The organism is Neorhizobium sp. LjRoot104, from assembly GCF_964253725.1.
In the GTDB taxonomy this organism is placed as follows: Bacteria; Pseudomonadota; Alphaproteobacteria; order Rhizobiales; family Rhizobiaceae; genus Neorhizobium.
This window is the reverse complement of sequence record NZ_CAXURS020000001.1, coordinates 511,069-564,703: the sequence shown is the minus strand read 5'-3', so window position 1 is coordinate 564,703 and position 53,635 is coordinate 511,069. Positions and strand designations below refer to the sequence as shown.

The window sequence follows — 53,635 nt, the reverse complement described above, 5'->3', positions numbered from 1 at the left end:
TGACCAGGAACTCGCCGTAAAGCGCCTTTTCGCCGGTCGATGGATTGCGGGTGAAGGCGACACCGGTCGCAGATGACGAACCGAGGTTGCCGAACACCATGGTCTGGACGTTGACGGCCGTGCCCCATTCCTCCGGAATGCGGTGGAGCAAACGATAGGTCATGGCGCGCGGGTTCATCCAGCTCGAAAAGACGGCGCGGACGGCGCCCCAAAGCTGCACATGCGGATCCTGCGGAAAGCTGGTGCCGAGCTCCTCCTCGATCATCCTCTTGTAGAGACCGACGACATGCTGCCATTCGACGGCGGAGAGGTCGGTATCGTAGTCATGGCCGAGCCTCGCCTTCTCGTCCTCCAGGATTTCCTCGAAGACCTCGTGGTCGAGGCCCATGACCACATCGGCATACATCTGGATAAAGCGGCGATAGCTGTCCCAGGCAAAACGCGCGTCGCCGGCGTCGTGGCCAAGCGCCTGCACGGTCTCGTCGTTGAGGCCGAGGTTCAGCACGGTGTCCATCATGCCCGGCATCGAGGCGCGGGCGCCGGAACGTACGGACAGCAGCAGCGGCTTCGTCTTGCCGCCGAATACGCGGCCGGTCTGCTCTTCGATCGCGGTTATGCCTTCGAGGACCTGTGCCTTCAGGTCATCCGGAAGCGTCCTGCCATTCTCGAAATAGAAAACACAGGCATCGGCGACGATGGTCAGTCCCGGAGGAACAGGCAGGCCGAGGCTTGCCATCTCCGCGAGATTGGCACCCTTGCCACCCAGCCGCTCGACATCCGTGGCGCGGCCCTCCGCCTCGCCACCGCCGAAGCGATAGACCCATTTCGACATTGCTGCTCTCCACCCGTCGCAGTCTTTTGCGCAATAACTACAAGTTTTATGACGGTTTGGAAACGGATCTCGGCAGGATTATGTTGCGTCGCAACAAAAGCGACTCCAGGCGGTTAAGAAACAGTCGTCGGAGCGCTTAAAAACAAAGCTTTGCGGGGCCGGATCACAGGCGGCCCCGCAAAGCTTTCCGCCCGGGACAGGAAACCCGGGCGGGGGGTGGGGAACTTCAAGTCGGACTGCGAAGCGTATGGACGCTCACGCGCGTTCCAATTCCACGGTCCACAGAATAACAATAGTCAGAAAATTACATCCCCCATATGGGTGATTCTACGTAGAATGCAGGCACTTTACCTCAGGATGAAGCGCTAAAAATTGATGCTGGTCAATGAATTGACGTAAATCACGTCGCCAGAGAATGCAACTCGCCACAACTGCATCCGTTCAGCTCGCCTCCCGCAGAAGTTCCGCCGTCTGAAGATCGACGGAAACGAGCTGGGATACGCCCTGCTCGGCCATCGTCACCCCGAAAAGGCGGTTCATGCGGGCCATGGTGATGGGGTTGTGAGTGATGATGATGAAGCGGGTTTCGGTCGATGCCGCCATCTCGTCCATCAGATTGCAATAGCGTTCCACATTGTGATCGTCGAGCGGTGCATCGACCTCGTCCAGCACGCAGATCGGCGCCGGATTGGTGAGGAAGACGGCGAAGATCAGCGCCATAGCCGTCAGCGCCTGCTCGCCGCCGGAGAGCAGCGTCATCGTCTGCGGCTTCTTTCCCGGTGGGCGGGCGAGGATTTCGAGACCGGCTTCGAGCGGATCGTCCGATTCGATCAGCTGCAGTTCCGCCGTGCCGCCGCCGAAAAGGTGGGTGAAGAGCCGCTGGAACTGAACGTTGACCACGTCGAAGGCGGCCAGCAGCCGTTCGCGGCCTTCGCGGTTGAGGCTCTGGATGGCGCCGCGCAGCTTGCGGATCGCGTCGATCACGTCGGCGCGCTCGCGCATCAGGTTGTCGAGCTTGTCGGAAAGTTCCTTCTGTTCCTCGTCGGCCCGCAGGTTGACGGCGCCGAGCCTTTCCCGCTCCATGCGCAGGCGGTCTACCTCGCGCTCGATCTCGCGGACATCCGGCAGGGCCGAGCCGGGCTTCAGGCCCGCCAGCCGCAGGACCTCATGCGGCGCGACATTGAGCGCCTCGCGGATGCGGTTCTCGCTCTCGTGGCGTTTCTCGGCTGCGGAAACCAGACGCTCCTCGGCACGGCCGCGCTTTTCGCGCACCTCGGCGAGTTCGGACAGCGCGACGGCGGCAATCCGGTCAGCCTCGCGCTGATGGGTTTCCGCTTCGGCCAGCCGGTCGGCGGCGGCGCGGCGAGCCTCCTCGGCCTTCTGCAGTTCGGAAAGCAGCGCGCGGCGTTTGTCGTCGAATTCCTCGGGCGCGGCTTCGAGATCGGCGATCTCCTCGCGGGCCTCTTCCTCGCGCTCGCGCAGGCTCTCGATCTGATGGGCGGCACTGGCGGCGCGGGCGGTCCAGGAAGCACGCTCCTGGGCGATCGCCGCAAGGCGCCGCTTGCGGGCCTCTGTCTCGCGGCTCAGCCCCTCGTAACGGGCACGCGCCTCGGCCAGCAGGCCGCGATCGGTCGCGACGACCGCCTGCTGGTCGCGCAGCCGGTTGTCGAGGTGGGAAATGTCCGGCGCGTCCTCGAGTTCGATGCGGGCATTCTCTTCTTGGACGCCGAGATCCTCGATCTGGGCGGTCACCTGGTTCACAGCTTCGCCGGCGACGTCCCGGCGGCGCATCAGGTCGCCGGCGGCGCGTTCGGCGGCGGCCAGCGCATCGCGGGCTTCGGAAAGCTGGCGGGCGGCAATGCGGGCGCGGTCGCGGGCATCGGTCAGCCGCCGTTCCGCCATGGTGATTTCGGACGCGGCGGCGGCCAGCGCCACTTCGGTTTCCGACAGCACGATGCGGGCTTCGTCGATCTCGGCTTCCAGTTCGGAAAGACGGTTCTTCTGGGAGAGCCTGAGCGCTGCGGCACCCGGCGCCTCGGAGCCGGTGACATGCCCGTCCCAGCGATAGACGGCACCTTCCCTGGTCACCAGCCGCTGGCCGGGCCGCAGCAGGCGCATCAGGCGATGCGCATCGCCGGACGCGATCACGCCGATCTGGGCAAGGCTGCGGGACAGTTCCGGCGGCGCGGTGACATGGGCGATCAGCGGCTGGGCACCCTGCGGCAGGCCGGGGTCGCCGGAACCGTCGCCGTTCACCGACCAGTAGGTCGGGGCCGACGCATCGACCGGGCTTTCGAGATCCTCGCCGAGGGCGGCACCGAGGGCAGCCTCGAACCCGCGATCGACGCGGATCATGTCGGCAACCGCGACGAAATCTCCCGACGTGGCGCCGGCGGCCAGCATTTTCGAAATGGTGCGGGCTTCGGTCTCCAGCGCGTTGAGCGCGGAACGGGCGGCCTCCACGGGGCCGCGGGCCATCAGTTCGGCGGAACGCGCGGCGGAAAGCGCCACTTCCACATCCTCGGCGGCGATCGTCGCATCCTCGACGGCGATTTCTGCCGCCTCGACCGCCTCGCGCTTTTCGGCCGGATCGTCGAGGCCGGACAGCCGCTCGTTGATCGCGTCAAGCTCGCCCGTGGCATCGCCGAGCTGCCGGTCGAGGCGCTGGCGGCGCTCGGCGAGATCGCGGATCAGCCGTTCGAGCTGGTTGCGGCCGGCGGCGGCCTCGGCGCGCTCGGCGGTGATCGCCGAAAACAGCGCTTCGCTGCTGACAAGCGATGCGGCCGCGGCCTCGAAAGTCTCGCGCATCTCCTCGGCTTCGGCGCCGGAATCGGCGAGCATGTCGTTGAGTTCGGCCTCTTCCTGGCCAAGCCTTTCGAGGAAGGCGGTGTTGTCGGCGGCGAGCCGTTGCTCGCGGGCGATATCCTCGCCGAGCTGGACGAGCCGGCGGGTCAGTTCGTCGCGGCGTTTCAGGAGGCGGTTCGCCTCTTCTTCCAGCTGGCCACGGGCGATCTGCAGGCGCTGGAGAGCAGCGCCGGCCTTCGCCTCCTCCTCGCGCAGTTCCGGCAGCCTGAGGCTGGCGATCGCCTGTTGCTTGGCGGCCTCCATCTGCGCTTGCGCCTTTTCGGCGACGACGCTGGTGATCTGGTTCAGCGCGCTTTCCGCCTCGCCCTCCGCCTCCCTGGCCTGCACCCAGCGGATATGCAGCAGCATCGCCTCGCGGGCGCGGATATCGGCCGACAGGGTCTTGAAGCGGCTCGCCTGGCGGGCCTGGCGCTTGAGGCTCTCGATCTGGCTTTCGAGCTGCGAGAGCACGTCGTCCAGACGTTCGAGATTACCCTCGGCGGCGCGCAGCCGCAGTTCCGCTTCGTGGCGGCGGGAATGCAGGCCGGAAATGCCGGCCGCCTCTTCGAGAAGCTGGCGGCGGGCCTGGGGTTTTGCCTGGATCAGCTCGCCGATGCGGCCCTGGCCGACCATGGAGGGCGAGCGGGCGCCGGTCGAGGCATCGGCGAACAGCAGCTGCACATCCTTGGCGCGGGCTTCCTTGCCGTTGATGCGATAGACGGAGCCGGACTCGCGCTCGATGCGGCGCGTCACCTGGATCTCGTCGGCATCGTTGAAGGCGGCGGGCGCCGTGCGGTCGGCATTGTCGAGATAGAGGCCGACTTCGGCGGTGTTGCGGGCCGGACGGTTGCCGGACCCCGAGAAGATCACGTCGTCCATGCCGGACGCGCGCATGTTCTTGTAGGAGTTTTCCCCCATCACCCAGCGCAGCGCTTCGACAAGATTGGACTTGCCGCATCCGTTCGGGCCGACCACGCCGGTCAGCCCGCGCTCGATGACGAATTCCGTCGGTTCGACGAAAGACTTGAATCCGAGGACGCGCAGCTTGTTGAACTTCATGCCGCGCCCCTCACCTTCCCGTCAGGGAAGGCGTACTCACGACAGGCTGTCGATGAGCTTCGACATGGATTCAACCGACATATCTCCCGAATATTTCTTGCCGTTGATCAGGAAGGTCGGCGTGGAGTTGACGCCAAATTCATCCGCTCCCCGCTTAACGACAGCATTCACTTGATCCAGAAGCTTCTGGTTCGTCAAGCAGGCCTCGAAAGTCTGCTGTGAGTAACCCGCGACTTTGACCGTCTGGAGCAGCGCATTGCGCACGTTTCCGTCAGCAGGCGACGCCCAGCCGCGCTGCTGCTTGAAGAGCATCGAGACCATCGGGAAATACTGGGCTGGCGTTGCAAGCTCGGCGGCGTTCTGCGGGCTGCAGCGGGCAAGCATGAAAGCGGCGGTCGCGACCGGATCGAACGGGAATTCGCGGATGATGAAGCGCGCCTTGCCTGTGTCGATATAGTTGGTCTTGATCGTGTCGAACGTCTTGTTGTGGAAATTGGCGCAATGCGGGCAGGTCATCGACATGTATTCGATGATCGTGACCTTGGCCTTTTCGTCACCCAGCGCCATTTCCGGCAGCGGGCCGGGCTTTACCGCAGCGGCCATGTCCACGTCGCCCTGGGACTCCGGCATTTCCTGCGCGAAGGCTTCGGAAGCCCCCAGCGGCAGCGCCAGGCAAAGGGCGGTGACGGCCACTCCGCCGAGAAGAGCGCGCCTGGTCATGGTCATTTCGTTCATCTGCATGGAACACCCGTTTGCGAGAGATCTTCAATAAAGGTGACATTCCGTATCGCGGCGCCCCAACGCGAACAAGCTGTCGATAGGCAAATCTCTTCAAAGAATTGTGACAAATCGGAGGTCTATCAAGAGGATCGGCGGGTTTATCTCTCAGACCTTGCGTTTCTGCTGCAGGACGGCGGTGCCGAGCCTTGCCACGGCTTTCTTCAGCGCCTCGCTCTCGATGCCTTCCATCATGGCCTCCAACCGCTTGGCGGCCTCACCCTTCAAGGGCGGCGGCTTGCGCGGATGTTTGAAGGTCTGGGACACCGGTTTCTGGACGATGCGGATCTGGCGCACGGCCGGAAAACCGAAAAAGCCGTTGATGCGGGCGATCAGTTCGCCCTGGGCATGGGTGAGGAAAAGCGCGCGCGCACCTTCGCAGGCGATCGTCAGCACGCCGGCCTGGTGGCCGCCGCCCGAACCGGTGCCCTCGTCGCGGCGCGGCCAGGCGATCTTTTCCGGCCGCGTGCAATCGGCGAAATCCTCGCCGGCGATCTCGTCCCAGGAACCGAGCAGCGCCGTCGATATGCCGGCGCGGCGAGCGAGCACCGGATCGATGATGCCGTTCGCCACTTCCGAGATCTGCCGCTCGCGTTTCTTGGGATAACTCATGACGCCTGCCATTGTGGCGCCGGCAGGCCTTGATGCCGGCGCACTCTTCCCACAACTATACGCCATCTCTTCCCATAACGGCAAACAATGCTCCAGACGATCCACATTACCCATGCCCAGAAGCTGCTGACCTGGTACGACCGGCACCATCGCGAGCTTCCGTGGCGGGTGAGCCCGGCCGCGGCAAAGGCCGGGAAACGGGCCGATCCCTACCATGTCTGGCTTTCGGAAGTGATGCTGCAGCAGACCACCGTGCAGGCAGTGAAACCGTATTTCGCCAAATTCCTGGCGCTCTGGCCCAGGGTGACCGACCTTGCAGCCGCGCCGGTCGAGGACGTGATGGCCGCCTGGGCGGGCCTTGGCTACTACGCCCGTGCCCGCAACCTGAAGAAATGCGCCGAAGCGGTTGCCGCCGAGCACGACGGGGTGTTTCCCGATACGGAGGAAGGCCTTCGAGCGCTTCCCGGCATCGGTGACTATACATCCGCCGCCGTCTCGGCCATCGCCTTCAACCGTCAGTCGGCCGTCATGGACGGCAATGTCGAGCGGGTGATTTCGCGGCTCTACGCCATCGACGCGCCGCTGCCGGGATCGAAACCCGTCATGAAGGCAAAGGTGGCGGACCTGACGCCGACCGACCGGCCGGGCGATTTCGCGCAAGCCATGATGGATCTCGGCGCAACGATCTGCACCCCGAAACGGCCGACCTGCGCACTCTGTCCCTTCCGCGACGACTGCCTGGCCTTCGCAGAGCACGATCCGGAGCGGTTTCCGGTCAAGGCGGCGAAGAAGGAAAAGCCGGTACGGCTCGGCGCCGTCTTCGTTGCCGTGACGCCCGAGGGCGAGGTGCTCCTGAGGCGGCGGATCGACAGCGGGTTGCTCGGCGGGATGACCGAAGTGCCGACCACGGCCTGGACATCGCGCATCGACGGCGGGACGACGACGGAGCATGCCCCCTTCCCCGCGGACTGGGAGGCATCCGGTACCGTCACCCATGTCTTCACCCATTTCGAACTGAGGCTCTCCGTCTTCCGGGCGAAGACCGCACGGGTCGCCACTATTGACGGATGGTGGGAGCCGGTCACAAATCTTGAAGCCCAGGCGCTGCCGACGGTGATGAAAAAAGCCATCTCTCAGGCTATTCCTCTGGCCTTCGAAAAGTCCCCGAACTGAATTTCCAGGAAACATCCATGGCAGCCAAGATCGACCACATCGTCTTCGACATCGGCAAGGTGCTGATCCACTACGATCCGAACCTTCCCTTTGCCCGCGTCATTCCCGACGAAGAGGAGCGCAAATGGTTCTTCGAGAACGTCTGCACCCACGAATGGAACCTGGAACAGGATCGCGGCCGCAAGTGGGAAGACGCCGAGGCGCTGTTGATCGCGCAATATCCGCAGCGCGAGGAGCAGATCCGCGCCTTCCGCAAATACTGGCACGAAATGGTCCCGCATGCCTATGATGGCTCGGTCGCGATCATGGAAGGCCTGATCGACAAGGGCCGCGACGTGACGATGCTGACCAATTTCGCCGCCGACACGTTCGTCGAGGCCAGAAAGATCTTCCCGTTTCTCAACAGGCCGCGCGGCGTCACCGTGTCGGGCGAGATCGGCCTGATCAAGCCCGACGTGGCGATCTACGACAAGCACGCCCGCGACTTCGGGCTTACGCCGGAGGCCTCGATCTTCATCGACGACAGCTACCCGAATGTCGAAGGTGCCCGCGCCGCCGGCTGGCAGGCGGTGCATTTCAAGGACCCGGAAACGCTGCGGAAGGATCTCGCCGCTCACGGAGTCGAGCTGTAATCTCAGGGATCAGCGGGCCGGCCCTACAGGATCCGGCTCGCGGCGCAGACGCGTCCCACAACTTTCAGGTCCGGCAGGCGCTCCTTCGGGACATGCTGCGGGCGGTATCGTTCCGGATTGTCCGGCAGGAGTTCGAGGCTGCCATCGGCAAGCCTCTGCACCCGCCGAGCGATCAGTTCTTCGCCGATATCGAACAGGTAGACGCGCCCATCCTCCAGCTTGCCGTCGCTGATATCGACGAACATCGGGGCTCCGTCGACGATCGTCGGCGACATGCTGTCGCCCCTTGCGGAGACGATCCGCAGGTTTTCCGGATCGACGGAAAGCTTCGCCCAGAAGCTTTGGGGCATGGCCGCCCATGTCGTGTCGCGCCGTTCGAGCGGAGGCAGCCCGGCCGCCTCGTCCTCATAAGCCGGGATAAGGATGCGATCGGCGGCATTCCAGACCGGGTACGGTTCGGAAAATCCGGCCGGCGGGATTTCCAGGGGCGCAAAATGGATAACCCCTTCCTCCACCGACCAGTCGTTGCCGAGATATTCGATCGGCACTTCGGCGAGCTCCGCCATCATGTTGAGCGTGCTGTGGCGCGGTTCGGTCTTGCCATGACGGTAGTTGTCGAGCGTGTTGTCGTTGAGGCCGAGCGCATCCACCACGCGCAGACGGCCGCCGGCCAGTTCGCAGAGGATCAGCATCTTCAGTGCCACGGCCCGGCGCGCGGCATCCCTGCCCTCCCAGCTTGGAGAGAACCGCGCCAGCGCACGCTCGATCCGGTGGCGCAACTCGCCATTGACAGGCAGGGACATTGTTCAGAAACGCAAAATTGGAAACTCACTCAACCCTATACAACCTACGATAACAAGCGCAGGTGACGGCGGGAATACCCAAAATTTCGCAGGGCTGCCGGATTCGGCCCCACCGGCAAAATGAAGCGCAAAAAGAAATGGCGCCCGGGATCAGCCTTCCCGGGCGCCAATTATCCTCGTCCGGGACTAGAGGTACGAAACCGGACGAGGCATTCAAGTCGATGTGGCGGGGACCGGTGGATCAGTCCAGTTTCGCCATACCGTTTCGGATCACGGAGCGCAGTTCGTCGATGGGCTTGAGAGACTGCCCGTCGTCGAAATGCCAGAAAGTCCATCCGTTGCATGCATCAAGGCCCTGTACTTTCGCGCCAAGGCGATGAATGGAACCGGCGTCGCCATTTGCCGAGAGCGTGCCGTCGGCGCGGATGATCGCGCTGTGGCGGCGCTTCGCGTCGGTCAGGACCTGGCCGGGCTTGACGAGACCGCTTTCGACCAGCGTGTTGAAGGCGACACGGGGTTCGGCCTTCTTGCCGGTCATGACCGTCAGTTCCGCCTTGCCGAGCGGCTCGACGGAGGCGATGCGGGCGGAAGCCGCATCGATATAATCCTGCTCGCGCTCGATGCCGACGAAATTACGTCCGAGGCGCTTTGCAACGGCGCCGGTCGTGCCCGACCCGAAAAAGGGATCGAGGATGACATCGCCCGGCTTGGTCGAGGCCATGATCACACGGGCGAGCAGCGCTTCCGGCTTCTGGGTCGGATGAACCTTCTTGCCGTCTTCGCCCTTCAGGCGTTCGCCGCCGGAGCAGATCGGGAACAGCCAGTCGGAGCGCATCTGCACGTCGTCGTTGGAGGCCTTCAGCGCATCGTAGTTGAACGTATAGCTCTTGGCCTTGGCGTCGCGGCTCGCCCAGATCATCGTCTCGTGGGCGTTCTGGAACCGGCGGCCCTTGAAGTTCGGCATCGGGTTGACCTTGCGCCAGACGATGTCGTTCAGCAGCCAGAAATTCAGGTCCTGCATGATCGCGCCGACGCGGAAGATGTTGTGATAGGAGCCGATCACCCAGATCGTGCCATGCGGCTTCAGCACGCGGCGGCAGGCGAGCAGCCAGGCGCGGGTAAACACATCATACATTTCGAAGGAGGCGAACTGGTCCCATTCGTCATCGACGGCATCGACCAGCGACTGGTCGGGACGGTGCAGAGTGCCGCCGAGCTGGAGATTGTACGGCGGATCTGCGAAGATCGCATCGACGGAATGATCCGGAAGGGCTTCCAGGGCAGCGACGCAATCGCCCTTGATGATGGAGTTTAGCCAAGTGTCCGGACGGACCTGACGCTTCAGGTCGGCCAGCGGAAGAACTGCTGCCATGTGCTACTCGCTACGCTCTACTCGATACCAATTTACTGCCTGTTATGGTTACCTATTTTGGTTACCAAAGCCTGAACCGGTGGAAGAATTCGGGAAAAATTTCGAAACGTGGAAAGAGACTGCGGGTTGCGCTACAATCAACTCATGAAAAGAAGCGAAGCGATCGAAAAGCTGAAGCAGCAGGCCGACGCCATCCGGGCGCTCGGCGCGACGTCGCTTTATCTTTTTGGCTCTGTCGCCCGCGACGAGGCGGGGCCGGCTAGCGATCTCGACCTGTTTATCGATTATGATCCACAGAGCCGTTTCAACGCGCTCGACCTCGTGGGTATCAAACTATTTCTCGAGGATGAGCTTGCCACGGAGGTCGATATAACGACGCGCGACAGCCTTCACCCGATTCTGAAGGACAGAATCGAAAGCTCCGCGTTGCAGGTCTTTTGATGCCCCGCGAGGTTCGGCATTTTCTCTACGATATTCGCCAAACGATCTCCATCATCGAAGATGCGACCGCTGGCAAATCGTTCGCCGACTATAGCGGCGATCCGATTCTCAAACTTGGTCTGGAGCGCGCTGTCGAAATCATCTCGGAGGCAAGTCGTGGGATTCCGGATGACCTCAAAACATCACGCCCAGAAATCCCGTGGCCGAAAATTAGAGGTATCGGCAACGTCTTGCGCCACGAATATCATGGCCTATCAGACAAAATCATCTGGGGCGTGATCGTGGACGAAATCCCGAAGCTTAGGCTTGCCATAGAAGCGATACTGCGAATGGTCGAGGCGCCGTAATCAAGCCGCATGCACCTCGCGGCTGTCCTTCGGGGCCTCCTCCCGCTCGAACATGCCGTAATCCCTGACGACGTGGCCGATGCGCAGGCGGTAGTCGGCAAAAACCCCGCCGCGGCCGGCTTTCTGGGCGGCGCGGTGGCTTTCGAGATTGCGCCAGGCCTTGACGGCCTCCTCGTCCCGCCAGAACGACAGGGAGAGGATCTTTCCGCGCAATGTCAGGCTTTCGAAACGCTCGATCGAGATGAAGCCGTCGATGGTTTCCAGTTCCGATCGCAGCTCGCCGGCGAGGTCGAGATATTTGTGGCGTTCGCCCATATAGGGAATGACTTCGAAAATGACGGCGATCATGGCTTTACCAAAGCTCCGTGCGGCATGGATACGTTCTTGAGGAAGATCCGGTCCTCCTTGAGGATGAAACGCTCGCGCTTCGAAAACGCGTAATTCTCCCGGCCGAGCGGGTCGGCCGTCAGCCGGGCACGATAGGCCTCGTAGGCGGCGAGGCTTTCGATGTTGTAGACCCCGTAGGCGGTCGTCGCCGAGCCTTCGTGCGGACCGAAATAACCGATCAGGTCGGCGCCGCAACGCGGGATCGCCTGGCCCCAGTTGCGGGCATATTCAGCAAACTCGTCCTTCTTGAGCGGGTCGATCTCGTAGCGGATGAAGCAGGTGATCATGGCTTTCACTCCTTTGGTTGCGAAGCTGTTTTTGCCATGTTGCCAGACGGGGATGCTTCGGTTACGGTCGAAGTATGAAAGAAGGTCCAGACATTGCCCGCATCGGGATGCTGTTCGGCGATCCCGCCCGTGCCAACATGCTGACCGCGCTTATGGGCGGCCAGGCGCTGACGGCGACCGAGCTTGCGCAGGCGGCCGGCGTAACGCTGCAGACGGCGAGTTCGCATCTCTCCAAGCTCGAGGAAGGCGGCATTCTCGCCCAGCGCAAGCAGGGCCGGCATCGCTATTTCACGCTGGCCGACGCGGCGGCGGGCACGCTGCTCGAAAACATCATGGGGTTTGCGGCAAGCCGGGGCCATCTGCGCCACCGGCCGGGACCGAAGGATCCGGCGCTGCGCAAGGCGCGCGTCTGCTACGACCATCTCGCCGGCGACTACGGTGTGCGAATGCTCGACAGTTTTGTCGCCCGCGGCGCAATCGAAAGCGATGGCGAGAACCTCACGGTGACCCAAGATGGGCGCGAGGAGCTCGGAACGCTCGGCATCGACGTGGCATCGCTCACATCCAGTCGCCGGCCGCTCTGCAAATCCTGCCTCGACTGGAGCGAGCGGCGTTCGCATCTGGCCGGCACGCTCGGCAAGGCGCTGCTTGCGCATTTCCTCGAAAAGGGCTGGGCACGGCGCAGCGGGGAAAGCCGCGCGGTGCTGTTCACTCCGGAGGGCGAGCGGAAATTTCTTTCGCTGTTTCCGGCGGGCTGACCTCCATGACCAGCACGCCTGGCATGACCAGTACGCCTGGATAATCTTCTCCCGCGATCCGATCGCAGAGGCCGCTCCATTCGCAACCCGTGCAGGCGCGGCGCGTCACGCCGGCAGAGAAGGCATCCCGCAGTTTTTCAAACAAGCCAGCATCAGGGGCGATCACGGCGCCCGCCTCAAGCTCTCGCCCAAGCAGGCGGGCAATATCCGCCAGCGCCGCCGCATCGCGGCCGGCAACCGAGGCACCGAAACAATGCGCATCTTCATCCGACAGAAGCGGGGCGCAGATATCGTCGGGGCCGGAGACGATCTCGATCGTCTCGCCGGCGGACAGCCGGCCGGCGAGACGGCGATAGTTGGCGACGAAGGCCGGGCTGTAGCCCTCGCCGACAAAGGTCAGCATGCAGAGAAGATGATGCGGCCGCAGCCTCACCGTCACTCTGCCGCGGCGCGGTTGCGGGAGGCGACCGCGGCAAGGACAGCCGCCGCCAGGCCCGATTTCAGCGCAGCACCGAGGATGAACGGGGCAACACCGGCCCAGAACGCCTTTTCAGCGCCGATCAGTGCCGCAAGCCAGGCCCAGCCGAGCGCAAGGCATAGAAGGTTTGCGATCAGGTGCGCCGAGAAGCTGGCGGCGATGCGCCGCCCGGTCCAGCCGCGCTCGGCGAGCCAGCCGACCAGGGCTGCAATCACCGGGAAGGAAAAGAGATAACCGGCAGTCGGCCCGGCGAAAGCGGCAAGGCTGCCTGCCCCGCCCGCCAGCACGGGCGCTCCAAGTGCCGCCTCTCCAAGCCAGGCCAGCACCGTCAAGGCGCCGAGACGCCAGCCGTAGAGCGCGCCGATCATGGTCACGGCGAAGGTCTGCATGGTGATCGGCACCGGAACCATCGGCACGGAGATCCGCGACGCGATCGCCAGAACCAGCGTGCCTCCAAGCACGAACAGGACCTTGGCGAGAACGGACCGGTCGGCAAGCCGAAGGGGATCGAAAACAAACGTCTGGTGGGAACTAATCAGGGACATCGAGCTCTCCTTTTCAAATTATAGATAATTTTGACTCCCATCTATTTTATGAGGCGCATTTTCATCGAAAGCAAGAGGCTCGGCGCCAGGCCTCTAATGAATGAAGAGCACGCCACGCGTATATTTGGCTAAAATAAGCCAAATCTTGCGGTTTCCCGGAAAGAGAAATTATCTATAATTTTGAGAACGATCAGCCGACGATCGCGAAAACTTCGCGCGGCGCACCGTTTTTGGCCGGTTGCGGGCCGCGGCCGATCCATTGCACGTGCTTCTGCAGGGTGGCGGCCGCCTCATCCGTCTTGCCCTGCCGGAGCGCGGCCAGGATGGCGCGGTGGTCATGGTCGGTGCGCTTTTCCCAGCCGGACTGCCAGGCCGAAAACAGGAAGCGGGCGCTTGCGGCATGCAGGTCGTCGATCGAGGCAAGCAGGCGCTTCATGCCGCAGGGTGTGAGGATCAGCCGGTGGAAACGGCGGTTCGCGTCTTCCCAGGCATGCACGTCGGCGGCGGCATCGCCCTCGCGGGTCGCCTCCTCCGCCGCGTCGAGGATGGCGGGCGTCAGGTGCCGGGCGGCGTGGCGCAGCGCCAGCACCTCCAGCACGGCGCGCATTTCCGCCACTTCGCGGACTTCGGCGAGATCGAAGGAAGCGACACGCACGCCGCGGCGCGGCTCGCTGATCGCGAGACCCTGCGCTTCCAGCCGACGGAAAGCCTCGCGCACGGGCACGTGGCTGGTCTGAAACTCCTCGGCGATGTGATCCTGGCGAAGACGGGCACCGGGGGCGATCTCGCCGCGCACGATGCGATCGGCAAGCACCCGGCTGATTCGGCTGGCGATTGTGTCTTCCGGCTCCTTGCTCATCAGCGTTCCTTAGAACGCCACCCCCGGCTTGTCGAGAGCCGCCCGCTACGCTTGTTCCAGCCATGCATGGCGGTTGGTTGAGGTTTGCATTACCATCGTATAAAAGGCCGCCGCACCCTATATCAGGCCGATGGAAGGCATTTCCTCATGAGCAGCTTCGACCTCATCATTTTCGATTGCGACGGCGTTCTCGTCGATTCCGAAATCATCGCGGCGCAGGTGGAGTCCCGTCTGCTGACCGAAGCGGGCTATCCGATCAGCGTCGAGGAAATGGGCGAGCGCTTCGCCGGCATGACCTGGAAGAACATCCTTCTGGCCGTGGAGAAGGAATCCGATATCCCGCTCTCCGCCTCGCTGATCGACAAATCCGAGACCCTGCTCGACGCCCGCCTCGCCCGCGACGTGAAGATCATCGACGGGGTGAAATTCGCACTCGCAAGGCTGACGACGCAGCGCTGCATCTGCTCCAATTCAAGCAGCCACCGGCTCGACATGATGCTCGAAAAGGTCGGCCTGAAGCCCTATTTCGCGCCGCATATCTATTCCGCCAAGGACCTCGGTCCGGATCGGGTGAAGCCGAAGCCGGACATTTTCCTGCATGCCGCCGAGCAGTTCAAGGTCGCGCCGGAAAAGTGCCTGGTGATCGAGGATTCCACCCATGGCGTCCACGGCGCCAGGGCGGCCGGCATGCGCGTTGTCGGCTTTACCGGCGCGTCGCACACCTATCCGAGCCATGCCGACCGGCTGACGGACGCCGGCGCCGAAACGGTGATCTCGCGGATGATGGACCTGCCGGCCGTCATCGCCGCCCTCGGGGAATGGGCCGGGGCGCTCTGATTCCCTCTATCAGCCGCGGCGGGCCGGCTTCTTTGCGGGCCCGTTGTCGTAGCCCAGGCGAACGCGCGTAAAGCGCGAGGCGCCGCCTTGCGCGTTCGGGATCTGCACATCCGCCTTGCTGAAGATGAACTGGGTGCCGCCGGCCGGCATCTCGACCGGGAACGCCACCTTCTGCGAGTAGATGACGCTGTCGCCATCGACCACTTCCACGAGGATCGGCAAGGTGACCTTGCCGGGAACCCCGACCGGGCCCTGAACGACACGGCCCTGCGCGACGACATTGATGGTCAGCGTCGTTTCATTGGCGGTGCACTGGCGCGTCGCGTCGGCGAGCGAGGCCTGATAGAGCAGTTTTTCCGGCTGGTTCTCCCCGCCGCGCGCATAGGCGCGGTGAACGGCGGTCTGTTCCAGCATGACGATCGGCGGGCAGAATGCCTGCACCACGGGGGTCGATGCCTCGGCGGCAGGGGCGGCGGTTGCGGTCGGGGTCAACCCTTCGGTCGGCGCCGAGGAATTGCAGCTTGCGAGAACCGCCGCGAGCGATACCGCCAGAAAACCACGCGAAATCTTTGCAAACACCGTACTCAACCCTCTTCCATCCCAATTTCTGGGCTATTCACCTGGCGAACCGGAGACGTCACTTTCCGGTCTTTCACCGCCCATTTTCCTGGTCTATATCAGCGGCGCGAATAAAAATCGATTGGGGATTGAAGGTCGTGGACTACATTTCTACCCGGGGCGAAGCCGCTCCTCTCGGATTCCGGGATGCGCTGATGGCGGGCCTTGCCCGCGACGGCGGCCTCTACGTGCCACGCCAATGGCCCTCGCTCTCCAAAAAGGAAATCCGCGCGCTGCGCGGCAAGTCCTATCAGGAGGTCGCCTTCGAAATCCTCAGGCACTTCGTCGGCGATGAAATTCCGGCCGACAAGCTGAAGGGCATGATCACGGAAGCCTATGCGACGTTCCGGCATCCGGCCGTCGTGCCGCTGGTGCAGACCGGACCCAATGACTTTGTGCTCGAACTCTTCCACGGCACGACGCTCGCCTTCAAGGACGTGGCGATGCAGCTGCTCGCCCGGCTGATGGACTATGTGCTGGCCGAGCGCGGCGAGCGCGCCACGATCGTCGGCGCGACGTCGGGCGATACCGGCGGAGCGGCGATCGATGCCTTTGCCGGACGCGAGCGCACCGACATCTTCATCCTCTTCCCGCATGGCAAGGTTTCGCCCGTGCAGCAGCGGCAGATGACCACTTCGAGCGCCGCCAACGTGCATGCGCTGGCGCTGAAGGGCAATTTCGACGACTGCCAGAACATCGTCAAGGAGATGTTCAACGACGTCGCCTTCCGCGACCGGGTTCGGCTCTCGGGCGTCAACTCGATCAACTGGGCGCGCATCATGGCGCAGGTGGTCTATTATTTCACCGCCGCCGTTTCGCTCGGCGGACCGGACCGGAAAATCTCCTTCACCGTTCCGACCGGCAATTTCGGCGATATCTTCGCGGGCTACGTGGCCAAGAAGATGGGCCTGCCGATCGACCGGCTGGTGATCGCCACCAACGACAACGACATTCTCGCCCGGACGCTGAAGACCGGGCGCTACGAGATGCGCGACGTCAAGGCGACCACCTCGCCGTCGATGGACATCCAGATCTCGTCCAATTTCGAACGGCTGCTGTTCGAGGCCTATGGCCGCGACGCCGTCTCGGTGCGCGCCGCGATGGCCGGGCTGAAGCAGTCCGGCAGTTTCGAGATCAAGCCGGAGGCGCTGAAGGCGATCCGCCGCGAATTCCGGGCGGGCCGGGCGACGGAGCGGCAGGTTGCCGCGACGATCCGCGAGACGCTTGCCGAGACCGGCTACCTGCTCGACCCGCATACGGCGACCGGCGTTTTCGTCGCGAAAAAGAACGCAAAACCGACAAGCCCGATGGTCACTCTCGCCACCGCGCATCCGGCCAAATTTCCGGCCTCGGTAAAATCCGCTTGCGGAATTGATCCGGCGCTTCCATCATGGCTTGCTGATCTTATGCAAAGGGAGGAGCGCTTCGATATCTTGGAGCCTGAGCTTAAGGCCGTCGAAACTTTCATCGGCGAGCATGCCCGCGCTAAGTAAGTAAGGTATCGGCGGCGCCGGAAAGACGTAAACATGAATGTAGAAATCACCCGGCTCGCCTCCGGGTTGACGGTCGTCACCGAAACCATGCCGCATCTGGAGAGCGTCGCGCTGGGTGTCTGGATCAAGTCCGGATCGCGTAACGAGACCGAGGACGAACATGGGATCGCCCACCTCCTCGAGCACATGGCCTTCAAGGGCACCGCCCGCCGAAGCGCCCGCGACATCGCCGAGGAGATCGAGAATGTCGGCGGCGAACTCAACGCCGCGACATCCACCGAAACCACTTCCTATTACGCCCGGGTGCTCAGGGACAACGTACCGCTCGCGGTCGATATCCTCGCCGATATCCTGACGGAATCGGAATTCGACGAGGAGGAACTTCGTCGCGAAAAGCACGTCATCCTCCAGGAGATCGGGGCTGCCAACGACACGCCCGACGACGTCGTGTTCGACAAGTTCTCCGAGGTTGCCTACCGGGGCCAGACGCTCGGCCGGCCGATCCTCGGCACGCCGGACACGGTCAAGGGGTTCACGCCGGGGCAGATCCGCAACTACCTTTCGCGCAACTACACGACCGACCGGATGTTCGTGGTCGCGGCCGGCGCAGTCGATCACACCACCTTCGTCAAGCAGGTGGAAGAGCGCTTTGCCCGCCTTCCCATGACCCCGAGCGCCCCGCCCGTGCTGGAAGTCGCCCGTTACATCGGCGGCGACGTGCGTGAAACCCGCGACCTCATGGACGCGCAGGTCCTGCTCGGTTTCGAGGGCAAGGCCTACCATATGCGGGATTTCTACTGCTCGCAGATTCTCGCCAACATCCTCGGCGGCGGCATGTCCTCGCGCCTGTTCCAGGAAGTGCGCGAACGTCGCGGCCTGTGTTATTCGGTCTATGCCTTTCACTGGGGTTTTTCCGATACCGGCATCTTCGGCATCCATGCGGCAACCGGCGGCAACGAGCTGCCGACGCTGGTGCCCGTCATCATCGACGAGCTGCGCAAGTCCTCGGAGACGATCCACCAACAGGAAATCGACCGTGCCCGGGCGCAGATCCGCGCCCAGCTTCTGATGGGCCAGGAGAGCCCGGCCGCCCGCGCCGGCCAGATCGCCCGCCAGATGATGCTCTATGGGCGCCCGATCCCGAACCCGGAAATGATGGAACGGCTGGAGGGCATCACCACCGAGCGGCTCACCGACCTTGCCGGACGGCTGTTTTTCGATACAGTTCCGACATTGTCGGCGGTCGGCCCGATCGAACAGCTCGCACCGTTGAGCGACATCACCACGGCGCTTGCCACGCCGGGGATCCAGACGAAGAAGGCTGCCGGTTAAACCGGCCGCCCTGCCCGGAGCAGCGCCAGTATGAACAAGTCGGTGTTTCGGTTCCTGTCGCGACAGCCGGACACACCAGAGCTTTATGGCGAAAACCACCTGCTCCGGCTTCCCCGTTATTCCGACTACAAGCAATGGCAGCGGCTGCGCTCGGAAAGCCGCCCTTTCCTGCAGCCCTGGGAGCCGATCTGGCGGCCGGACGAGCTGACCGAAGGGGCGTTCCGCCTGCGCGTCGTCAGAAGCGGCCAGGAATATGCCTCCGGGCTTGCCGTGCCGCTGCTCCTCTTCCGCCGCGAAGACCAGGTTCTGCTCGGGGGCCTGACCATCGGCTACATCCGGCGGGGTGCGGCGCAGAGCTGCATGGTCGGCTACTGGATGGGCGAGAAACATTCCGGTCAGGGCCATATGTTGGCCGCATTGAAGGTGGCTATCCCATACATCTACGGCGGACTTCAGTTGCACCGGATCGAGGCAGCCTGTATTCCGGAGAACTGGAAAAGTGTGCGGCTTCTGGAAAAAGCCGGCTTCGAGCAGGAAGGTCTTTTGCGCAAATATCTCAAAATCAATGGCGAATGGCGCGACCACCTGATGTTTTCCCGGTTGCCGGAAGACGGCGAGTTCGGGAAGATGCTGAAACCATGAGAACTCCTGCCCTGCGTCTTGCGTCGCTGATCCGCTTTTTCCCGGCGATCATCGCCCTCCTTGCTGCCGCCATGTTCCTGACGGCGGCGCCGGGTGCGCGCGCCGCGGAACCGGTCAAGATCTCGCGAGACGACACGGCGCTCGACCTCACCAGAACCACCGATATCTACGCCAACCAGGGCGAGGCTTTCCAGGTCTCGACCGCTGCCGGCGCGGACGGTATCCGCCGCCGCATCGAGGTGCGCGCAAGCTCTCCCGGCCACCAGGGCGACTGGGCGGTCTTCGCACTCTCCAACGTCTCCGAAGAACAGCTCGAACGGGTGATCGTCGCCCCGCATTTCCGGCTCGCCAATTCGAAAATGTTCTGGCCGGACCTCGGCTCGCAGCGCATCATCTCGATCACGCCCTCGGAAGGTTTTGCGCTCGACCGTATCCCGAGCCCGGATGCCGACGTGTTTCGGATCACGCTTAACCCCGGTTCGACCATCACCTTCGTCGCGGAACTCGCGACCCCGTCGCTGCCGCAGATCTATCTCTGGCAGCCGGATGCCTACAAGGACACGGTCAATTCGTTCACGCTCTATCGCGGCATCGTGCTCGGCATTGCCGGCCTTCTGGCGGTGTTCCTGACCATTCTCTTCGTCGTCAAGGGCACGTCGATGCTGCCGGCGGCGGCAGCACTCGCCTGGGCGGTGCTCGCCTATATCTGCGTCGACTTCGGGTTCCTCGACAAGCTGATCACCGTCACGTCCGGCGACCAGCGCATCTGGCGCGCGGCGGCGGAGGTGGCGCTCGCTTCGTCGCTGGTGATCTTCCTGTTCACCTATCTCAACCTCAACCGCTGGCACGTGCATCTCGGCTACGCGACGCTGGCCTGGGTGGTCGGCCTGGTGCTGCTCGGGGGCGTGGCGATCTACGATCCGTCGGTCGCCTCGGGCATCGCCCGCCTTTCGTTCGCGCTGACCGGCACAGTCGGCATTCTTTTGATCATCTATCTCGGCTTCAACCGCTACGATCGCGCGATCCTGCTGGTCCCGACCTGGGCGCTGATCCTCGTCTGGCTGTTCGCGGGCTGGCTGACGGTGACCGGCAAGCTGGACAACGACATCATCCAGCCGGCGCTGGGCGGCGGCCTGGTGCTGATCGTTCTCCTGATCGGCTTCACGGTGATGCAGCACGCCTTTGCCGGCGGCGCCTACCAGCAGGGGCTGTTCTCCGACCTCGAGCGGCAATCGCTGGCGCTGACCGGCAGCGGCGACACCGTCTGGGACTGGGACGTGGCGCGCGACCGCGTCGTCACCACGCCCGACATCTCGACCCGCCTCGGGCTTGATCCCGGTGCCATGCACGGACCGGTGCGCAACTGGGTGCCGCGGCTGCACCCCGACGACCGCGACCGGTTTCGCGCGACGCTGGACGTGCTGCTCGAACACCGCCGCGGCCGCCTGAACCACGAATTCCGCATCCGCGCCGAGGACGGGCATTTCCACTGGCTGCAGATCCGCGCCCGGCCGGTGCTCGGCTCGAACGGCGAAATTATCCGCTGCGTCGGCACGATCATCGACGTGACCGAGCAGAAGAATTCCGTCGAACGCCTGCTGCAGGACGCGCTGCACGATAACCTGACCGGCCTGCCGAACCGCCAGGTCTTCCTCGACCGGCTGCAATCGGTGCTGACGCTGGCGCCGGGCGGCGACACCGTGCGGCCGACCGTGATGGCGATCGACATCGACCGCTACAAGCAGGTCAACGACTCACTCGGCATCGCGGCTGGCGACAATATCCTGATCGCGCTGACCCGCCGCCTGCGCCGGCTCCTGAAGCCGCAGGACACGCTGGCGCGGCTGGCCGGCGACCAGTTCGGACTGATCCTCGTCTCGGAGCGCGATCCGGCCAAGGTGGCGGATTTTGCCGATGCGGTCTCGAAGGCGATCATGGTGCCGATCAATTTCGCCAACCGCGAAATCATCCTGACCGCCTCGATCGGGCTTTCCTCCTGGGTCGACCAGCAGGAAAGTGCCTCCGGCATGCTCGCCGACGCCGAACTTGCCATGTACCGGGCGAAACGCTCCGGCGGCAACCGCGTCGAACCCTTCCGCCCCGCCTTCCGGGCCGCCGGCGCCGACAAGTTGCAGATCGAGACCGACCTTCGCCGCGCGATCGAGCGCAAGGAACTGTTTCTCGCCTACCAGCCGATCATCAGCCTCAAGGATGGCGAGATTGCCGGCTTCGAGGCGCTGATGCGCTGGGATCATCCCAAGCGCGGCAGCATCCCCCCCTCGGAATTCATCCCGATCGCCGAGATGTCGGACCTGATCGGCCCGCTCGGCCTGTTCGCCATCGACCGTGCCGCCTCCGACCTGATGGTCTGGCAGCAACAAACCGGCGACCTGCCGGTGTTCGTGTCGGTCAACCTGTCGAGCGCGCAGCTTCTGAACGCTGATCTCTACAACGACGTGCGCGCGCTGCTGCAGAAGACCCAGGTCAATCCGGGCCAGCTGAAGCTCGAACTCACCGAATCCCTGATGATGGAGAACCCGGAACAGGCGCGGCTGGTGCTCGGCAAGCTCAGGGAGACGGGCCTCGGCCTGGCGCTCGACGATTTCGGCACCGGTTATTCGTCGCTCGCCTACCTCACGCAGTTCCCGTTCGACACGATCAAGCTCGACAAGGCGCTGGTCCGCAACGCGACGGAAAAGCGGGCCGTGCTGCTGCGTTCGGTGATCGCCATGGCCCGCGCGCTGGAGATGACGGTGGTCGCGGAAGGCGTCGAGACCGACGAGGACGCGGCGGAACTCGCCAAGATGGGCTGCCATTTCGGCCAGAGCTATCTGTTCGGCCCACCAGCCCCGGCGGACGCGGTGCTGCGGCTCCTGAAAGAACGGTTTCCGCTGACCAAGCGGGCGTAGGATTTTCAGCCGATCATGTGAAGCGAAACGGGTGCGCCTTGCCGATCTCCCCCCTTGAGGGGGAGATGCCCGGCAGGGCAGAGTGGGGTGCCACGGCATATTCCGCCACCACTGCATTTGCCGCACCGTCGCTACCCCCATCTGTCACTTTCGTGACATCTCCCCCTCAAGGGGGGATCGTTGGGAGGCTGTCGCACTTTTCGCAATCTACCGGTCGAAAAGGGAGGCAAGATTACGCCGCCTTCCCCGTTTTCGGGCGTTCCCGTGCAAACGGGCTCAACCCCAGCCATTGCTGCATGGCGCCTGCCATTTCGGTATCGCCGTCGAGTGCGAGGCGGCCCGCCGCCATTTCGGCCCTGACCGTCGCGATACCCATCCAGATCGCCGTCATCGTTCGCAGCGGACAGGTCACGTAGAGATCGATCTCGAAACCGGGGTCGGTCGAGCAGACATCGACCTCACGACCATCGACGACCAGCCAGTAACGTTGCTGCGCCGGCGGCCGGTCGGGATATAAGAACAGGACCGTGCAGCGCCGCGGAGGCATCGGGGTCGGATCGAGATGGCGGCGCATGTCCCACATCAGAAGCGACGGATCGAGTTTCTGAAGCGAATGCTGGGTCTCGACCCAATGCTGCCCCCAGAAGCCGAGGGTCATCACCACATCGCGCAGATCCTCACCGGCCGGCGTCAGGTGATATTCCACTACCCCATCGGCCGCCTTGCGGTTTTCGACGATGCCGGCCTGCACCAATTCCTTCAACCGTTTCGAAAGCAGGGTCGGCGACATGCGCGGTACGCCGCGCCGGAGGTCGTTGAAACGGCAGCTGCCACACAGAAGCTCGCGCAGGACGAGCGGTGTCCAACGGGTGCAGAATATCTCCGCCGCCATCGCGACCGGGCAGAACTGGCCGTAGCTCGCGGTCACTTCCAACATCGCCAATCTCCTCGGCATGCCCCAAGGCAGATTAATCCCGTTCCGGAAACCGACCAAGTCCACTTTATGGACTACTGATCCGACATCGGAGCGGCTCCGGATATGAAGGACCTCATCCAGCCCGGCGCCGCACGATCGACCGCGACGCATAGCCATCGGGGCATAACAAATCCAACACGAGCCTTCCAAGCCAAGGGATACGGCCCTTTTGTGTGATTTCTACTTGACATATTCATAGCTTTCCAGCTATACGACAATCCATAGCCAACGAGGTATGAATTCCAAGTGACGAACGCTCACGACGTGCTCTTCAGAACGCTCGCCGACCCGACGCGCCGAGCCATCTTCGAGCGGCTGTGCCGCGAAGGCGAGAAGACGGTCGGGGCTTTGACGGCGCAAGCCGGGGTTTCGCAGCCGGTCGTCTCGAAACATCTCGGCGTGCTGAAACAGGCCGGGCTGGTGCGTGACCGCCACCAAGGCCGCCAGACGCATTACAGCGCCCAGCTCGGCGCGCTCGCCCCCCTGGTCGACTGGACGAGCCAGATGGCCGGTTTCTGGCAAAACCGCTTCGACCGTCTCGAAGACCTGCTTAAGAGGATGGACCAATGAACGAGACCTCGACCGAAACACGCACCGTCGTCGTCGAACGCGAGATCCCCCACCCGGCGGAAAAGGTCTGGCGCGCGCTCACGCAACAGCACCTGATCGAGGAATGGCTGATGAAGAACGATTTCCAGCCGGTCGTGGGCCACCGTTTCAATCTTCGCGGCGAGTGGGGCGGCGTCCTGGACTGCGAAGTGCTGGCCGTGGAGCTCTACAGAAAGCTCTCCTACACCTGGGACCACGCGCATGACGATGCGGCCTACAATCTGAAAAGCGTGGTGACCCTGACCCTCACCCCGACCAGCACAGGAACCATTCTGCGCATGGAGCAGTCGGGCTTCCGCCCGGAGCAGAAGCTTGCCTACAACGGCGCCCGCCACGGGTGGCAGGGGTTTTTCGGAGCGCTGGAGACGGTTTTGGCGGGCCTAGACTGAGGCCTTGCGAGAGGCCTGACTTTTTAGAGAACGGTTGCGCCGTTCGTTTTCAGGGGAGGTATTATCGTTGAACTGGAACACGTTGACGCGGCAGGTCCACCGCTGGCTGTCGATTGTCTTTACGGTGACCGTCATCGCGAACTTCGTCGCCATGGGCCTCGGGGATCCGCCCATGTGGGTCGTCTACTCTCCCCTGTTCCCGCTGTTCCTGTTATTGTCGAGCGGTCTTTATCTGTTCGCGCTGCCATACGCCCGCCGCAGCGGGCAACGTACCGGCAGATAGGAGTGAACCCGGTGGTTGGAAAGACATCGGCAAAATCCGGGAAGGCCGCCAAGCCGGTATCCGCCGGGCACATCGCTGCGGAGCCCGCTCTCCTTTCGGGCGGCAACCCGCAGATCGCCAAGGGCTACGGCGACGCGCCCGTACAAGCCTATATCGCGGCCATGCCGGGCTGGAAAAGCGATGTCGGGCGCCGCCTCGACGCACTCGTCACCAGCACAGTCCCCAACGTCTACAAGGCGGTCAAATGGAATTCGCCGCTCTACGGCATCGAGGGTGACGGCTGGTTCCTCAGCGTCCATTGCTTCACGAACTATATCAAGCTGGCCTTCTTCCGCGGCACCTCGCTCAATCCAGTTCCTCCCGGGACGTCCAAAACCCCGCAGGCGCGCTACTTCCATATCCACGAGGGCGACGAGCTTGACGAAAGACAGCTCGCCGACTGGGTGAAGCAGGCCAGCCAATTGCCCGGCGAACGGATGTAGCGACGGGCGAACGGCGACAGCATGAAGAAAGCGACAACAACCATGGAAAGCATTTCGACGAACAAGGAACCCTCTCCGGCGCAGCTGATCGATGCGAGGATCCGCGAACTCGGCGACTGGCGGGGCGAGACGCTCGCGCGTGTCCGGTTGCTGATCAAGCAGGCCGAGCCTGACGTGATCGAGGAATGGAAATGGCGAGGGGTTCCGGTCTGGGAGCACTCGGGGATCATCTGCACCGGCGAGACCTATAAGGCCGCCGTGAAGCTCACCTTTGCCAAAGGGGCCTCGCTGGACGACCCTTCCGGCCTCTTCAACTCCAGCCTCGACGGAAATACCAGGCGTGCCATCGATTTTCACGAGGGCGACAGAATCGACGAAGAGGCCCTGAAGGCACTCATTCGTGCCGCCGTGGCGCTGAATGCCGCCCGCCCCCGAAAGAAGCCGAAAACTGCTTGAAAAGCATCGCGAAACAGCGGGGATCGATCCGCTTTCCGACGTCGCGATCAAGCGGCTCGAGTTGTCGGGCTTGCCCCGACCATCCGCGACGCCGGGGCCGCGGCGGTCGATATCCGGCAGGGGCTAGTCCATTTCCTGTACTTGCGGCTGCACGCCCGAGCGGCCAACACTCCGCCCATTCTCGACAAATGGGAGGAGAAAGACATGACAGCCGCAAGCAAATTCAAACCCACCCACTCGGTCCATTCGAATGCGATCGGCATTGCCAGATCGCTCGGGCCGGTCTTTGCCGCACGCGCCGCGAAGGCCGACGACGGCGATGCCTTTGTCGCCGAGAACTATCGTGACCTGCGCCACTCCGGCCTGATCGAGGCCGGCGTTCCAGCCGATCTCGGCGGCGGCGGCGCTGAGGTTCGCGAACTCTGCGACATGATCCGGGAGCTCGCGCATCATTGCGGCTCGACGGCGCTCGCCTTTTCGATGCACACGCATCAGGTGGCGATCCCGGCCTGGCGCTGGACCCATCAGAAGGCGGCGCCGGTGATGCCGCTTCTCAAACGCGTGGCGGCAGAACGGGTCGTCCTGCTGTCGAGCGGCGGCTCGGACTGGATCGAAGGGTCAGGCAAGGCCGAAAAGGTCGATGGCGGCTACCGGATCACCGCACGCAAGATCTTTACCTCCGGCTCGCCGGTCGGCGACATCCTGATGACCGGCGCGGTGTTCGACGAACCGGACGGGCCGAAGGTCCTGCATTTCGGCCTGCCGATGAACTCCCCGAAAGTCAAGGTTCTCGACACCTGGAAGGTGATGGGGATGCGCGGCACGGGTTCGAACGACGTGATGGTCGAGGGCCATGTGGTGCCGGAAGAAGCGGTGGCGCTGAAGCGCAACCAGGGTGAATGGCACATGCTTTTCCACATCATCTCGATGATCGCCTTCCCGCTGATCTACTCGGCCTATCTCGGCGTCGCCGAAAGCGCTCGCGACATCGCGGTCGAGATTGCGAAACGGAAGGCGCCGGATGCGCATGTGATCGAGCTTGCCGGGCGGATGGAGACCGAACTCAGGGCGGCGCAATACGCCCATGCCGGCATGATCGCGGCGGCCGAGCGCGGCGAACCTTCGCCGGCCACGACCAACGAGATCATGATCGGCCGCTCCCTGGTCGCCCGCCACGCGATCGCCGCGACGGAACTCGCCATGGAAACCGCGGGCGGCGCAGCCTTCTATCGGGACAAGGGCCTGGAACGCCGGTTCCGCGACATTCAGGGCGCCCGCTACCATCCCATGAGAACCGGAGCGCAGCAGGAATTTTCCGGCCGCATGGCCCTGGATCTCGACACGCTCAGGACCTTTTGAGACACAAAAAACTTGAGGTGGAGATGCACGGAACCCGCATAGGCTGTATTTTGCCCGAGAAATGAAGCAAGGGGAGCGATTTCAGCGCCAAGTTGCAACTTTTAAAATATGAAAATGCATATTTTGAGTTGACGAAATCGTGATCTTACCCCCTAATTCCCAGGGGTCTCTGAATGCGCCCCATAAACTACTTCCCGCCTTTCGATCCACCGAAAGGCGGGTTTTCTTTTTGGGGCCGAGCTTATCCCCTCTGGGCCTCAATCAGCCGGTGAATATATTCCAGCTTGACCATGACGGCCTGCGAAAGGACGAAGGGATAGAGATCCGGCTGGCCCATCGAGCGGTGGATGCTGTTGAGCGCCATGCTGAACGGCACCCAGGCGGAAACGAGCTGTTCGGCATCACGCGCCGCATAAGGGTTGAAAGCCACCTCCGCCGCCATTTCGGCATGGCCGCGCGGTTCGATCACCATGCCATAGGCGCGGGCGGTCTCCAACGTGTCGACGATATGCAGGTAGTGGGCGAAGCATTCGGCGAAATCTTCCCACGGATGGGTGCTGGCATAGGTGCTGATGTAGAAATCCTGCCAGCCCGGCGGCGGGCCCTGCTCGTAATTTCTCTGTAGTGCCGCGCCGTAATCGATCGTCTCGTCACCGAAGATGGCTCGGAATTCCTCGAGCCTGCCGCCGTCCCGCACCAGCTTGTCCCAGATGTAGTGACCTGTTTCATGGCGAAAATGTCCGAGCATGGTGCGATAAGGCTCGTTCATCGAGACCCGCACCTGCTCGCGGGTCGCATCGTCGGCCTCGGCGGCGCGGATCGCGATCAGGCCGTCCTCGTGGCCGGTCATGGCCGGCACGATGGTGCCGTCCGGCTGCACTTCGTCGATCAGGAAATCGAAAACGAGGCCGCCCTGCGGATCCTCCTCACGATTGGTGTGCGGCAGGTTCCAGCGCATCAGCGAGTAAAAGAGATGCCGCTGCGCCTGGCTGATGCGCCGCCATTGGCTGAGGCCGACCTCGGTCGAGGCGTCCGGAACCAGGCGGTTATGCCGGCAGGCAGGGCAGAACGGATGAGGATCGTCGGCGCTGACCGTCCAGTTGCAGATGTCCATCGCGGCATTGGCGCAGTGACGCACCTTGTAGTCGGGCCGGGCGACGAGATGCCATGTTCCCTCCCCTTCATCCTGCGCAAGCGCATGCATGGCCATATGCTCCGGGACGAAAGCCAGCCGGTGGCCGCAGTTCACGCAGGAGCGATTGTCGAAATGGATGGTCTGGCCGCAATGATCGCAGTCGTAGAGGCGCATGGAAGTTCCGTGAGTTTCAAAAGGGCGGATACAGAAAACCTGCTCCGGCCGGAGCCGGAACAGGTTCGCATTCTTAGCTGGTAAAGCAACCGTTACATGCGGTCGACAACACCCTTCGCCGCATCCTTGACCTTGCCCTTGGCCTGTTGCGCATGGCCCTTGGCTTCCTGGCCCGCGCCCTTTGCCTTGAGCTTCGGATTGTCGGTCATATCGCCGGCGGCCTGCTTGACCTTGCCGGCCATTTCGTTTGCCTTGCCGGCCATCTTGTCACTGGTGCTGCCCATCATGCTTCTCCTCGGTAAGGACGACCATCGTCCTTCTGGGAAAAGAACTCCCGGCCCGAGGCTTCGTTCCGGAAATCTTCTAAAATTGAACGATCAGGCGTGACCGGCTTCGCTGGAGAGCATTTCCGGGCTGACGCCGAGGAGGGCCAGGGCGCGTTCGTATTTGCCTTCCAGCGTCCTGTCGAAGATCAGCGCGTCGCTGGCAGGGCAATTCAGCCAGCCGTTGTTGGCGATCTCGAGTTCCAGCTGGCCGGCGCCCCACCCCGCGTAACCGAGCAGCATCGTGGCACGCGCCGGTCCCCGCCCGTCGCAGATGGCACGAATGATATCGAGCGTGGCGGTGAGAGAGATGTCGTCACTCACAGGGATGGAGGATTCGCTGACGAAATCGTCCGAATGCAGCACGAAACCGCGGCCAGTCTCCACCGGACCACCGGAAAGGATCGGCAGATCGCGGGTCTGCACCGGCAGCATGATCGCATCGGCCTGATCCATGATCTTCAGGTGGAGGAGAACGTCGGTGAACGAAATCTGCTGCGCGCGGTTGATGATGAAACCCATCGCGCCAGCCGACGAATGGGCGCAGATATAAACGACGGCACGGGTGAAATTGCTGTCCTGCATGCCCGGCATGGCAATCAGGAACTGTCCGTCCAGGAAGCCCCGTTCGCTCTTGTCCCCGAGGGTCGAGAAAGACATGATGCCTCCAGCCTGCCTTCCGGCCCGGCCAACGGGCTGGAGAGCGTCAATTGCAATTCCATCAAGATGGGGCAGTCGGCCGGATCAATCAACCGAAAATGATCGGTTCGCGCGGGCTCGTGACTGGTTCGGGCAAGACCAATCGGTTAAATGCTTGGTCGATGAAGAGAATTTCGCTGAACAGCATTCCGTCCCGCGCGCCTGCGGTGCTCGCCGCCTGCATCACTGCGGGCGCAGTCCTGGGTATTGCCTCGATGAGCTGCGCCGAGACCACGCCCTGGGCGACGAACGAGGGCGGCCGGATGCGGGTGGTGGCGATGCCGCCCGAGCCCGACGGCACGGTGCGGGGCGCGCTGCAGATCGAACCGAAGGCCGGCTGGATCACCTATTGGAAGGAACCGGGGGATGCCGGCATTCCGCCGCAGATGGTGTTTTCCAAGGCAAGCGGCGTGACGCTGAACAGCATGAGTTATCCCGTGCCGAAACGGATCGACAACGGCAAGCTGCGCGACATCGGCTACGACCATGCGGTCACCCTGCCCTTCGAGCTCAAGATGGAGGATCCCGGCAGGCCACTGAACCTCGGCGCCTCCGCCTTCGTCGGCCTTTGCCGCAATATCTGCATTCCGTTCCAGGCGGAATTCTCGCTGCAACTCGGAGCCACCAAGGGCACGCCCGTCGAAGAGGCGATGATCCTCAACGCGGCGGCCTCGAAACTTCCGGAACCGCCCTCGGACGATTTCGCCGTCACCTACTACGGGATGACGCACGGGCGCGACAAGCTGGCCCTGAAGCTGAAACTGCCGGCAGAGGCCTCGGAACCGCCGCAGGTGATCGTCACCGGACCGCAGGGCCACGTGCTCTTCGACGGCGTCAACGGCCGGCGCGACGGGGACGCTTACGCGCTCGACATGCCCGTCGGCAAATTGCCGAAGAACTACGACATCAAGGGCAAGCGCTGGGGCATTCTGGTGATCGCCGGCAACCGTGCCATGGAAACCTCGCTCGCCTTCGAGTGACGTCACGCCCTGGTGATCGGACCCGCTCCCGTGGGCCGGTTTCATAGCTGTCTTTCCCTTGTCTTGCGCCAAGTGCGCTCTATAGTGCGCCGCGAATGGCGGGCCGGAACCACGCGCTCGCCCAACCGAGGAGAGCCCCATGACGATTGCCATCGGCGATAAACTTCCCACCGCCAAGTTCAAGGAAAAGACCGCGGACGGTCCGGTGGAGATCACCACCGAACAGCTTTTCGACGGCAAGAAGGTCGTGCTTTTCGCGGTTCCCGGCGCGTTCACACCCACCTGCACGCTGAACCACCTGCCGGGCTATCTGGAAAACCGCGACGCGATCCTCTCCAGGGGAGTGGACGACATCGCCGTCCTCGCCGTCAACGACTGGCACGTGATGGGTGCGTGGGCGACCCAGACCGGCGGCCTCGGCAAGATCCACTTCCTGGCCGACTGGGACGGCGCCTTCACCAAGGCGCTCGGCCTCGACGCCGACCTTTCCGCCGGCGGCCTCGGCGTGCGCTCGAAGCGCTATTCGATGCTGGTCGAAAACGGCGTGGTGAAGTCCCTCAACGTCGAGGAAAGCCCCGGCCAGGCCACCGTCTCGGGCGCGGCCGCGATGCTGGAACAGCTCTGAGGTAAGAGTTGGCATCCCAATTGAGAGGGCGCCGGATGGTGCCCTTTTGTTTTCAGGCTGTTGCCGCGCTCGATACCCACTCGACTATGAGCTGAATGTGTGCGTGTAGTACGCGTGAGGCTGGGGCACATCATGAAATTGAAACTCGCTTTATTGCTGCTTGCGGCAGTCCCGGCAATATTGTCCGGCTGTGTGGCTTCTTCCGGAGAGAGCATTCCTGGACCAAGCGGCAAGGCGATGCGCGAAGCGAAATGTAACGGGTCGCCCCAGGGCTGCCTTAAAACAGCAGCTGATATCTGCAAAGGGCCGTATCAGGTGCTTGACAGCTCAAGCAATGCAGGTGGGCTGATAGCCGATATTTTACCTGGGCCAGTTACATGGTACCGTATGAGTTATGAGTGCGGCCGGTCAGACGGAAGAATGCCTTCTTTCCCTTTCAGAGGTCAAAGTTATAGCGCGCCGCCTATCGTAATGTCGGCTCCCAGGTCACCGACAACCACGAACTGCTACAGGTACGGCAATAGCGTAACCTGTAACAGCTACTGACAATCTCGCGCACACCTCCCAGCTCTTATCAAGCTTCGAGCGAATGGCCTCATTTTGAGGTGAACCGGCATTTAAAAGTCGCTAGTCGCGCCCTCTTTTCGCCATATTTGTTATAACATAACAGTAATGTTATTACATAAATGGCAGCTTCCATGAAACGACTTTCTCTCTCCTCCAGCCTGGTTGGCAGCTCGGCTCTTGGCCGCCTCGCCTACGTCGCGCTGCTCCTTGGCCTTCTCTGGCTGGCGATCGGCTGGGCGGCGATGCTGCCGTGAACGCCCTCCTCACGCTCGATAATCTCACGGTGACCTACGATCGCCATCCCGCCGTCCATCACGTATCGGGTTTCTTCCGGGCCGGCAGCCTGACCGCCATTGCCGGGCCGAACGGTGCCGGCAAATCGACGCTGATGAAGGCGATCATGGGCGAATTGCGGCCGGCGGAAGGTCGGCTGCGGCATCACCTCGCCCGCAGCGATTTCGGCTATCTGCCGCAGGCGGCGGATATCAATCGACGTTTTCCGATCTCGGTCCTCGATACGGTACTGCTCGGCGCGTGGCGGCATACGGGAGCCTTCAGGGCGAACGGACCGAAGGAACGCGCCCACGCGGCCGAGACACTCGCCGCTGTCGGCCTTGGCGGGTTCGAACGGCGGCCGATCAGCTCGCTTTCGGCCGGGCAGTTCCAACGGGTGCTGTTTGCGCGCCTCCTGCTTCAGGATGCGAAGGTCATCCTGCTCGACGAGCCGTTCACCGCGATCGACGCGCGCACCACGCAGGACCTGCTCGACATCGTGGCGCACTGGCATGGCGAGGGCCGCACCGTGATCGCCGTGCTGCACGACCTCGAACAGGTGCGGGCGCATTTTCCCGAGACCCTGCTTCTGGCCCGCGAATGCATCGCCTGGGGGCCGACGGCGGAGGTGATGTCGGCCGGCAACCTGCTCAAGGCGCGGATGATGGCCGAGCGATGGGACGACGGTGCCGGAACCTGCGAGCCGCCGGTCAGCGACGCGTCGAACAGCGGGGTGGTCGCATGAGTACCTACGATCTGCTGATCGCGCCGTTTGCCGACTACGGCTTCATGCGCCGGGCGCTGGTCGCCTGCCTGTGCCTGGCGCTCGGCTCGGGCCCGATCGGCGTCTTCCTGATGCTGCGGCGCATGAGCCTGATGGGCGATGCGATGAGCCATGCGGTGCTGCCGGGAGCGGCGATCGGCTATCTCGTCGCCGGCTCGCTGTCGCTGACCGCGATGGGAATCGGCGGGCTTGTGGCGGGTCTTTCCGTGGCTCTGCTTTCCGGCATCGTCAGCCGCGCCACCGTGCTTCAGGAGGATGCAAGCTTCGCAAGCTTCTACCTGACCTCACTGGCCCTGGGCGTGCTGATCGTCTCGCTGCGCGGTTCCAACATCGATCTGCTGCACGTGCTGTTCGGCACCATTCTTGCCATCGACGGCGCGGCACTCGCACTCATCGGCTCGATCACGTCGGTGACGCTCGTTGCCCTTGCCCTCGTCTACCGGCCGCTGGTGGCGGAATGTTTCGATCCGGGCTTTCTGCGCACCGTCGGCGGCCGCGGGCCGGTTTATCACGCGCTTTTCCTGCTGCTCGTGGTGCTGAACATGGTCGCAAGCTTCCAGGCGCTCGGCACGCTGATGGCGGTCGGGCTGATGATGCTGCCGGCGGCGGTGGCGCAGCTCTGGGGCCGCAGCCTGACCGCGATGATAACTCTTGCCGCCGTCACGGCCGCGATCTCCGGCTATGTCGGGCTGGTCGCCTCCTATCACCTCGAACTCGCCTCCGGCCCGACGATCATCATGACGGCAGCGGCGATCTACGGCTTTTCCATCCTCTTCGCACCGTCCGGCCTTGTCCGGCGGCTCTTCCCCCGCCCGCATCTCGCGGGCTGATTTTCAAGGAGACTTCGATGATATCCCGCCGACTGCTTCTCTCCGCCGCGCTTCCGGCGCTGATCATCCTTTCCGCAGCCCCGGCCTTCGCGGACACGCTCAAGGTCGTCGCCTCCTTCACGGTGCTCGGCGATGTCGTCTCCCAGGTGGGCGGCAAGCATGTGAAGGTGACGAACCTCGTCGGCCCGAACGGCGATCCCCATGAATTCGAGCCGTCGCCCACGGACGCCCGCAACCTCAAGGCGGCGCAGGTGGCCTTCGTCAGCGGCGAGGGCCTGGAAGGCTGGATGGACCGGCTGATCACGGCATCGGGCTACAAGGGCAGGCCGGTCGTGGTCTCGCAAGGCGTCAATACGCGCAGCATGGAGGAAGACGGCAGGATGGTCACCGATCCGCATGTGTGGAACAGCCCCGTCAACGTGAAAGTCTGGGTCGCCAACATCGAGAAGGCGCTGTCGGAGGCAGACCCCGCCGACGCGGGCGCCTTCAAGGCGAATGCCGAGGCCTATCTCCAGAAGCTCGACGCGATGAATGCCTACGCGCATTCCAAGTTCGACGCGGTGCCGGCCGACCGCCGCAAGGTGCTGACCAGCCACGACGCCTTCGGTTATTTCGGCCGCGAATACAATGTCAGCTTTTTGGCGCCGCTCGGCCTCTCGACCGAAACGGAAGCTTCCGCCGCCGACGTCGCCAAGCTGATCGAGCAGATCAAGGCGGAGGGCGTAAAAGCCTATTTCCTCGAAAACTCGAACGATCCGCGGCTGGTGAAGCAGATCGCCAAGGCGACGGCGGCCCAGCCGGGCGGCGAGCTTTATGTCGAATCGCTCTCGGACGCCAAGGGACCGGCGCCGACCTATGAAAAGATGTTCCGCTACAATGTCGAACAGATCGCCGCGGCGATGGCGAAATCGAGCTGACCCCGCAAGAGGAGGCTGCGGGCAGACCCCCGCGGCCTTTCCTCAGACCGCCATATCGAAAACCAGGAGCCCCGACAGACCGCCGTCCGCAGAACCGATGATCCGGTCGCCGACAACAATGTGGTCCGGATGGACGAGATAGGCGTCGCGCGCCTCGGGGTTCTCGAATGTCACGATGAAACCGTCGAGAAAGCCGCCATTCAGCCCTTCAGGCGAAACGTTCTGGCCGAATTTCACGTCGAGGATGCCGGGCGTGACATCCTTCAGCGCGGCAACCGCATCGTAGATCGACTGCTTGTCGGCCTGTTGAATGGCTGCCTTGAAGCGAACGAATACGCAATGCAGGATCATGAGCCGGCCTCCCGAGTTGTTTTGCGGCAGAATAGTGACTGATGCTCGGAGCGCAACCGCGGCTCAGGCGATTTCCAGAAGAAGCGCGCGGTGATCGGAGACTTCCGGCTCGGCGACCACATCAAAACTCTCGACCTTCACCTCCGGCGTCACCAGCAGGTAGTCCGCATAACGGCCTTCCTTCGGGTACCAGGACGTGCGGGTGTCTGTGAAGCTGCGCGAGGTGACGAGGTCGGTGAGGCCGAGGTTTCCGAGAATGGCGAAGGTCTCGCTGCCGGGCAGCAGATTGAGATCGCCGCAGACGACCAGTGGTTCACCCGGCTGCCAGACCTTTTCGATCAGCGCGACGAGAGCATGGGCCTGGGACAGCCGGGCCGGCGTATCGCCCTTGCCGGCGAGATCCCGCAGCCCGTGCATCTGCACGACGGTCACCTCCGAGCCTGTCTCGTAGCGGTGGATGCGGACGGCGTGGGCGTTGCGCGAGCGCGGATGCTCGCCCCAGCCGCCGGCCGAAAACTCTCCATGCACGAAACCGAGCTGCTGGCCGATGATAGGGAAAGAGCCGCGCACGAAAGTGGCGAGGCCGAATTCGGAGCCGACCTCCCGCTCACCCTCGAACAGCGTGCCGCGGGCGACCGGAGCGTACATCGCCTCACGGCCGGGCAGGACCGCCTTAACCTCCTCATAGAGGTTGCCCCGCTGCGGCAGTTCGAAGGCGCCGTCGCGGTAGGCCAGCCAGTCGGCGACCGCATCCGGCGTGCGGGTGACTTCCTGCAGGCAGAGCACATCCGGATCAGCCGCCTTGAGATATTGCATCAGCGGCGCGTGGACGCGGCCGCCCCAGGCGTTGAGGGAGATCAGGCGCAGGGTCATCGCTCAGCGCTCCGCGGAAACCATGAGGATCATCGGACGGTCCATCTCCTCGGCAAGTGCGGAATTGGCGGCAATCTGATCCGGCGAGGGATGCCATTCGATGACACGGCGGATGGCAAAACCGCCATCGATCAGCGTGTTCAGCGTCGTGCCGATGGTGCGGTGATATTTGACGACGCCCTTGGCGAGCCAGTCGGTCGTGCGCCGACCCTCGACCGAATAACCATCCACCGGCCAGAATCTCTGGCCCGCGTCATCCGTCCGCCAGCCGGGATTTTGGGAGGCCATGTAGATCGGGTGTTCGATGGTGAAAACATATTTTCCGCCCGGCACGAGGGCGGAATGAACCTCGGCCACCAGCCGGCCGAAATCCTCCAGGTAATGGAAGGCGAGCGAGCTGTAGGCGAGATCGAAAGCTGCCGCGGGCAGTTCGACCCGCTCCAGATCGGCGATCTCGTAAACGATGGCCGGATGAGCGTTTTCCGCCCGCGCCCTGGCAATCATGTTTTCCGAAAGATCGAGGCCGAGCACGGAGGCAGCGCCCTCCGCCGCCGCAAAACGGGAGAACCAGCCGAAACCGCAGCCGAGATCGAGGATGCGCAAGCCGTTCAGCGCGGGCAGCAATGTGCGGATCATCGGCCATTCGGCGGCGCCGGCAAGACCATGCACCGAGCGGCCGAGCTGGCTGTAGCCCTCGAAGAATTCCGGCGTGTCGTAGACGTTCTGGGCCATCGATTCTCTCCCAGGCTTGGTCGGCTATCTCTTCTTGAACGGCGCCATGCCGAGGCGCGCGAGCTCGTCGGCGCGCTCGTTTTCCGGATGGCCGGCATGGCCTTTCACCCAGTGCAGCGTCACCTTGTGCTTGTTGCGTGCTTCCTCGAGCTGCTGCCAGAGTTCGGCATTCTTCACCGGCTTCTTGTCGGCGGTCTTCCAGCCGTTCTTCTTCCAGCCGAAGATCCACTTGGATATGCCGTCCATCACATATTTGCTGTCGGTGTGAAGGTTGACCTCGCACGGGGTTTTCAGCGCGTTCAGCGCGGTGATCGCCGCCATCAGCTCCATGCGGTTGTTGGTCGTCTCGGCCTCGCCGCCGAACATTTCCTTTTCCGTCTCGCCATAACGCAGGATGGCGCCCCAGCCTCCCGGGCCGGGATTGCCGGAACAGGCGCCGTCGGTGAAAATCTCTACCTGCTTCATGATGCGGACGGTCTTTCCCCGGCCAGCCCGTATTCGGTGGCCGATGTGATCTGGCGGTGGAAGCGCAGCTTGCGCAGGTATTCGAGCGGATCCTTCTTGACGACCAGCGCGCCGGCCGGCGTCGTCAGCCAGTCGTAGAGCCGCGTCAGGAAAAACCGCAATGCCGAACCTCGGGCGAGGATCGGCATTGCCTCGATCTCCTGTACGCTGAGCGGACGGACGCTCTGGTAACCTTCGAGCAGCGCCTGGCCCTTGGTGAGATTGTAGGCGCCGTCCTTTTCGAAACACCAGGCATTCAGGCAGATCGATACGTCATAGGCCAAAAGGTCGTTGCAGGCGAAATAGAAGTCGATCAGGCCGGACAGCTCGTCGCCCAGGAAGAAGACATTGTCCTGGAAGAGATCGGCATGGATGACGCCGGCGGCCAGGTCCTTCGGCCAGTTGCGATCCAGGTGATCGAGTTCCGACGAGATCTCGTCCTGCAGGCCGGTTTCGACCTCGTCGGCGCGGTCGGCGGACTTTTCCCAAAGCGACTTCCAGCCCTCGACGGACAGCGAATTCGGGCGCGTCAGTTCGAAATCCTGGCCGGAAAGATGCATCCGGGCGAGCGCCTTGCCGACCTCGCGGCAGTGTTTCGCCTCCGGTTTCCTCAGCCACATGCCCTCGAGGAAGGAGATGAGCGCGGCCGGGCGACCGGACAGGGTGCCGTAGAGATTTCCGTCGTTACGCGGCAAGGGCAGCGGACAGGACAGGCCGCCGGCGGCCAGATGCTGCATCAGGCCGAGGAAAAACGGCAGGTCACGCTCATCCGTCCGCTTTTCGTAAAGCGTCAGGATCAGCGGATCGCGGGTCGTGTGCAGCAGGAAGTTCGAATTCTCGACGCCTTCGGCAATCCCCTTGTAGGAGGTCAGCTCGCCGACCTCGTATTCCGTCAGGAACCGCTTGAGGTCGTCTTCGGTGATATCGGTATAAACGGCCAAGGTGCTTCCCGCTGTGATTCTGCCGTGCAGAGAGGTGATCTGGCTTTCCTAGCGGCTCGCCCGGCCCTTCGCTAGAGCTCGGGGCGTTCGAAGCTGAAATCGAACCATCGGATCGACTTTTCCGGCTCCGCCGGACCGCTCCCTACCCATTCACCCATGCCATGTCCTCGACGGTCAAAGGCACGCCGCGCAGCTCGCGGTTGACGAGGAAGTTCTCGGTTTCCTCCGCCGTGATCGCCAGCTCGATCTCGGCATCGAAACGGTCCTTGAAGGCGGCGATGATCTCGTCGACGATGACTTCCGGGGCAGAGGCGCCGGCGGAAAGGCCGAGCGTGCCGATGCGGCCGATCTCGTCCCAGTTCAGTTCGGAGGCGCGCTGCACCAGGAGCGAACGCCTGGCCCCTGCCCTCAGTGCAACTTCGACCAGCCGTTTGGAATTCGACGAATTCGGAGCCCCGACGACGATGAAGAGATCGCAGCCGGGAGCCGCCTCCTTGACCGCTTCCTGGCGGTTGGTGGTGGCGTAGCAGATGCTGTCGGCAGCCGGCGCCGTGAGGTTCGGGAAACGCTCCTGCAGCTTGGCTATGACGCCTGCGGTGTCGTCCACCGAGAGCGTCGTCTGGGTGACGTAGCCGAGGTTGTCCGGATCTTCCGGGACATAGGCTTCCGCGTCGGCGATCGTGTCGATGAGCGACACCGTGCCGGGCGGCAGCTGGCCCATCGTGCCGATCACTTCCGGGTGGCCGGCATGGCCGATCAGCACCACATGGCGGCCGAGGCGCTGATGGCGCATGGCCTGCTTGTGGACTTTCGAGACCAGCGGGCAGGTCGCGTCGAGGTAGAAGAGATTGCGGGCCTGCGCATCCTCGGGCACCGATTTCGGCACGCCATGGGCCGAGAAGACGACCGGCTGCTCGCGGTGCTCGGCCGGGATCTCGTCGAGTTCCTCGACGAAGATGGCGCCCTTGGCTTCCAGTCCTTCGACCACATAACGGTTGTGGACGATCTCGTGGCGGACATAGACCGGCGCGCCATAGGCCTTCAGCGCCAGCACGACGATCTGGATCGCCCTGTCGACGCCGGCGCAGAAACCGCGCGGACCGCAGAGACGGATCTTGAGCGGGCTTTTTTCGGGTATGGATGATGCCATCAAATCAGGACGCCAGGACTGTCAGCACGAGAGCGGGAATGGCCGGGCCGCGCTGGATTGAGCAGGATGCGCGGCTTAACGGACCACGCGCCATATATAGCGGCAATGGTGACCCACACAAGAAAGAAGAGCTTCAATTTGGGGCCAAGGAGGGGATCGGGTCGCGCGCCACGTCTTCGAAGCGCGCGGGAAATCACGATCGTCGTCAACGCCTATGGAGCTTCGCCCGTCTTTATGAAATCACGGAAGGGCGTCGTAGCCCGGACCGAAGCCGGTCAGCTCGATCGGGATGCCGACCCGGTCCTGATCGGCGGATTCGCGCAGGGCAAACACGGCAGCCTTGCCGGCGCGCAGGATGCGCATCAGTTCCTCGTCGATCTCAACTTCCACATAACAGCCCTCCGAGAAGCAGCGGGTGAAATAGGCGCGGCCGATATTGTTGTTGTCGACATAGAGCTCCATGCCGTCTTTCAGGAGAACGCCGAGCGGCGCGAGAATGCGCAGAATGCGCGCCTTGCGGTCGGCGGTCTTGAGCACCACCACCGACAGGCCGACTTCCGGCCGGTCCTCGGCGATGACGTTCTGCATCAGCGCACATTGGTCGGCGGAAGCGCCGGCCGGCCGGTCGCAGATGATCGACCAGGCACCGTGATTCTCGCGCACGTTGCCGGGAGGCTGCGCCTGCTGCCCCGGAGCCTGCGGCGCCTGCCCGCCGTTGGCTGCCGGGCGCGGCGGCTGCGGTGCCGGCTTGGCGCCCTGTGTCGGCTGGGGTGCCGCGGGCCGCGGGCCGGGCTGCGGCTGCTGCGCCAACGCGGGAAGCGAAACGGCGGCTGCAAGCATCACGGCTAGACCGGCGCAGATCAGGGAGGGACGACCCATGGAAACCTCTGGAAGACGAATCAGTGCGGCTATTCTTGTCGTCCACCAGACGAAATGAAAAGCCCTGACCTCTTTCCAGTGGAGTACGGCGAAAGTGGGACCCGCCGGGGCGCGTGGCTCAGCCGTCACTTTTATCAAGAAAACGCCGGATTTTGGCCCCCGTGCGGTCTATAATGACGCGGCCAGGGGTGTGGAAGGCCCTTGGAATACGACCTCGGCCCGGCCGGAAAGGCGAGCTGCGCGCCCTGATTATCGGGGGATTCCGGGCTTTTGCGGGAGGCGCAAAATGCCGCACGGGCTTTTCCCGCCAGATATTGCGGCGGCAGGCAAACTGTGATTGAAGCAGACCATATAGCTTGGATTCTGCGTTCGGTTTGATCGAGATCAGACGCATGGGGAGATTTTAGTGATGAACAGGGCTTTTGCAGTGATGACGGCGCTCATCTGTCTGCTCTTTGCTTCCGCGGGTTTTGCGGACCAGCCGCACCCGTGGCAGATTGATTTCCAGGCGGCCGCAACGCCGATCATGCACCAGATCCGCTGGTTCAACCACTATACGCTGTGGTTCATCGTGCCGACCACGCTGCTGGTTCTGGCCCTGCTGGTCGTCGTCGTCGTGAAGTTCCGCGCCAGCGCCAATCCGGTACCGTCGCGCACAAGCCACAACACGGCGATCGAGATCATCTGGACGCTTGGCCCGGTTCTCATCCTCTTCTTCCTCGCCATTCCATCCTTCAACCTCCTGAATGCCCAGCTCGAAATTCCGGACTCGGACATGACGGTCAAGGCCACCGCCACCCAGTGGCAGTGGAACTACGAATATGAAGGCACGCCGGCGCCGGTCGCCTTCGACAGCTTCATGCTGAAGGACCAGGACCGCGCCGCCGCCGGCAAGACCGATGCTGCCGTCTATCCGCGCCTTCTTGCCGTCGACAACGAAATGATCATCCCGGTCAACAAGACCGTGCGTGTTCTGGTGACTGCCGCTCCGTCCGACGTTATCCACGCCTTCGCAATGCCGGCCTTCGGGGTCAAGATCGATGCCGTTCCTGGCCGCCTGAACGAAACCTGGTTCAAGGCCGAGAAGGAAGGTCTTTATTACGGCCAGTGCTCCGAACTGTGCGGCAAGGACCACGCGTACATGCCGATCGCCATCCGCGTCGTCTCGGAAGACAAGTACAAGACCTGGCTCGCAGCTGCTGCGACCGACCTGCCGGGCGCCTACAAGGCTCTCGTGGCTGCGGTCGACAAGCCTGCCGGCAATTTTGCCGTCGCGGCAAACGAATCCAAGTAATTCAGAGGAGTGAGGACAATGGCTGGACATTCCGCTCACGACGATCACGCACATGCTCGCACCTCCCACGACGATGCGCATGCTCACGACGATCATCATGGTCATTCGCACACGCCGACTTTTGCTCAGCGCTGGCTGTTTTCGACCAACCACAAGGACATCGGCACGCTCTACCTGATCTTCGCGATCATGGCGGGTATTCTCGGCGGCCTTCTTTCCGTTGCCATGCGCATGGAACTGCAGGAGCCGGGTATCCAGATCTTCCACGGTCTGGCATCGATGGTCTACGGTTTCGAAGGTGATGCCGCCATCGACGGCGGCAAGCACATGTTCAACGTGTTCACCACCGGCCACGCGCTGATCATGATCTTCTTCATGGTCATGCCGGCGATGATCGGCGGTTTCGCCAACTGGATGGTGCCGATCATGATCGGCGCGCCGGACATGGCCTTCCCGCGCCTGAACAACATTTCCTTCTGGCTGCTCGTGCCGGCCTTCCTGCTCCTGCTGCTTTCGATGTTCGTCGAAGGTCCGGCAGGCGCATACGGCGTCGGCGGCGGCTGGACCATGTATCCGCCGCTTGCGACGATGGGCCATCCGGGTCCGGCGGTCGATCTTGCGATCTTCTCGCTGCACGTCGCCGGCGCGTCCTCGATCCTCGGTGCGATCAACTTCATCACCACGATCCTGAACATGCGCGCTCCGGGCATGACGCTGCACAAGATGCCGCTGTTTGCCTGGGCCGTTCTGGTCACCGCATTCCTGCTGCTGCTGTCGCTGCCGGTTCTGGCGGGCGCCATCACCATGCTTCTGACCGACCGCAACTTCGGCACGACCTTCTTCGCGCCGGAAGGCGGCGGCGACCCGATCCTCTACCAGCACCTGTTCTGGTTCTTCGGTCACCCGGAAGTGTACATCCTGATCCTGCCCGGCTTCGGCATTATCAGCCACATCGTCTCGACCTTCTCCAAGAAGCCGGTCTTCGGTTATCTCGGCATGGCCTATGCCATGGTCGCGATCGGCGCCGTCGGCTTCATCGTCTGGGCCCATCACATGTACACGGTCGGCCTGTCGCTCGACGCGCAGCGCTATTTCGTGTTCGCGACGATGGTCATCGCGGTTCCGACCGGCATCAAGATCTTCTCCTGGATCGCGACGATGTGGGGCGGTTCGCTGACCTTCTCGACACCGATGATCTGGGCGATCGGCTTCATCTTCCTGTTCACCGTCGGCGGCGTCACGGGCGTCCAGCTCGCCAATGCCGGCCTCGACCGTTCGCTGCATGACACCTATTACGTCGTGGCCCACTTCCACTACGTTCTGTCGCTCGGCGCGGTCTTCGCCATCTTCGCGGCCTGGTACTACTGGTTCCCGAAGATGTTCGGCTACATGTATAACGAAAAGATCGGCAAAGCGCATTTCTGGGTCATGTTCATCGGCGTCAACCTGGTGTTCTTCCCGCAGCACTTCCTCGGGCTGGCCGGCATGCCGCGCCGTTACATCGACTATCCGGATGCATTCGCCGGCTGGAACTACATTTCCTCTCTCGGCTCCTACGTCTCCTTCGTCGGTGTGCTGATCTTCCTCTATGGCGTCTGGGAAGCCTTCGCGAAGAAGCGCGTCGCCGGCGACAATCCGTGGGGCGAAGGTGCGACCACGCTGGAATGGCAGCTTTCTTCGCCGCCGCCGTACCACCAGTGGGAACAGCTGCCGCGCATCAAGTAAGCGGGCAATCTTTGAAGAAGGGCATCGCGGCAACCGCGATGCCCTGAAATACCAGACAGGACGGTTTAATGACGGTTATGGACAATCACGACGCTCTTGGCACCGATGGAGGCTCGCGCCTCTCGGAGGCGAGCGCGCGCGATTTCTTCGAACTCCTGAAGCCGCGGGTGATGTCGCTCGTGGTCTTCACCGCATTCGCCGGCCTCATTCTCGCGCCCGGTCAGATCAATCCGGTCCTCGGCGTGATTTCCATTCTCTGCATCGCCGTCGGCGCCGGCGCCTCCGGTGCGCTCAACATGTGGTATGACGCCGATATCGACGCCGTCATGACCCGCACCGCCAAGCGCCCGATCCCGGCCGGTCGCATCCTGCCGCAGGAAGCGCTCGCCTTCGGCCTGACGCTCTCGGTCTTCTCGGTCGTCATCCTCGGCCTTGCGGTCAACTGGTTCTCCGCCGGCCTGCTGGCGTTCACGATCTTCTTCTACGCCGTCGTCTACACGATGTGGCTGAAGCGCTCGACGCCGCAGAATATCGTCATCGGCGGCGCCTCCGGCGCGTTTCCGCCGATGATCGGCTGGGCCTGCGTCACGGGCGGCGTCTCGCTCGACAGCATCCTGCTTTTCCTGATCATCTTCCTGTGGACCCCGGCGCATTTCTGGGCGCTCGCGCTCTTCAAGATGCGCGACTACGGCTCCGTCGGCGTGCCGATGATGCCCAATGTCGCGGGCGAGGCCTCCACCAAGAACCAGATCATCGTCTACGCGGTGCTGACGGCGGTGATCGCGGTTGTACCGACCTTCACCGGCCTTGCCGGCCTCGGTTACGGCATTTTCGCCGCCGTGCTCGGCGCGATCTTCGTCATCTGTTCCATCGCCGTCCGGCGCATGCCCGACGGCGACGAGAAGATGATGCCGGCGAAGAAGATGTTCGCCTATTCGATCTTCTATCTGTTCGCGATCTTCTCGGGCCTGCTGGCCGACCGGCTGCTGGCCGGGTTGCCGCACTTCGTGGGAGGCCTGCTGTGATGGAGACCGTCAAGCTCAGCGAAGCCCAGAGGAAGTCGCGCCGCAACCGCAATATCGCGCTCGGCATCGTCCTTGCCGGGCTCGTGGTCCTCTTCTACATCATGACGCTGGTGAAAATCGGCGGAGTCGGGAACTAGGGTGGAGCGATGACGGACGTGGTTCGGAACGGTCAGGCGCAGAACGGTCAGGTAAAGCGGGTCAGCAACAGCGCGATCTTCGCCGGCTGTGCCGTTTTTGTGGCCGGCATGGTCGGTGCCGCCTATGCTTCCGTGCCGCTCTATCGCCTGTTCTGCCAGGTCACCGGCTATAACGGCACGACCCAGCGCGTCGAGCAGTATTCCGACAAGATCCTGAACAAGCCGATCCAGGTCACGTTCGACGCCAACATCTCGCCGGGCCTGAACTGGGAGTTCAAGCCCGCCAAGACGGTCAACCCGAAGATCGGCGAGACCGTACAGATCGAATATACCGCGACCAACCGCTCGTCGAAGCCGACGACGGGGAGCGCCGTGTTCAACGTGACGCCGATGGAAGCCGGCGCCTATTTCAACAAGGTCGAGTGCTTCTGCTTCACCGAGCAGACGCTGCAGCCCGGCCAGTCGGTTCAGATGCCGGTGGTGTTCTTCGTTGACCCGGAGATCGCCACGGCCCAAGAGACCAAGAACATCAAGACGATCACCCTGTCCTACACCTTCTATCCGAGCGAACCGTCCAAACCGGTTGCCGCTCTGCCGGAAGGCCAGAAGACGGGCACAGGGAAACTTTAAGAGGGTTCGCCGGTTTTCCGGCGAAGCAGGCATTCATCCGGGGATTCTGACATGGCCGACGCGCATCAGAAAAATCACGACTACCACATCATCGATCCGAGCCCGTGGCCGATCCTGGCTTCACTTGGCGCCTTCGTCATGACCTTTGGCGGCGTCGGCTACATGCGCTATCTGCATGGCGGCCAATTCCACATCTTCGGTCTGGATCTTGCCACGCCGTGGCTGTTCTACATCGGCCTTGCCATCATCCTCTACACGATGGTCGGCTGGTGGGCGGACACGATCAAGGAAGGCAATTCCGGCGCGCATACCCGCGTCGTGTCGCTGCACCTGCGCTACGGCATGATCATGTTCATCGCTTCCGAAGTGATGTTCTTCGTCGCCTGGTTCTGGGCTTTCTTCGATGCGAGCCTTTATGCCAACGAGGCGATCCAGGCTACCCGCGTCGAGTTCCTCGGTGGTCAGTGGCCGCCGAAGGGCGTCGAGGTGCTCGATCCGTGGCACCTGCCGATCTACAACACGATCATCCTGCTTCTGTCCGGCACCTGCGTCACCTGGGCTCACCATGCGCTGCTGCACGGCGACCGCAAGGGTCTGATCACCGGCCTCTCGCTCACCGTCGCGCTCGGCATCCTGTTCTCCTGCGTCCAGGCTTACGAATACATCCACGCGCCGTTCGCCTTCTCGAACTCGATCTACGGCGCGACCTTCTTCATGGCGACCGGCTTCCACGGTTTCCACGTTCTGGTCGGCACGATCTTCCTGCTGGTCTGCCTGCTGCGCGCGGTTGCCGGCGGCTTCACGCCCACCCAGCATTTCGGCTTCGAAGCGGCCGCCTGGTACTGGCACTTCGTCGACGTGGTCTGGCTGTTCCTGTTCTTCGCCATCTACATCTGGGGTGGCTGGGGCGCACCGCTCGCCCACTGATCGAGAGGACATGAATTCGGGAAGGGCGGCGATGAGCCGCCCTTCTGCTTTTTGAGGATTGATACGAATGGCGACCAAGGCTCCCTTTCCAACCGCATCGGATAAAACACCCGGCCGTGGCCGGGTGATCGCGACCGCCGTCGCGGTGCTGGCGGCGCTTGCCATCCTGTTGTCGCTGGGCACCTGGCAGGTGGAGCGGCTGCATTGGAAGGAAGCCCTGCTCGCCGATATCGCGGAGCGGCGGGCGGCGGCACCGGTTACGCTTTCCGATATCGAGGCGATCCGGACGTCCGGAGGCGATATCGAATACCGCCGGGTGTCGGTCACCGGGATATTCGATCATGCCAGGGAGCGGCATTTCTTCGCGACCTTCAACGGCCAGACCGGATTCTACATCTATACCCCGATGACGCTCTCCGACGGCCGCATCCTGTTCGTCAACCGAGGTTTCGTGCCCTACGAGATGAAGGACCCGAAGACCCGTACCGCCGGGCAGGCTGTCGGCCAGCAGACCGTCACCGGTTATGCGCGGGTGCGGCTTGGCGAAAAGCCGTCCTCCATCGTGCCGGACAACGATAGGGTGAAGAACATCTTCTACTGGAAGGATCTCGATGCCATGGCCTCCACCACCGGGATCGACCCCGCCGGAGTCGTGCAGTTCTTCGTGGATGCCGACGCGTCGGTCTCCAATACGGGCGGCTGGCCGAAAGGCGGCGTCACCCAGTTCGACCTCCCCAACAGCCACCTGCAATATGCCGTGACCTGGTACGGGCTTGCCGCAGCCCTGGTTGCCGTCGTCATCGGCATGATCTTCCGCCGCAAACGCGCCTGACCCGCAGGATAGGCTTGCTTCGGTCCCTCCCCAGACCTACATCGGTTGGAACAGAGCGCGCGTCTTCCAAAAGGGCAGCGCCGAAGGAGCACCCATGAACACCGACCTTCTCAACCTTTTCGACTGCGACGAGACCAAGCTGCGCTCGATCCTCTCCGAGGCGCTTACCGGCGCCGATGACGGCGAGCTCTTCGTGGAACATGCCCAGGCGGAATCGCTGACCTTCGACAATGGCCGCCTGAAGGGCGGTTCCTTCAATACCGACCAGGGCTTTGGCCTGCGCTCGGTCGCCGGCGAGGCGGTCGGGTATGCGCATGCGGGCGAGCTTTCGGCGGCGGCACTTTCGCGCGCCTCCCATGCGGTTCGCGCCGTCACCGCCGGGTATTCCGGCTCCTATGCCGCAGCCCCGCAGCGCACCAACAAGAAATATTACGGCGACGAGAACCCGATCGGATCCCCGAGCTTCGAGGAGAAGGTCAAGCTGCTGACCGATATCGACGCCTATCTGCGCTCCAAGGACGACAAGGTGCGGCAGGTGACGGCCACCGTTTCCGCAAGCTGGCAGGTGGTCGACATCCTGCGCGCCGACGGCCATCGTGTGCAGGACATCCGCCCGATGACCCGCATCAACATTTCCGTCGTCGTCGGTGACGGCGACCGGCAGGAAAGCGGTTCGTTCGGCACCGGCGGCCGCATTGGCTTTGGCGATTTCGTGACCGAAGGCAACTGGCAGACCGGCGCCGACGAGGCGCTGCGCCAGGCGCTGGTCAACCTCACCGCCATCGACGCGCCGGCCGGCACGATGGACGTCGTGCTCGGCTCCGGCTGGCCGGGCGTGATGCTGCACGAGGCGGTCGGCCACGGGCTCGAAGGCGATTTCAACCGCAAGAAGACCTCGGCCTTTGCCGGGCTTCTGGGCGAGATGGTTGCGGCGCCCGGCGTCACGGTCGTCGATGACGGCACGATCGACAACCGCCGCGGCTCGCTGACGATCGACGACGAAGGCACGCCGTCGGCCTACAACGTGCTGATCGAAAACGGCAAGCTGGTCGGCTACATGCAGGATCGCCAGAACGCCCGGCTGATGGGCGTCAACCCAACCGGCAACGGCCGCCGGCAGGGTTATGCCTATACGCCGATGCCGCGGATGACCAACACCTACATGCTCGGCGGCGACAAGAGCCCGGAAGAAATCATCGCCTCGGTGAAGAAGGGCATCTACGCCGTCTCCTTCGGCGGCGGCCAGGTGGACATCACGTCGGGCAAGTTCGTGTTCGGCTGCACCGAGGCCTACATGATCGAGAACGGCAAGATCGGCCCGGCTATCAAGGGCGCCATGCTGATCGGCAACGGTCCGGATGCGATGCGCCGGGTCTCGATGGTCGGCAACGACATGAAGCTCGACACCGGCATCGGCAATTGCGGCAAGGGCGGCCAATGGGTCCCCGTCGGCGTCGGGCAACCGCATCTGCGGATGGATCAGGTGACGGTGGGTGGGACGAAGGCTTGATGACGCCGTTCACAACTCCAGATCGTGAGCTCTTACCTCATTCTCAATCTTAGAGACTAGGCTATCTAATTCGGTCTCCTCGAAAATCTCAGGGCTATTGGGAGCAGTTTCCAAAATTGCTAGCGCTGTTCGATAAGCTTCGTTCAGAGCCACATTGGATGGCGCCCCAACAATAAAATGAGGTTTAAAACGCTCTGCCTCTCCTCCCGCGACGACAGCGGAGAGATGACCCAGCCATTCTCGAGCTTTACTTTTTATGCCGTCCGCATCAGCAAGATCGAAGGAGAGCGACTCATATACATGCCACTGCCCATTTTTCCAGGCATGCTTAAATATGATATCATCTAGTCCGCCACGAATTGACTTCTCTTGGAGTCGTTGGGCAAGGTTACGCTCTTCTAGCATTTGACGAACTGGACGCCAGACATCATCGTCAGTGCGCCGGTTGCGAGAATGCGTATCATACCTGGATACAAAGCGCTCATAAAGGCGATCGACCGTTTCCTCAGCGTGCGAAGTAAGACCAGAACCAGAAGATGACCATTGGAACGAGCTGTAGTCAGCCGGGACAGCTTTGTTTCCGATAGAGACCGCATCACCTTCAGTTTTTAAAAAGCCCGCATTTGCTTCGCTTTTTGCTATACGTTGAAGAGCGCGCCGAATAGCGTACATGGATGACACAAAGGCGCTACGATCAATATCGGGAAATATTCCTTTTAAACGACCAATCGTAGCCCGAGTTTTGAATTTCACCACACCGGTAGATGGCACAAATAACACTACGCCGACGTTAACGAATTCGCCTGTAAGCACATCGTGTACATACCGCAGCAGGGTATAGCTATAAGCCATTTTGCTTGTCATTTTAGCACCCGCCTCACTTCCTCCAAAACAGCATCGATATTATCCCGTGCTGTTTTAATCAATTGGGCCGCATCGACCGCAGAAGACTTGGCATCACTCCATTCAACCGGGAGCACATTCTCATAATCGCCAATTTTGTTGTCAGTTAGTTTTTCCCAAGCCGAACGGATGGATGTGTAATCAATCGAGCGCCCTCTTAAACCCTCTCTAAATATATGGTTTCCATTCGTTTCAAACGACTTAAGGCCACCAATATGCCAAGGCGGCTTCCAACCGATCACAAGTTTATGAGAAAACGCCAACTCGTGATCAAAAATGCGAAGCTCATCTCCACGAACGAGGCAATTCGGATTCCCTAGCCTTCTGTCTGGATTTTGGATAACACAGTCGAATACAAATATTCCGGCAGCGGTGAGCAGCATACTTTCGGAAATCCGGTTGCCAGCGCCCCAGGCTCCGAACTGACCGATCACTAAGCGTGATCCAAAGGCGATTGGCGAACTGTTTTCAGCTTTTACGCGCCTACCTATATCTGGAATAGTAGCGATCCACTCAGGCGTGGTTTCTACAAGAAACGGCTCCGGAACGGGCAGGCATAGATCACCGGCGAGGCATGCGCTAATGACCTCGCGTGCTAAATTAACATTTCCCTGATCACAACCAGCCGAAAATTTCGCTACCACTTCAACTGTATTACCATCCGGCAGCTCACAGGTAATAGCTGAGGGCTGGGTCCGCCCATTTTTGATCGCCGTATCATATTGGATAGGAGAAACACGTCGCAGCACGCTTAGTTTATTCCATCCAGCGCATCTGATTGCCTTAATTTCTGTATACTCGCTTAGATGGAGAAAGTCATCTACCCAAATTTGCCCCGAACCATACCTGCCTTGACACCCAGACCCAAATCCCGGCAGGTGCGGACCATCAGATCCCATCCGCATCACGGCATTTTCCATGGACTCCGCCAATCCGATTTCCGCCTTGCTGGACGCATGGATTCCGGGCCATGAGCCGGCGCAACTCGTGTTTCTTTTCCTTTCGGCCCTGATTGCCGGGCTGGCGCGCGGGTTTTCCGGGTTCGGCGGAGCGCTGATCTTCGTTCCGCTCGCCGGTGCAGCCGTCGGCCCGAAGATCGCCCCTGCCCTGCTGCTCGTCATCGACGGTGTGACGACGCTCGGCATGGTGCCGGACGGCTGGAAGCGCGCCAACCGCCGCGAGGTGGGTACGATGCTGATCGGTACGCTGATCGGCGTGCCGGCCGGCACGACGCTGCTGGCATTGATCGATCCGACGGCGCTCCGGTGGCTGATCTCGGTCGTCGTGCTCTTTCTGCTGATCTTCCTGATTTCCGGCTGGCGTTATCATGGCAAGCCGAAGACGCCGCTGACGATCGGCGTCGGGGCACTTGCCGGCCTGTTCGGCGGCGCGGCGCAACTCTCCGGGCCGCCGGTCGTCGCCTACTGGCTCGGCGGCGCCATCCCGCCGCTCACCGTGCGCGCCAACCTCATCGTCTATTTCGCGCTTGCGACCGTGATCTCCGCCGCGGCCTATGTCATCGGCGGTCTTTTGACGTTCGACGTTCTTGCCCTCGCACTGATCGCCGGGCCGGGTTACGGCTTCGGTGTGATCGCCGGTTCGAGACTGTTCGGTTTTGCCTCCGAAGGCACCTTTCGGCGCATCTGCTTCCTGCTGATCGCCATGGCGGCGATCGTCAGCCTGCCGCTTTTCGACGCCCTGCGGCCCTGACCAAGATCAGGCCCCTGCTTATTCAGCAAGACTTAACTGGTCCGGGGTAGGGTCGCCCTCACCGAAGTAACGTGGGCGTGATCGCGGTGGGGAATACCAGGGAGAGGTTTCAGGCGCTTTGGCGCCGCGATGTCAAACGCCGGCTTGTCGCCGGTGGCCTCGACATGGCCGCAGCACTCGCCCGTGCCGGGATGATGCCCAATGCGCGCGGCCACGGCGCCATCTTTACCCTCCATCATGTGCGGCCGAAACAGAGCCGTCCGCTGCAGCCGAGCGGACATCTGGAAGTGACACCGGATTTCCTCGGCGAAGCGATCGAACGGCTTTCGGCCGAAGGCTACGAGTTCATCCCTTTGAGCGCCGTACCGGCACGGCTTGCCGCGCCGACCAAGCAGCCCTTCGCGGCCTTCACGCTCGACGACGGCTACCGCAACAATGCCGAATACGCGCTGCCCGTATTTGCCCGCCACGGCGTGCCCTTCACGATATTCGTGACCCGCGGGTTCGCCGAGCGAAGCCATTCGCTGTGGTGGGAGACGGTCGCCGAACTGCTCGGGCGCGAGCGGGAAGTGACGTTCGATTTCGGCGGCGGACCTGAAGTCCTCGACCTCACCTCCGAGGCGAGAAAATTCGACGCCTTCGACCGCTTCTCAAGCTATGTCCTGGAAGTGGAAGAGACGGCCGCCGTCTCGCGGATCGATGCGCTGGCGAGAAAACACGGCGTCGATCCGCTGAAGATCACCGCCGACCTGACCATGAATGCCGAGGAGCTCCGCTCGGTCGCCGCCCATCCGCTGGCTTCGCTCGGTGCCCATACGACGAGCCACAGGGCCGTCGCCCGGCTTTCGGCGGAAGACGCCCGCGCAGAGATGAAGCAGTCGGCCGACTGGATCGAGGCCTTGACCGGCGACCGGCCGGACACGATCGCCTATCCCTATGGCAGCCGCGCCGCGGTCTCCGAGCGCGACTACGGCATCGCCAGGGAGCTCGGCTTTTCGGTTGCGGTGACGACGCAGCCCGGCACGCTCTGCGCCAAATACGTGAGCAGGCTCACCGGCCTGCCGCGCATCTCGCTCAACGGCTATTACCAGCAGCCGCGCTACGTCTCGGCACTCGCTTCAGGCATTCCCTTCGCGATCGGGCGGTGAGCTGCCCTCACGGATACATCCTCACCTTCTCCCACGGGCCGTCGGCGACGGCACGGCGGAATTCGATGCGGTCGTGCAGGCGGAACTGGCGGTCGTGCCAGAACTCGATCGACACCGGCCTGATGCGGAAACCGGACCAGTAGGGCGGGCGCGGAATGTCGCCGATCGCGTAGCGGGCGGTGTATTCGGCCACCGATTTTTCGAGCGCGAAGCGGGTTTCGAGCGGCCGGGACTGTTTCGACGCCCAGGCGCCGATGCGGCTGCCGCGGGCGCGCGAGGCGTAGTAGGCGTCCGCCTCGGCATCGCTCACCACCTCCACCTCGCCGCGCAGGCGAACCTGGCGGCGCAGCGATTTCCAGTGGAAACACATCGCCGCCTTTTTCTGGCCGAGGATCTCGCGGCCCTTCTGGCTTTCGAAATTGGTATAGAAGACGAAACCGTTCTCGTCATACCCCTTCAACAGGACCATGCGAACGTTCGGCATGCCGTTTTCATCGACGGTTGCAACCGCCACGGCGTTCGGATCGTTGGGTTCGGAGTTCTCGGCATCCTTCAGCCAGGAACCGAAAAGCGCGAAAGGTTCGTTCTCGGCGGTGAAGTCACCAGTTGTTAACCCGCTCTCAGACATATTGACTAAAATACTCCCAATCTCATGAAAAATGCCCGAGTTTTTCAGTCGGACAGGACGCACGGTGGTAGTGATAGCAAAGTCGAAGAGCCGCACAAAGAGGTCGTTTCTCCTCGGCAGACGGGCAGCCGCCCTCTGCCTTGCAGGGCTTTCGCTTGCCGGTTGTACCAGCAGCCTCGATCTCTTCGGGAGCTCCCCAAAAGTCGACCGGTCGATCGCGACCGGCACGGTGCCTGGCGCGCCCCAGCACACGGGCGCCACGCTTTCCGACGAAGCGACTGTGCGTAACGCCGTCTCCTCGGCCGACCTTGCGAAGGTCGGCGCGGCATCCGTTCCGTGGGCCAACACCGCAACGGGCAGCGCCGGCGTGGTGTCACAGATCCGTGAGGCCCGCAACGGCGAGCAGATCTGCCGCGCCTTCACCACGACGCGGCATTCCTACGAGGGTATCGCCATGTTCTCCGGGCAGACCTGCCTGACCGGCAGCGGCGACTGGATGCTCACCGCCTTCGACCGCCAGTAGTCGCGGTCCACCCCTCCTCCAAAGGCCGACGCGGCCGCGAAGATGCGTATCTGGCGATTCGGCAAATCGTGCCGGAAACCATTCGTTTACCTTAACGAGTGGGAGTGGCGGCCGCGTAACCACTGATTCACAAGTCCTAACATAGGCTCGGCGGATGTAAGCAGTAATCTGTCCGTAACATGAGGAACCGGCGGATGCCTGTCGGAGTTGTGACGAGTATCGGGGGTCCAAGGATCAAGCGGGGGCCTGCCGTTTCAAGTAACCGGTGGTCCCACAATGCGTGATCCCTATTCTCTTCTCGGCGTGAAGCGCAATGCCGAGCCTGATGAAATCAAGGCAGCCTGGCGCGCCAAGGCCAAGACCGTTCATCCCGACCAGAATCAGGACGATCCGTCTGCGACGAGCCGTTTCGCAGAGATCGGCCAGGCCTACGAGGTCCTGAAGGACCCCGAGCGCCGCAAGCGATACGACAAGGCCGCCGAGATGCACCAGACCATCATGCAGCAGCGCAATGCTGCCCGCGAAGCCGCCGAACGTGCCAAGGTCGCCAAGGCCAACGCCGAAAAGGTCATGGAAGAACTCGCCAAGGCCAATGCGCAGAACGCCAAGGCGCAGGCCCAGCCACAGGCGCAGGCTCGCGGCCAATCGCAGGCTCAGGCTCAAGCTCAGAACCAGTCCGGCCCGGCAGGCGAAACGCCCGAGGACATGATCGAGCGCATCTTCGGCGCTGCGGCAGCCGAACAGGCAAAATCTCACCCGACCGGCTCGCCGCAGGCAAATGGCGATTCGGCCGACGCGGCCAAGGCAGAGGCATCCGGCGGCGAAAAGCCTCCCCTGCCCGCCCTTGCCATCGACCTTATCGCCTCCATCGTGCGTCGCTTCCGCGGCACGACGCCGGCACCGGAAAAGGCTCCGGACATTTCCGTCGAAGCGACCGTCACCGTCGAGGATCTGCTGAAGCTCAACACGATCACGCTGAAAATGGCCGACGACCGCGAAGTGCGCCTCGCCTTGGAAAAAGGCATGACGGAAGGCCATGTGGCGCGCCTGAAGGGCCAGGGCCTCAAGCTCACCGGCATGAAATCCGGCGACCTCCTCGCCTCGATCAAGATTGCCCGCGACAGCCGTTTCCGCGTCGAAGGTTTCGATCTCCACACGACCCTGTCGATCTCGCTCGAAGATGCCGTTCTAGGCGGCGATGCCTCGGTCGAGACGCCGGACGGCAATCGCAACATCAGCATTCCGGCCTGGTCCGGCTCCGACCAGACGGTCCGGCTGAACGGCCTTGGCCTCCATGACGATGCCGGCGGCCGCG

At 62.7% G+C, this 53,635-nt stretch carries 60 protein-coding genes (2 of these 60 running past the window's edge); 34 read left to right on the top strand and 26 right to left on the bottom strand.

The genetic code is table 11. From position 1 onward, the window contains the following. From ppdK to ACSQ8R_RS02705, 4 genes are all read right to left on the bottom strand, one after another. Positions 1–832, bottom strand: partial view of a pyruvate, phosphate dikinase gene (gene ppdK, locus ACSQ8R_RS02720; RefSeq protein ID WP_436251972.1) — the beginning only. The gene continues 1,841 nt to the left of window position 1, outside the view; the window shows 832 of its 2,673 coding nt (coding positions 1–832); its start codon is at positions 830–832; its stop codon lies off the left edge, out of view. Between the two features lie 441 nt (positions 833–1,273). Beyond that, on the bottom strand, positions 1,274–4,735 hold the full coding sequence (locus ACSQ8R_RS02715) for a chromosome segregation SMC family protein (RefSeq protein WP_436251971.1): 3,462 nt from the start codon (positions 4,733–4,735) through the stop codon (positions 1,274–1,276). Positions 4,736–4,771: 36 nt separating this feature from the next. Beyond that, complete coding sequence (locus ACSQ8R_RS02710) at positions 4,772–5,476, bottom strand: DsbA family protein (protein ID WP_436251970.1); 705 nt, start codon at positions 5,474–5,476, stop codon at positions 4,772–4,774. A gap of 144 nt (positions 5,477–5,620) precedes the next feature. Next, positions 5,621–6,124, bottom strand: a complete 504-nt coding sequence (locus ACSQ8R_RS02705; protein ID WP_436251969.1) for a DUF721 domain-containing protein — start codon at positions 6,122–6,124, stop codon at positions 5,621–5,623. A gap of 87 nt (positions 6,125–6,211) precedes the next feature. On the opposite strand from ACSQ8R_RS02705, the gene mutY reads away from it, so the two are divergent. Both mutY and ACSQ8R_RS02695 read left to right on the top strand, forming a co-directional pair. Next, positions 6,212–7,297, top strand: coding sequence for an A/G-specific adenine glycosylase (gene mutY, locus ACSQ8R_RS02700; protein ID WP_436251968.1), 1,086 nt, complete (start codon positions 6,212–6,214; stop codon positions 7,295–7,297). Between the two features lie 17 nt (positions 7,298–7,314). Further along, positions 7,315–7,929 (top strand): HAD family hydrolase, encoded by a 615-nt coding sequence (locus ACSQ8R_RS02695; RefSeq protein WP_436251967.1) that lies wholly within the window; start codon positions 7,315–7,317, stop codon positions 7,927–7,929. Positions 7,930–7,952: 23 nt separating this feature from the next. Here the strand turns inward: ACSQ8R_RS02695 and ACSQ8R_RS02690 are convergent, their stop codons facing one another. Both ACSQ8R_RS02690 and ACSQ8R_RS02685 read right to left on the bottom strand, forming a co-directional pair. After that, a complete protein-coding gene (locus ACSQ8R_RS02690; RefSeq protein WP_436251966.1) occupies positions 7,953–8,732 on the bottom strand; it encodes a S24 family peptidase in 780 nt (259 codons plus the stop codon). A gap of 241 nt (positions 8,733–8,973) precedes the next feature. After that, entirely contained in the window at positions 8,974–10,104 is a 1,131-nt protein-coding gene (locus tag ACSQ8R_RS02685; RefSeq protein WP_436251965.1) for a site-specific DNA-methyltransferase, read from the bottom strand. Positions 10,105–10,248: 144 nt separating this feature from the next. On the opposite strand from ACSQ8R_RS02685, the gene ACSQ8R_RS02680 reads away from it, so the two are divergent. Further along, on the top strand, positions 10,249–10,545 hold the full coding sequence (locus ACSQ8R_RS02680) for a nucleotidyltransferase family protein (RefSeq protein ID WP_436255354.1): 297 nt from the start codon (positions 10,249–10,251) through the stop codon (positions 10,543–10,545). Continuing rightward, positions 10,545–10,892 carry a HepT-like ribonuclease domain-containing protein gene (locus ACSQ8R_RS02675; protein WP_436251964.1) on the top strand — a complete coding sequence of 116 codons (348 nt, stop codon included), beginning with the start codon at positions 10,545–10,547 and terminating at the stop codon, positions 10,890–10,892. The genes ACSQ8R_RS02680 and ACSQ8R_RS02675 overlap by 1 nt, the downstream gene beginning before the upstream one ends. Here the strand turns inward: ACSQ8R_RS02675 and ACSQ8R_RS02670 are convergent, their stop codons facing one another. Continuing rightward, entirely contained in the window at positions 10,893–11,240 is a 348-nt protein-coding gene (locus ACSQ8R_RS02670; protein ID WP_113130564.1) for an antibiotic biosynthesis monooxygenase family protein, read from the bottom strand. It abuts the gene before it with no gap. Next, positions 11,237–11,566: an NIPSNAP family protein gene (locus ACSQ8R_RS02665; RefSeq protein WP_436251963.1), complete on the bottom strand. Its 330-nt coding sequence runs from the start codon at positions 11,564–11,566 to the stop codon at positions 11,237–11,239. The genes ACSQ8R_RS02670 and ACSQ8R_RS02665 overlap by 4 nt, the downstream gene beginning before the upstream one ends. 74 nt (positions 11,567–11,640) lie before the next feature. Here ACSQ8R_RS02665 and ACSQ8R_RS02660 point away from each other — a divergent pair, with 74 nt between their 5' ends. Beyond that, positions 11,641–12,324, top strand: a complete 684-nt coding sequence (locus tag ACSQ8R_RS02660; RefSeq protein WP_436251962.1) for an ArsR/SmtB family transcription factor — start codon at positions 11,641–11,643, stop codon at positions 12,322–12,324. On the opposite strand, the gene ACSQ8R_RS02655 is transcribed toward ACSQ8R_RS02660, so the two are convergent. The 3 genes from ACSQ8R_RS02655 to ACSQ8R_RS02645 form a co-directional block, all read right to left on the bottom strand. After that, positions 12,275–12,763 (bottom strand): DUF1284 domain-containing protein, encoded by a 489-nt coding sequence (locus ACSQ8R_RS02655; protein WP_436251961.1) that lies wholly within the window; start codon positions 12,761–12,763, stop codon positions 12,275–12,277. The two genes, ACSQ8R_RS02660 and ACSQ8R_RS02655, sit on opposite strands and share 50 nt — an antisense overlap. Beyond that, positions 12,760–13,347, bottom strand: coding sequence for a biotin transporter BioY (locus tag ACSQ8R_RS02650; protein ID WP_436251960.1), 588 nt, complete (start codon positions 13,345–13,347; stop codon positions 12,760–12,762). The genes ACSQ8R_RS02655 and ACSQ8R_RS02650 overlap by 4 nt, the downstream gene beginning before the upstream one ends. Before the next feature lie 190 nt (positions 13,348–13,537). Further along, positions 13,538–14,206, bottom strand: a complete 669-nt coding sequence (locus tag ACSQ8R_RS02645; RefSeq protein ID WP_436251959.1) for a GntR family transcriptional regulator — start codon at positions 14,204–14,206, stop codon at positions 13,538–13,540. A 147-nt stretch (positions 14,207–14,353) separates the two neighbouring features. Between ACSQ8R_RS02645 and ACSQ8R_RS02640 the strand changes: the two genes are divergently transcribed. Next, positions 14,354–15,043: an HAD family hydrolase gene (locus tag ACSQ8R_RS02640; protein ID WP_436251958.1), complete on the top strand. Its 690-nt coding sequence runs from the start codon at positions 14,354–14,356 to the stop codon at positions 15,041–15,043. A 9-nt stretch (positions 15,044–15,052) separates the two neighbouring features. Here ACSQ8R_RS02640 and ACSQ8R_RS02635 read toward each other — a convergent pair whose 3' ends face one another. Next, positions 15,053–15,622, bottom strand: coding sequence for a PilZ domain-containing protein (locus ACSQ8R_RS02635; RefSeq protein WP_436251957.1), 570 nt, complete (start codon positions 15,620–15,622; stop codon positions 15,053–15,055). 128 nt (positions 15,623–15,750) lie between these two features. Here ACSQ8R_RS02635 and thrC point away from each other — a divergent pair, with 128 nt between their 5' ends. The 4 genes from thrC to ACSQ8R_RS02615 are packed head-to-tail and all read left to right on the top strand — an operon-like array spanning position 15,751 to position 22,037. Then, positions 15,751–17,154: a threonine synthase gene (gene thrC, locus ACSQ8R_RS02630; RefSeq protein ID WP_436251956.1), complete on the top strand. Its 1,404-nt coding sequence runs from the start codon at positions 15,751–15,753 to the stop codon at positions 17,152–17,154. Positions 17,155–17,187: 33 nt separating this feature from the next. Further along, entirely contained in the window at positions 17,188–18,486 is a 1,299-nt protein-coding gene (locus tag ACSQ8R_RS02625; RefSeq protein WP_436251955.1) for a M16 family metallopeptidase, read from the top strand. A 30-nt stretch (positions 18,487–18,516) separates the two neighbouring features. Continuing rightward, entirely contained in the window at positions 18,517–19,128 is a 612-nt protein-coding gene (locus ACSQ8R_RS02620; protein WP_436251954.1) for a GNAT family N-acetyltransferase, read from the top strand. Further along, the gene (locus ACSQ8R_RS02615; protein ID WP_436251953.1) at positions 19,125–22,037 is read left to right on the top strand and encodes an EAL domain-containing protein; all 2,913 of its coding nucleotides are present in this window, start codon (positions 19,125–19,127) and stop codon (positions 22,035–22,037) included. The genes ACSQ8R_RS02620 and ACSQ8R_RS02615 overlap by 4 nt, the downstream gene beginning before the upstream one ends. A 232-nt stretch (positions 22,038–22,269) precedes the next feature. On the opposite strand, the gene ACSQ8R_RS02610 is transcribed toward ACSQ8R_RS02615, so the two are convergent. Then, positions 22,270–22,974: a winged helix-turn-helix transcriptional regulator gene (locus ACSQ8R_RS02610; protein WP_436251952.1), complete on the bottom strand. Its 705-nt coding sequence runs from the start codon at positions 22,972–22,974 to the stop codon at positions 22,270–22,272. Positions 22,975–23,259: 285 nt separating this feature from the next. Between ACSQ8R_RS02610 and ACSQ8R_RS02605 the strand changes: the two genes are divergently transcribed. The 6 genes from ACSQ8R_RS02605 (at position 23,260) to ACSQ8R_RS02580 (ending at position 26,591) form a co-directional block, all read left to right on the top strand. Then, on the top strand, positions 23,260–23,583 hold the full coding sequence (locus ACSQ8R_RS02605; RefSeq protein WP_436251951.1) for an ArsR/SmtB family transcription factor: 324 nt from the start codon (positions 23,260–23,262) through the stop codon (positions 23,581–23,583). After that, on the top strand, positions 23,580–24,011 hold the full coding sequence (locus tag ACSQ8R_RS02600; protein ID WP_436251950.1) for an SRPBCC family protein: 432 nt from the start codon (positions 23,580–23,582) through the stop codon (positions 24,009–24,011). The genes ACSQ8R_RS02605 and ACSQ8R_RS02600 overlap by 4 nt, the downstream gene beginning before the upstream one ends. 67 nt (positions 24,012–24,078) lie before the next feature. Then, positions 24,079–24,294 (top strand): hypothetical protein, encoded by a 216-nt coding sequence (locus ACSQ8R_RS02595; RefSeq protein WP_436251949.1) that lies wholly within the window; start codon positions 24,079–24,081, stop codon positions 24,292–24,294. Between the two features lie 11 nt (positions 24,295–24,305). Further along, positions 24,306–24,776, top strand: a complete 471-nt coding sequence (locus tag ACSQ8R_RS02590) for a DUF1801 domain-containing protein (RefSeq protein WP_436251948.1) — start codon at positions 24,306–24,308, stop codon at positions 24,774–24,776. 21 nt (positions 24,777–24,797) lie between these two features. Continuing rightward, entirely contained in the window at positions 24,798–25,232 is a 435-nt protein-coding gene (locus ACSQ8R_RS02585) for a DUF1801 domain-containing protein (protein WP_436251947.1), read from the top strand. Positions 25,233–25,436: 204 nt separating this feature from the next. Then, positions 25,437–26,591: an acyl-CoA dehydrogenase family protein gene (locus tag ACSQ8R_RS02580; protein ID WP_436251946.1), complete on the top strand. Its 1,155-nt coding sequence runs from the start codon at positions 25,437–25,439 to the stop codon at positions 26,589–26,591. 241 nt (positions 26,592–26,832) lie between these two features. Here ACSQ8R_RS02580 and ACSQ8R_RS02575 read toward each other — a convergent pair whose 3' ends face one another. The 3 genes from ACSQ8R_RS02575 to ACSQ8R_RS02565 all read right to left on the bottom strand — a co-directional run bounded on the left by ACSQ8R_RS02575 (position 26,833) and on the right by ACSQ8R_RS02565 (position 28,883). After that, the gene (locus tag ACSQ8R_RS02575) at positions 26,833–27,900 is read right to left on the bottom strand and encodes a zinc-binding metallopeptidase family protein (RefSeq protein WP_436251945.1); all 1,068 of its coding nucleotides are present in this window, start codon (positions 27,898–27,900) and stop codon (positions 26,833–26,835) included. Between the two features lie 92 nt (positions 27,901–27,992). Further along, positions 27,993–28,184: a CsbD family protein gene (locus tag ACSQ8R_RS02570; RefSeq protein ID WP_105418803.1), complete on the bottom strand. Its 192-nt coding sequence runs from the start codon at positions 28,182–28,184 to the stop codon at positions 27,993–27,995. Positions 28,185–28,277: 93 nt separating this feature from the next. Continuing rightward, complete coding sequence (locus ACSQ8R_RS02565; protein ID WP_436251944.1) at positions 28,278–28,883, bottom strand: YqgE/AlgH family protein; 606 nt, start codon at positions 28,881–28,883, stop codon at positions 28,278–28,280. A gap of 161 nt (positions 28,884–29,044) precedes the next feature. On the opposite strand from ACSQ8R_RS02565, the gene ACSQ8R_RS02560 reads away from it, so the two are divergent. The 6 genes from ACSQ8R_RS02560 to ACSQ8R_RS02535 all read left to right on the top strand — a co-directional run bounded on the left by ACSQ8R_RS02560 (position 29,045) and on the right by ACSQ8R_RS02535 (position 33,898). Beyond that, positions 29,045–29,902, top strand: coding sequence for a protein-disulfide reductase DsbD domain-containing protein (locus ACSQ8R_RS02560; protein WP_436251943.1), 858 nt, complete (start codon positions 29,045–29,047; stop codon positions 29,900–29,902). 139 nt (positions 29,903–30,041) lie between these two features. Next, entirely contained in the window at positions 30,042–30,527 is a 486-nt protein-coding gene (locus ACSQ8R_RS02555; protein WP_007769116.1) for a peroxiredoxin, read from the top strand. Between the two features lie 698 nt (positions 30,528–31,225). Then, positions 31,226–31,348 carry a hypothetical protein gene (locus ACSQ8R_RS02550; RefSeq protein WP_436251942.1) on the top strand — a complete coding sequence of 41 codons (123 nt, stop codon included), beginning with the start codon at positions 31,226–31,228 and terminating at the stop codon, positions 31,346–31,348. Then, positions 31,345–32,112: a metal ABC transporter ATP-binding protein gene (locus ACSQ8R_RS02545; protein WP_436251941.1), complete on the top strand. Its 768-nt coding sequence runs from the start codon at positions 31,345–31,347 to the stop codon at positions 32,110–32,112. Before ACSQ8R_RS02550 ends, ACSQ8R_RS02545 begins: the two co-directional genes overlap by 4 nt. After that, the gene (locus tag ACSQ8R_RS02540; RefSeq protein ID WP_436251940.1) at positions 32,109–32,981 is read left to right on the top strand and encodes a metal ABC transporter permease; all 873 of its coding nucleotides are present in this window, start codon (positions 32,109–32,111) and stop codon (positions 32,979–32,981) included. The genes ACSQ8R_RS02545 and ACSQ8R_RS02540 overlap by 4 nt, the downstream gene beginning before the upstream one ends. 17 nt (positions 32,982–32,998) lie before the next feature. Then, on the top strand, positions 32,999–33,898 hold the full coding sequence (locus tag ACSQ8R_RS02535) for a metal ABC transporter substrate-binding protein (RefSeq protein WP_436251939.1): 900 nt from the start codon (positions 32,999–33,001) through the stop codon (positions 33,896–33,898). Positions 33,899–33,940: 42 nt separating this feature from the next. On the opposite strand, the gene ACSQ8R_RS02530 is transcribed toward ACSQ8R_RS02535, so the two are convergent. The 7 genes from ACSQ8R_RS02530 to ACSQ8R_RS02500 form a co-directional block, all read right to left on the bottom strand. Further along, entirely contained in the window at positions 33,941–34,249 is a 309-nt protein-coding gene (locus tag ACSQ8R_RS02530; protein WP_436251938.1) for a Dabb family protein, read from the bottom strand. Positions 34,250–34,312: 63 nt separating this feature from the next. Then, positions 34,313–35,122 (bottom strand): endonuclease/exonuclease/phosphatase family protein, encoded by an 810-nt coding sequence (locus ACSQ8R_RS02525; RefSeq protein ID WP_436251937.1) that lies wholly within the window; start codon positions 35,120–35,122, stop codon positions 34,313–34,315. Positions 35,123–35,125: 3 nt separating this feature from the next. Beyond that, entirely contained in the window at positions 35,126–35,854 is a 729-nt protein-coding gene (locus tag ACSQ8R_RS02520; RefSeq protein ID WP_436251936.1) for a class I SAM-dependent methyltransferase, read from the bottom strand. A 24-nt stretch (positions 35,855–35,878) separates the two neighbouring features. Then, positions 35,879–36,319, bottom strand: a complete 441-nt coding sequence (gene rnhA / locus ACSQ8R_RS02515) for a ribonuclease HI (protein WP_436251935.1) — start codon at positions 36,317–36,319, stop codon at positions 35,879–35,881. Then, the gene (locus ACSQ8R_RS02510; protein ID WP_436251934.1) at positions 36,316–37,299 is read right to left on the bottom strand and encodes a homoserine kinase; all 984 of its coding nucleotides are present in this window, start codon (positions 37,297–37,299) and stop codon (positions 36,316–36,318) included. The genes rnhA and ACSQ8R_RS02510 overlap by 4 nt, the downstream gene beginning before the upstream one ends. A 142-nt stretch (positions 37,300–37,441) precedes the next feature. After that, a complete protein-coding gene (gene ispH, locus ACSQ8R_RS02505) occupies positions 37,442–38,449 on the bottom strand; it encodes a 4-hydroxy-3-methylbut-2-enyl diphosphate reductase (RefSeq protein WP_436251933.1) in 1,008 nt (335 codons plus the stop codon). Between the two features lie 240 nt (positions 38,450–38,689). After that, entirely contained in the window at positions 38,690–39,328 is a 639-nt protein-coding gene (locus tag ACSQ8R_RS02500) for an invasion associated locus B family protein (protein WP_436251932.1), read from the bottom strand. 409 nt (positions 39,329–39,737) lie between these two features. Here ACSQ8R_RS02500 and coxB point away from each other — a divergent pair, with 409 nt between their 5' ends. The 8 genes from coxB to tldD all read left to right on the top strand — a co-directional run bounded on the left by coxB (position 39,738) and on the right by tldD (position 47,408). Further along, on the top strand, positions 39,738–40,622 hold the full coding sequence (gene coxB, locus ACSQ8R_RS02495) for a cytochrome c oxidase subunit II (protein ID WP_436251931.1): 885 nt from the start codon (positions 39,738–39,740) through the stop codon (positions 40,620–40,622). A gap of 18 nt (positions 40,623–40,640) precedes the next feature. Continuing rightward, entirely contained in the window at positions 40,641–42,347 is a 1,707-nt protein-coding gene (gene ctaD, locus ACSQ8R_RS02490; RefSeq protein WP_436251930.1) for a cytochrome c oxidase subunit I, read from the top strand. Between the two features lie 68 nt (positions 42,348–42,415). Then, positions 42,416–43,372: a heme o synthase gene (locus tag ACSQ8R_RS02485; protein WP_436251929.1), complete on the top strand. Its 957-nt coding sequence runs from the start codon at positions 42,416–42,418 to the stop codon at positions 43,370–43,372. Then, positions 43,372–43,509: a hypothetical protein gene (locus ACSQ8R_RS02480; RefSeq protein ID WP_436251928.1), complete on the top strand. Its 138-nt coding sequence runs from the start codon at positions 43,372–43,374 to the stop codon at positions 43,507–43,509. Before ACSQ8R_RS02485 ends, ACSQ8R_RS02480 begins: the two co-directional genes overlap by 1 nt. 9 nt (positions 43,510–43,518) lie before the next feature. Then, the gene (locus ACSQ8R_RS02475) at positions 43,519–44,139 is read left to right on the top strand and encodes a cytochrome c oxidase assembly protein (RefSeq protein WP_436251927.1); all 621 of its coding nucleotides are present in this window, start codon (positions 43,519–43,521) and stop codon (positions 44,137–44,139) included. Positions 44,140–44,190: 51 nt separating this feature from the next. After that, positions 44,191–45,066: a cytochrome c oxidase subunit 3 gene (locus tag ACSQ8R_RS02470; RefSeq protein ID WP_436251926.1), complete on the top strand. Its 876-nt coding sequence runs from the start codon at positions 44,191–44,193 to the stop codon at positions 45,064–45,066. A gap of 67 nt (positions 45,067–45,133) precedes the next feature. Then, the gene (locus ACSQ8R_RS02465) at positions 45,134–45,898 is read left to right on the top strand and encodes an SURF1 family protein (protein ID WP_436251925.1); all 765 of its coding nucleotides are present in this window, start codon (positions 45,134–45,136) and stop codon (positions 45,896–45,898) included. 94 nt (positions 45,899–45,992) lie between these two features. Continuing rightward, entirely contained in the window at positions 45,993–47,408 is a 1,416-nt protein-coding gene (gene tldD / locus ACSQ8R_RS02460; protein WP_436251924.1) for a metalloprotease TldD, read from the top strand. Positions 47,409–47,417: 9 nt separating this feature from the next. On the opposite strand, the gene ACSQ8R_RS02455 is transcribed toward tldD, so the two are convergent. Continuing rightward, positions 47,418–48,272 (bottom strand): DUF3037 domain-containing protein, encoded by an 855-nt coding sequence (locus ACSQ8R_RS02455; protein WP_436251923.1) that lies wholly within the window; start codon positions 48,270–48,272, stop codon positions 47,418–47,420. Further along, positions 48,269–49,231: a HipA family kinase gene (locus ACSQ8R_RS02450; protein WP_436251922.1), complete on the bottom strand. Its 963-nt coding sequence runs from the start codon at positions 49,229–49,231 to the stop codon at positions 48,269–48,271. The genes ACSQ8R_RS02455 and ACSQ8R_RS02450 overlap by 4 nt, the downstream gene beginning before the upstream one ends. On the opposite strand from ACSQ8R_RS02450, the gene ACSQ8R_RS02445 reads away from it, so the two are divergent. Both ACSQ8R_RS02445 and ACSQ8R_RS02440 read left to right on the top strand, forming a co-directional pair. Then, positions 49,230–50,021, top strand: a complete 792-nt coding sequence (locus tag ACSQ8R_RS02445) for a sulfite exporter TauE/SafE family protein (RefSeq protein WP_436251921.1) — start codon at positions 49,230–49,232, stop codon at positions 50,019–50,021. The genes ACSQ8R_RS02450 and ACSQ8R_RS02445 overlap by 2 nt on opposite strands. Positions 50,022–50,185: 164 nt before the next feature. Next, the gene (locus ACSQ8R_RS02440) at positions 50,186–51,169 is read left to right on the top strand and encodes a polysaccharide deacetylase family protein (protein ID WP_436255353.1); all 984 of its coding nucleotides are present in this window, start codon (positions 50,186–50,188) and stop codon (positions 51,167–51,169) included. Positions 51,170–51,176: 7 nt separating this feature from the next. Here ACSQ8R_RS02440 and pdxH read toward each other — a convergent pair whose 3' ends face one another. Next, on the bottom strand, positions 51,177–51,797 hold the full coding sequence (gene pdxH / locus ACSQ8R_RS02435; protein WP_436251920.1) for a pyridoxamine 5'-phosphate oxidase: 621 nt from the start codon (positions 51,795–51,797) through the stop codon (positions 51,177–51,179). 64 nt (positions 51,798–51,861) lie between these two features. On the opposite strand from pdxH, the gene ACSQ8R_RS02430 reads away from it, so the two are divergent. Together ACSQ8R_RS02430 and ACSQ8R_RS02425 are read left to right on the top strand one after the other, a co-directional pair. Next, on the top strand, positions 51,862–52,320 hold the full coding sequence (locus tag ACSQ8R_RS02430) for an RT0821/Lpp0805 family surface protein (protein ID WP_436251919.1): 459 nt from the start codon (positions 51,862–51,864) through the stop codon (positions 52,318–52,320). A gap of 276 nt (positions 52,321–52,596) precedes the next feature. Continuing rightward, positions 52,597–53,635, top strand: the 5' portion of a protein-coding gene (locus tag ACSQ8R_RS02425; protein WP_436251918.1) for a DnaJ C-terminal domain-containing protein. Its footprint extends 98 nt past the window's final position; 1,039 of the gene's 1,137 nt are visible here — the first part of the coding sequence; its start codon is at positions 52,597–52,599; its stop codon lies beyond the right edge, outside the window.

What these genes read in the sequence shown, in the direction of transcription:
- ACSQ8R_RS02715 (WP_436251971.1), bottom strand. Translation starts at nt 4,735, where the DNA reads ATGAAGTTCAACAAGCTGCGCGTCCTCGGATTCAAGTCTTTCGTCGAA.
- ACSQ8R_RS02710 (WP_436251970.1), bottom strand. Translation starts at nt 5,476, where the DNA reads ATGCAGATGAACGAAATGACCATGACCAGGCGCGCTCTTCTCGGCGGA.
- ACSQ8R_RS02705 (WP_436251969.1), bottom strand. Translation starts at nt 6,124, where the DNA reads ATGAGTTATCCCAAGAAACGCGAGCGGCAGATCTCGGAAGTGGCGAAC.
- mutY (WP_436251968.1), top strand. Translation starts at nt 6,212, where the DNA reads ATGCTCCAGACGATCCACATTACCCATGCCCAGAAGCTGCTGACCTGG.
- ACSQ8R_RS02695 (WP_436251967.1), top strand. Translation starts at nt 7,315, where the DNA reads ATGGCAGCCAAGATCGACCACATCGTCTTCGACATCGGCAAGGTGCTG.
- ACSQ8R_RS02690 (WP_436251966.1), bottom strand. Translation starts at nt 8,732, where the DNA reads ATGTCCCTGCCTGTCAATGGCGAGTTGCGCCACCGGATCGAGCGTGCG.
- ACSQ8R_RS02685 (WP_436251965.1), bottom strand. Translation starts at nt 10,104, where the DNA reads ATGGCAGCAGTTCTTCCGCTGGCCGACCTGAAGCGTCAGGTCCGTCCG.
- ACSQ8R_RS02680 (WP_436255354.1), top strand. Translation starts at nt 10,249, where the DNA reads ATGAAAAGAAGCGAAGCGATCGAAAAGCTGAAGCAGCAGGCCGACGCC.
- ACSQ8R_RS02675 (WP_436251964.1), top strand. Translation starts at nt 10,545, where the DNA reads ATGCCCCGCGAGGTTCGGCATTTTCTCTACGATATTCGCCAAACGATC.
- ACSQ8R_RS02670 (WP_113130564.1), bottom strand. Translation starts at nt 11,240, where the DNA reads ATGATCGCCGTCATTTTCGAAGTCATTCCCTATATGGGCGAACGCCAC.
- ACSQ8R_RS02665 (WP_436251963.1), bottom strand. Translation starts at nt 11,566, where the DNA reads ATGATCACCTGCTTCATCCGCTACGAGATCGACCCGCTCAAGAAGGAC.
- ACSQ8R_RS02660 (WP_436251962.1), top strand. Translation starts at nt 11,641, where the DNA reads ATGAAAGAAGGTCCAGACATTGCCCGCATCGGGATGCTGTTCGGCGAT.
- ACSQ8R_RS02650 (WP_436251960.1), bottom strand. Translation starts at nt 13,347, where the DNA reads ATGTCCCTGATTAGTTCCCACCAGACGTTTGTTTTCGATCCCCTTCGG.
- ACSQ8R_RS02645 (WP_436251959.1), bottom strand. Translation starts at nt 14,206, where the DNA reads ATGAGCAAGGAGCCGGAAGACACAATCGCCAGCCGAATCAGCCGGGTG.
- ACSQ8R_RS02640 (WP_436251958.1), top strand. Translation starts at nt 14,354, where the DNA reads ATGAGCAGCTTCGACCTCATCATTTTCGATTGCGACGGCGTTCTCGTC.
- ACSQ8R_RS02625 (WP_436251955.1), top strand. Translation starts at nt 17,188, where the DNA reads ATGAATGTAGAAATCACCCGGCTCGCCTCCGGGTTGACGGTCGTCACC.
- ACSQ8R_RS02620 (WP_436251954.1), top strand. Translation starts at nt 18,517, where the DNA reads ATGAACAAGTCGGTGTTTCGGTTCCTGTCGCGACAGCCGGACACACCA.
- ACSQ8R_RS02615 (WP_436251953.1), top strand. Translation starts at nt 19,125, where the DNA reads ATGAGAACTCCTGCCCTGCGTCTTGCGTCGCTGATCCGCTTTTTCCCG.
- ACSQ8R_RS02610 (WP_436251952.1), bottom strand. Translation starts at nt 22,974, where the DNA reads ATGTTGGAAGTGACCGCGAGCTACGGCCAGTTCTGCCCGGTCGCGATG.
- ACSQ8R_RS02600 (WP_436251950.1), top strand. Translation starts at nt 23,580, where the DNA reads ATGAACGAGACCTCGACCGAAACACGCACCGTCGTCGTCGAACGCGAG.
- ACSQ8R_RS02585 (WP_436251947.1), top strand. Translation starts at nt 24,798, where the DNA reads ATGAAGAAAGCGACAACAACCATGGAAAGCATTTCGACGAACAAGGAA.
- ACSQ8R_RS02580 (WP_436251946.1), top strand. Translation starts at nt 25,437, where the DNA reads ATGACAGCCGCAAGCAAATTCAAACCCACCCACTCGGTCCATTCGAAT.
- ACSQ8R_RS02575 (WP_436251945.1), bottom strand. Translation starts at nt 27,900, where the DNA reads ATGCGCCTCTACGACTGCGATCATTGCGGCCAGACCATCCATTTCGAC.
- ACSQ8R_RS02570 (WP_105418803.1), bottom strand. Translation starts at nt 28,184, where the DNA reads ATGGGCAGCACCAGTGACAAGATGGCCGGCAAGGCAAACGAAATGGCC.
- ACSQ8R_RS02565 (WP_436251944.1), bottom strand. Translation starts at nt 28,883, where the DNA reads ATGTCTTTCTCGACCCTCGGGGACAAGAGCGAACGGGGCTTCCTGGAC.
- ACSQ8R_RS02560 (WP_436251943.1), top strand. Translation starts at nt 29,045, where the DNA reads ATGAAGAGAATTTCGCTGAACAGCATTCCGTCCCGCGCGCCTGCGGTG.
- ACSQ8R_RS02555 (WP_007769116.1), top strand. Translation starts at nt 30,042, where the DNA reads ATGACGATTGCCATCGGCGATAAACTTCCCACCGCCAAGTTCAAGGAA.
- ACSQ8R_RS02550 (WP_436251942.1), top strand. Translation starts at nt 31,226, where the DNA reads ATGAAACGACTTTCTCTCTCCTCCAGCCTGGTTGGCAGCTCGGCTCTT.
- ACSQ8R_RS02540 (WP_436251940.1), top strand. Translation starts at nt 32,109, where the DNA reads ATGAGTACCTACGATCTGCTGATCGCGCCGTTTGCCGACTACGGCTTC.
- ACSQ8R_RS02535 (WP_436251939.1), top strand. Translation starts at nt 32,999, where the DNA reads ATGATATCCCGCCGACTGCTTCTCTCCGCCGCGCTTCCGGCGCTGATC.
- ACSQ8R_RS02530 (WP_436251938.1), bottom strand. Translation starts at nt 34,249, where the DNA reads ATGATCCTGCATTGCGTATTCGTTCGCTTCAAGGCAGCCATTCAACAG.
- ACSQ8R_RS02525 (WP_436251937.1), bottom strand. Translation starts at nt 35,122, where the DNA reads ATGACCCTGCGCCTGATCTCCCTCAACGCCTGGGGCGGCCGCGTCCAC.
- ACSQ8R_RS02520 (WP_436251936.1), bottom strand. Translation starts at nt 35,854, where the DNA reads ATGGCCCAGAACGTCTACGACACGCCGGAATTCTTCGAGGGCTACAGC.
- rnhA (WP_436251935.1), bottom strand. Translation starts at nt 36,319, where the DNA reads ATGAAGCAGGTAGAGATTTTCACCGACGGCGCCTGTTCCGGCAATCCC.
- ispH (WP_436251933.1), bottom strand. Translation starts at nt 38,449, where the DNA reads ATGGCATCATCCATACCCGAAAAAAGCCCGCTCAAGATCCGTCTCTGC.
- ACSQ8R_RS02500 (WP_436251932.1), bottom strand. Translation starts at nt 39,328, where the DNA reads ATGGGTCGTCCCTCCCTGATCTGCGCCGGTCTAGCCGTGATGCTTGCA.
- coxB (WP_436251931.1), top strand. Translation starts at nt 39,738, where the DNA reads ATGAACAGGGCTTTTGCAGTGATGACGGCGCTCATCTGTCTGCTCTTT.
- ctaD (WP_436251930.1), top strand. Translation starts at nt 40,641, where the DNA reads ATGGCTGGACATTCCGCTCACGACGATCACGCACATGCTCGCACCTCC.
- ACSQ8R_RS02485 (WP_436251929.1), top strand. Translation starts at nt 42,416, where the DNA reads ATGACGGTTATGGACAATCACGACGCTCTTGGCACCGATGGAGGCTCG.
- ACSQ8R_RS02480 (WP_436251928.1), top strand. Translation starts at nt 43,372, where the DNA reads ATGGAGACCGTCAAGCTCAGCGAAGCCCAGAGGAAGTCGCGCCGCAAC.
- ACSQ8R_RS02475 (WP_436251927.1), top strand. Translation starts at nt 43,519, where the DNA reads ATGACGGACGTGGTTCGGAACGGTCAGGCGCAGAACGGTCAGGTAAAG.
- ACSQ8R_RS02470 (WP_436251926.1), top strand. Translation starts at nt 44,191, where the DNA reads ATGGCCGACGCGCATCAGAAAAATCACGACTACCACATCATCGATCCG.
- ACSQ8R_RS02465 (WP_436251925.1), top strand. Translation starts at nt 45,134, where the DNA reads ATGGCGACCAAGGCTCCCTTTCCAACCGCATCGGATAAAACACCCGGC.
- tldD (WP_436251924.1), top strand. Translation starts at nt 45,993, where the DNA reads ATGAACACCGACCTTCTCAACCTTTTCGACTGCGACGAGACCAAGCTG.
- ACSQ8R_RS02455 (WP_436251923.1), bottom strand. Translation starts at nt 48,272, where the DNA reads ATGACAAGCAAAATGGCTTATAGCTATACCCTGCTGCGGTATGTACAC.
- ACSQ8R_RS02445 (WP_436251921.1), top strand. Translation starts at nt 49,230, where the DNA reads ATGGACTCCGCCAATCCGATTTCCGCCTTGCTGGACGCATGGATTCCG.
- ACSQ8R_RS02450 (WP_436251922.1), bottom strand. Translation starts at nt 49,231, where the DNA reads ATGGAAAATGCCGTGATGCGGATGGGATCTGATGGTCCGCACCTGCCG.
- ACSQ8R_RS02440 (WP_436255353.1), top strand. Translation starts at nt 50,186, where the DNA reads ATGGCCGCAGCACTCGCCCGTGCCGGGATGATGCCCAATGCGCGCGGC.
- pdxH (WP_436251920.1), bottom strand. Translation starts at nt 51,797, where the DNA reads ATGTCTGAGAGCGGGTTAACAACTGGTGACTTCACCGCCGAGAACGAA.